Genomic DNA, 57671 nt, shown 5'->3' with positions numbered 1-57671 from the left:
CGTAAAGACTACAGCCTGGTGCCTGTCCTCCGCAATGTTTCACTGTCGATAGCCGACGGTGAGTTTCTGACGCTACTGGGGCCGTCGGGCTGTGGGAAATCGACGCTGCTCCGAATCCTGGCGGGACTTGAGGTGCAGGATGCGGGCTCGGTCCGGATCGCCGAACGCGTGGTGGACGGACTGCGGCCAAAGCGGCGGGATATCGCGATGGTGTTCCAGTCCTATGCACTCTATCCCCACATGAGCGTCGCATCGAACATGGCATTGCCGCTGCGGATGCGCCGACTCTCTGCCTTGCAGAGGCTGCCCGTTCTCGGTCGTCTGCTGCCAGGAACCGCCCAGATCACTGCGGACATTGATATGGAAGTCTCGCATACCGCAAAATCGCTCGGTATCGGCCACCTGTTGCCACGCAAGCCGGGGCAGCTATCAGGTGGCCAGCGCCAGCGTGTCGCGGTCGGTCGCGCGATGGTGCGCCATCCGGCCGTCTTCCTGATGGACGAGCCACTATCCAACCTCGATGCCAAATTGCGCGTTCAGATGCGCGCCGAGATCAAGGAGCTGCACCGGCGGCTTGGGGTCACCTTCGTCTATGTCACGCATGACCAGGCCGAAGCTATGACCCTTTCGGACCGGGTAGCGGTGATGCTCGACGGTGAGTTGCTGCAGGTTGCTCCGCCGCAAGACATCTATGCCGATCCCGACAATCGGCGCGTCGCCGAATTCATTGGTTCGCCCAAGATCAACATGTTTGACGGCGTGGTACGCGAACGCGGACTCATCGACGTGGCCGGGTCGACGCTTACAATCGAGGCCGATGCAATCACAGGTACGGCGCTCTCCCTCGGCATTCGCCCGGAGGCGTTTTATCTCGCTGAGCGCGGCGGGCAGGGGACGCTGACGGGTTCCGTGCGAATGATCGAGCATATGGGGTCAGATCTCTTCGTTTACCTTGATCTGGCCGGCATCGACCAACCCTTGATCGCAAGGCTGCTCGCCGAACGGGCGCCGCATATTGTTCCCGGCCAGACCTTGCATGTTGGGGTGAGACCGGAGCGCATTCTCTTGTTCACGCGGGATGGACGACGCTTACGGCCGGATAGGGATTCTTCCAAGGGGGCGGTCACCCCGTTCCGAGAGGTCGCGAGATGAGCGGGCCTCTTACTCTATCCGAAGCTTCGGACAAGCGCCTCATGCCGATCGAAGTGCCATTGCCAACCGCCCAGCTGGCTCGCAAGCGAGCCCTTTCAGAAGCGCTGGTGGCCTTGGCGCTGGCTGGGCCCGCGGTCTTTTTTCTGGTTGTACTGTTCTTCCTGCCGGTTGCTGCCATCTTCGTCATCGCGCTGACCGACTGGCGGTTTGGAGCGACGTCTCTTTCTTTTGTCGGCCTTTCTAACTTCCGCGAAGTCTGCGCGGACGCGGGTTTTCGGGCGTCGCTCGTCAATACTGTTGTCTACGTTTCGATCGTCGTTCCCGGAACTGTCATCCTCGGTCTTGCGATCGCGCTTGTCATCGAAGGCGGACGGTCCTGCCGGGGCCTCTATCGCGCCATCCATTTCTTGCCCTTCATGGCGACGCTCACCGCGATGGCGATTGCCTGGGAAGCGCTGTTGCATCCAACAATTGGTCTCGTCAACCAGGCGCTCGCCGCGCTCGGACTGCCGACCGCCAACTGGCTGCGTGATGAGAATGTGGCTCTTCCAATACTCGCCGTGATCGGCATCTGGCAGAACCTCGGCTACGCAATGGTGTTGTTTCTTGCCGGTCTGAAGAGCATCCCGCAGGAGCTGTACAATGCCGCCGATGTCGACGGTGCTGACCTTTGGATTGATCGGTTGCGCACTGTCACCCTGCCGATGCTTGGGCCGGTCACGATGTTCGTTGTCATCGTCGTGGCGCTACGAGCATTCGAGGCCTTTGACACCGTAAAGGTGCTAACTCAAGGCGGCCCCGGTCGTGCCTCCGAAGTTCTGCTCTACACGCTCTACCGCGAAAGCTTCGAGTATCTGCGCACGGGATATGGGGCTGCCGTCGCGGTCCTATTCCTCGCCATCGTAACGACTCTCACCCTCGTTCAGGTCCGCTTCATGGACACCAAGGTGCACTACCAATGAACGCCGGAATTTCTCCGAGCCGCTTGCCGCTGTCCGTGGCCCTCCTTCGACACGCGGTGCTGCTCACGACGGGAACGCTCATTCTCCTGCCCTTCGTGTGGATGCTGTCGCTGTCGATCAAGCCGCCGGGAGAGATCTTTCGGGCGTCCTTTTCCTTCTGGCCCGACAAGCTATATGCCGTCGAAAACTATACCAAAGCGCTGAGTGAGACACCACTGCTGCGCTATATGGGCAATGGTGTCCTCGTCTGTACGATGATTCTGCTGTCGCAGATCCTCGTTTGCGCGCCTTGTGCCTATGCGCTGGCGAAACTTCGCTTTCCTGGACGCGGCCTTCTCTTCGGCCTGGTGTTGGTGGGACTGCTGCTACCGCACCAAGTGCTAGCGCTACCGCTCTTTGCTCTGGGTCATCAGCTCGGGATACTCGATACCTACGCAGCGCTTATCTTCCCTTATATCGTCTCGCCGTTTGGTATCTTTTTGTTTCGTCAGTTCTTCAAGACTATTCCAGATGACCTCGTGCATGCGGCCCGGCTCGACGGTGTTTCTGAACTCGCGATCGTCTGGAGGATCATGCTGCCGATGGCGCTGCCCGCCGTCATCGCCTTCTCCATCTTCTCGCTTGTCAGCCATTGGAACGATCTGTTCTGGCCGCTCATAGCGGTGCGCGACCAATCCCTGATGCCGCCCTCGCTCGGCATCATGGCGTTCAAGAACGAAGAGGCTGGCAATGACTATGGGCCCCTCATGGCCGCCTCTACCCTTGTCGTGCTGCCCCTCGTCATCGCCTTCCTTGCCGCACAGAAATGGTTTGTTGAAGGGATGACCGGGGGAGCGGTGAAGTAGCGCTGGAGATGCTTATGCCATTGAGACGCAGAGATATTCTTGTCGCCGGCACCGCGGCAATCGGCATTGGAGCTTTGCACTCGGCGCGCGCCGCTGGCCGTAAGTTAACATTGAAGATCAGCACCCCGATCGGCACCTACCAGAAAATGCTTGGTGAACTTGCCAGCCAGTTCACCTCTGCCAATCCCGAGATCGTTATAGAGTTCGTAGCCAAAGGCGAAAACTGGGATCCCTTGCTCCAGATCACGCTGCGCGACGGTTTGATCAGCGATCTTCCTGACGGCACATGGCAGTCACTGACCTACGCGCCATTGCTCGCGCGGCGCGGCTACGCGCAGCCTTTTGATTCCGTTGCTGGCGGAAGCACGGCCGTCGTCGAGCTCGGCCTGTCAAGCGCGGCCTTGGAAGCCGTATCAGCGGGGGGAAACATCCACGCCCTGCCATTCGGCACGACGGTTCCCGTCATTTACTACAACATGGATCTCCTAAGCCGGGTTGGATACACCTCGTCCAGCCTGCCCTCGACCTGGGAGGACATCATCGCGCTCGGCGTGAAAGTTGCAGCACTTGACCGAACGATTGATGGTGGCTTTGTCGAGTACGACGCCTCCAACGCCTGGATGTTTCAGAATCTCATCGCCACATTTGGGGGGAGAATGATGAAGTCCGATTTGAGCGAGATAGCCTTTGATACGGCTGAAGGCTTGAGGGCGTTAGAGGTTGTGTGGCGCTTCGGAGAGGCGAGCACTGTCAATATGACCCGCGAACAGGCGCGCCAAGCATTCAACGCCGGCGCCTGCGGCATCCTTGTTCGTTCGGCAAGCGGTATCACATCGGTCGCCAAGGCAGCCCAAGGGCGATTTGAGCTAAAAGTCGGCCAGTTGCCAGTTCCCGCCGCCGGGGGCCAGCTGGTCGGTGCTGCCCATGGCTTCATGATGTTTACCAAAGACTGGGAGCGGCAGAAGGCGTTGTGGGCATTCCTGCGCTTCGCCGCCGGGCCGGAGGGCCAGATGATTCTTGCCCGGCACACTGGCTATCTGCCCGTTAACCTGATGGCGCTTAAGGATCCGACATTCCGGAACCAGTACCTCGCCATCAATCCCTACCACGCGGCGATTCTTGATCAGTTGGCAATTACAACAGATCAAGTCTCGTTCTCGAGTGACAACGCGGTCAAGATCACCGATATGATGACTGAGCTGATGAGGCTGGTGCTTGTGCATCGGATTCAGCCAAAAGCCGCGCTCGCCACGATGGCCGAGCAGACCCGCAAACTGCTCAATGCGTGACCTCTGGCCGATCTCCCGCAAGATAAATCCATACTTTCCGAGCTTCGGTCATTCGTCGCCCTCTTCAACATAAACGTCGTCGACCGTAGCAATTCCAAGCATCTTCGACGAGGCCATAGACCCGTTCGTTCGTCGGCACTCGCCGATTTTTGACCAAACTGACATCGGCGCACCAGTTCTGTTGGTCGCCTCATTCCTGCTCACGTCAATCGACGTGAAACGACCTACCCAGGAGAGAAAATGCCAAAAATATTAAGTGAAGCGCAGGTTCAACAATATCGTTCCAAGGGGTTCGTTTGTCCGATTGACGCTCTTTCGGTAGAGGAGGCCAACGAATTCTTGGCGCGCATGGAAGATCTCGAAAGTCGGGAGCCAAATCTATGGGCGCGCTCGAAGATAAAGCCGCATCTTTTGATGATGTGGCTAAATGATCTCATGAGAAACTCGAATGTTCTGGACGCGGTTGAAGACGTTCTGGGGCCCGACATCATGGCATGGGCAACCGGCCACTTTGATAAGAAACCACACGATCCGAGCTTTGTCAGCTGGCATCAGGATGGGACGTATTGGGGGCTCTCCGAACCAAGCGTTGTTACGGCCTGGATCGCATTAACGCCCAGTAACCGGAACAACGGGTGCATGCGGGTCATTCCTGGCAGCCATCACCAAGGGCAATTGCCGCATAGAGACACCGACGATAAAAACAATCTGTTGAGCCGTGGTCAGGATGTCGAAGTCAAGGTCGATGAAGCCGACGCCGTCGATTTGGAGCTTCGGCCCGGCCAAATCTCCCTTCATCACACGATGCTTATTCATGGTTCCAAGCCGAATTTCTCCGACACACGACGGCTAGGAATAACCATTAGATATGTCGCAGCGCATGTCAGCCAGACCAGCGGGTTCAAAGACAGTGCGACCCTGGTTCGCGGGATCGATAATTATCGGAATTTTGTCGCCGAGCCTCGCCCGAGCCGCGACTTTGATCCAGATGCTGTTGAATTCTATGAGGCGATGGTTGCCGAAAGCCGCAGGCGCAAGGACGCCATTGCCGCTCACCACCAAAGCCGGCCGGAACAGTTCAAATCGGCAGGCTCGCTCTGAGCTTTAATCCTCATTGCACCGCTATCAACGGGGGCGCCCGCATCAGCGGCGCCTTCGCGCAAATGGTCGTTGCGGCTGAATAGCAGCCTATAAGACGAAGGGAGACGGTATCTCAGTTCGAGAGCCAAGATGCGTCGACATTGCCAATCTCGACCTATTTGATCAAGGGGATAACCGGGTTACTGCCTTGTCGCAAAAGTCACCTCGGTGACGTGCGGTTGACGCAGAAGACCGTCCTGCGCGTAACGCTCAAATAGTTCGGTCAGCTTTTTGGTGACGGCTTGTTGACCGACCATGGCAGCCGATCGCTGAATGAGGCTGGAGGAGAAACTCAGTGCGAGGAAGTGTGGAAGGCTCGTATCAAAATCCCATTTCCATTGTCCCACCTTTACGTCCTCGAATCTGAGATCGGTTCCGAGCTCACTGTAGAAATCAATCGTGGAATACGTCCCGGCTGCTGTGGTGAAAGTACCCCTGCGATACTGCGGAATCCATCGTTCGACGAAATCGTGATATTCTGACAGTGCGGGACTGTCCGAGTACCGATGCCGATTGTGCACGAGCGCCAAGATCCCGCCCGGAAGCAATATGCGTGCGGCTTCATTGTAGAACGCCGGCCTGTCAAAGCGATGAGCCGCTGTGGCTGCCGCGACGGCAGAGACATAACGTTCCGGAAAGGGTAGCCGCTCGGCTGGTGCCATGCGGAATTCGATGTTCAATTCGGCAGGTGTCGACTGAACCGCAACATGAATCATGTCAGCGTTCGGTTCGAGGCCGATAATGGAGCGCTGCCCCTGGGCCGCGATCGCGAGCACCCTTGTAAAAATGCCGGTGCCGCTTCCCACGTCCACAACCGCGCCGTCCAGGCGGTGGTGAAGAGTGTGATCCACGATGAACTTGGCGACCTCGCTCGGATAGCCTGGCCGATAAAGATCATAATTCTTTCCCTCGCCGGCGAACTCGGACCATGGAGTCTCAAAATTGGGGAAGGTTGTTGCCATGGTCATGTTCGTAAGAACGGATACGTTTAGCTTCTTTCGTTGAATTCTCCGATGGCCGATAGGCCACCGTTAAGGCGTTGCTCGCGCGCCTGAATTCGCATTCAAATCCGTGAAGGGAGGGCGACGGCAAAGCGGCCGCCGCCACAACAACAGCACCTCGATCTCATCGAGCTTCCGCTGCCCAGCGCCGCGAGCCGGTTGGCCTGGTTTGCGATGTAGCCCCACAAACTCGCCATTGAGCCCCCCACAGCTTCGATAAATGAGGGCCTGCGCCATAGCCGCAACGATGACAAGAGCCGAGGAGTTATCTGAATGCAACGTGTGCCAGCCGGCGTTCTGCTCCCTGAATGGGACTAGGTGCAATATTGATCAAACCTTGGGTGACACGGTCTTGTCATCTGAATCAAATGCCAGCTTTGGTAGTTGACTGGCACGAGAACTGTTGCATTTCGCTATTTGAGTTCGCTGTGGACGCTTAAGCCAAATATCAGGCCGCGTATGGTTGTCGCAGTGTGAGGCTTTGCGGGTCTGCTGGTCCATGCGTCCCGCGCACTTGATCTTGTCGTGCTGTAGCCTGCATGCCAGAGCGCATTGTGAACCGGTGACGGACCGCACCTGCATTTTGCGCATCTTGGAACTTCGAGCTTCCCGAACCGTGCACCGCAATGCGGCATGCCAACCGGCTAGGCGCGCTCCAGTGGATCGGCTTGTAACGGATTTCTTACGCTACATGTGCCGCGTTGCTCCCGCGGCCGTTCGTAACGGGGCTGCTTTCTTCAAGCATAAAAGCCCGACCGGTGGAGGCCGGCTTTCATGGGGCATCCATCATCAAACACGAACCTAACCATCGCACTATTCGATGAGTGCCCGTCAAACGATTATTTTGCGGTGCTACCCCTGATCCGATGGGGTCTAACAAGGACAGGGGACAATGACATTTTCCGATGCGTGCTCAAGCTTACATCGAACGATCAAACGAGCTGTGCTGAGTTCAACGGCGGGCTTAATTGGGGTGAGCGGGGCACAGGCCGCCGATATTCCCGTAAAGGCCAAGGAGATCCAGTATGTGAAGGCGTGCTCGCTGTACGGCACCGGATTCTATTACGTGCCTGGCTCTGACACCTGCATCAAGCTCGGTGGCTTTGTCCGCGCTGACACGGTGCTCGACAGCTCGAGCTTTGTGATGACACCCGTTTCCGGTCCCGCCGGTGCCAATAATCGGCTGAGCGGTACTTATACCGGTCGTGCTCGCATCGACTTCACCATCGATACGCGCACAGCGACTGACTACGGCTTGGTCCGCACCTTCTTCGAAACGACTCTCAACTGGGCGTCCGGTAGCTACACTGGTGCTGGGAATGGTTCCACGGTCTACCAATCCCTCGGCGGTACAGCCGCGCCGGCCAATGCAGGCGTTGGCAATGTCGGCTATGGTTCGGTTGGCGTCTATTTCGCGTTCATTCAATTTGCCGGATTCACGATCGGAAAGGCAGTCTCCCAGTACAGCTCGCCTTGGGTGCAATATCCAGCTGGCAACTTCGACGGCCTTCCGGGCAGCGGCGGAAATAATACTGGAGTCAATCAGTTCACCTATACCGCCGATTTTGGTCAGGGCTTGACGGCGACGGTTTCAATGCAGGATCCGACCGCTTACTATCAAAAGAATATCTGGAACACGAGCTATGCATCGGCTGCGGGCATTGTGACGGGCGTTTATGGCTCACCGAGTTTCGGTGGCAGCCTGGCCCCAGATGTCGTGGGCATGACGCGTCTTGACCAGGCCTGGGGTCTCTTTCAGGCATCGGTCGCAGCACACAACAATCATGCTGCCTACTACGGCGCGGACGAAACCTCTGGACACGCCTCCGATAAGTGGGGATGGGCTGGTCAACTGGCCTTGTCGATCAAGAATATTCCGACCGGCACCGGTGACACCATCAATTTGCAAGCTGCCTACGCCAAAGGCGCAATCAACTTCGGCATCAACGAAAACATTCCAGCTTCCTGGGCGATGTACGCTAATTTTGCCAGAAGCGGGGCATATCAAAGCATGGGTATCGCAGGCATCGCGGATGCGATCTATTCCGGCACGGCGGCAGCAACGGGTACAGCTCTGCAGCTGACCACGACCTACGGGTTCAATGGCGGTTATACCCACAATTGGAATCCGTACTGGAATACTGGCATTTATGGCGGCTGGGCCGCCGTCCGCTACACAGACGCAGCTAAGGCCCAGATCTGCGGCAGCTCTGGCATGGTTGCTCTCGGCCTGACGGGTGCCTGCAATCCTGATTTCAACATCGCGGGGGTCGGTACAATCACACGCTGGTCGCCGGTCACGAACCTGACCTTCTCGGCCGAGCTCGATGCCACGTTCCTCGATCAGAAGTACTCTGGCACAATTAAAGCGCCGGCAGTCGCAGGTGTCGGCAAACCGGCTGCCGTGTATGAGTTGAAGAACCAGAACGCACTGGTCGGGCTTCTACGCGTTCAGCGCAATTGGTGAGATCCCGCCGGACGAAGGACAGTGACTTCGTCGTAAGCCCGGGAACGTCCGGCGCATCAATCGACGAGCATGCGGCCGGAGCCAGGGCCACTCTTGAGAGTGGCCCTCTCACGCGAACGCCATGTAAGGTAATCATCTGGATCAGTTTGCTTATGTTTCATCAGCGCGATGACGATTGATCTCAAGTTGTGAACAGCCCACGCGCTCCAGCATGATGGCTATCCGCGGCACAGCAGACCCAATGCAGGCCGTCATGGTTCTGTTCTGCCCGCGCCAATCATCCGACTTTGCGGTCAACCTGACCTCCAGCAACGGCCTCTCAAGGCTCTGTATGTCCGGAATAGCCTTGCCGGCGATCGCCCGAAGGTCGCCAACCATGCTCAGCGTCGAGTCAATAGCGGATCGGATCTGAGTTTCGCGCTTCGCCCATTGCCGGCTAATGAACTGTCGTTCCTGATCGAGGTCCTCGCGCATGTCGATGAATTATTCGACGACGGCGTCGACGCGCTACCTGGAATTTCGCCCCCGGTCAGATCGTGGTAGACCCGCTCCATCTTGGTTTGTTGGGCTTGCTGCACCAGGTAGGAATTTATGACGTCGCTAGGTCCCTGCCGGAGCGCAACTGACGCAGCGGGCATGGGCAGCCCAGACCCCCGTCGATCAGATCGAACTGCATCTACTTGCTTCGGCGGCGCCGGCGAGATGATGAGCACTACGTCTGCGCCACAACGGCGCTGGTCGTCGCCCAACTTCGCGGGCCAGCCATCGCTCCAGGCCTGGGTCCGTTTGGATTTCCGCCGGATGCCGTTGATCGTTGGTTTCCGCGGCTCTACCAGCCTCGCGCAATCCAACTGATGCTTGGCGAACTGTGCCAAGCGCGACAAGCACTCGCACGGCAACTGAATTCCCTGGTTTGATCTCGGTCGATACGTAGGTACGATGCGATGTACAAATGGATCTAAACGGGGAGGGCGGGCTAACGTGACCGGCGATGTCGGGCTCTAAGCACGCCGGTCTAAGGTATGCCAATCGAATTGCACGAGCGTCCATCTGAATTTTCCTACGGGTATGGTGTAACGCGCGAAGTCGAACGCCGGCTGAAATCGGCGGGTCTGTCAGCGGTACCTTTCTTACTCAGCTTGATCCAAGAAGCTGCCGTCGGCTTTGATGTTGCGTTCAATGTCCGGGGAATACCGTTGATGATCCAGTTCAAGTTGGGCCAAGCCATGCGGCGTTTTAGGCCCTCGCCGCGACCTCAGCTTTCTCAGCAGTTCTGGAGATATCAGGTCGATACAGCAGAGCCTGACGGTCAGTTCGAGTTACTGCTAAAGGCTGAGCACGACGGTGCGCGCGTATTTTATGTTGCTCCCATGTTTCACGACTGGGAGGTCTATCTGGGTCACTATGAGCAGAAAAAGATCTTGCGGCGGTCGCTCATTGTTACGCCAAAGGCAATTCGCTCAGTATTGGACAACAACAGCGTTCCGGATGGAGAACATAAGGTCGTCTACGACGATCAACGTGCATACCTTTGTTCGAGTCCTCTGCGGCTTCCGACTGCGCGCGAAGCGGACATTGCTGAAAAGGTTAGCTTTGACCTTGAACACCGGAAGGTATCTCTTGGTGAGGTTCTGGAAGAAGTTCTTACTGGCTTTGAAAATCGCGCGGAAATCCGCCGGGCGGCCGAAGGGCCTCACCAAGATCCAGATCGCGCCGCTTATCAGATTCCATCAGACGACGGCCGAGGAGCTACTCTTCGTCGGCGTCGACTATCCCGATTTCTGGAAAGTGGCCGTAGCCGCGCGGAGGCCATCGCGCTCGTGGTGGGAGCAGAGACTTGGTCGATTGGAGCTCAGCTTATCTTTGTGACGAGGAAATAAGTTTGCCAAGAAGCCAATGAAGAGCGCCTAACCTGCAGCTATCGGCATCGCGTAAATGGGGCTTGAACTTGCGGAAGGAGAAACCGACGTCATGCTTGCGAATCAAACCGATACTTGCGGCTGCGCAGATCAAAGGCTTCACGTCCTCCCTCCATGATCGAAGTGATGGTGGCGCTCACAGCAGGCGTCTCGATGGCTCCGTCGCAGTCAAGCTGAACGCGAGGTGAGTTATTGTTTGGATTTGACGATGGCTCAGGAGACTTCAGTGCGATGATCTTATCAGCATCACCATTGACGACGATGTTGGCATTGTGAGTCGTAAAAATGAGCTGCCGGGTGGACTTCGAGGTTCTCAAAAGCTCCACGATACGCATGATCACTCGGTTATCCAGGTCGTCTTCCGGCTGGTCGATGATCAGCGTTCCAGCCGACTGTTTCAGCAGAAGTTCGAGCAACGCGGACGCCTGCTGACCAGGCGATGCCATTTTGAAATCGATTGCCTTGCCGTCGTCAACATAGGACATGATGATCGAATCCGCCGGAACCGCTGCCACGATGCCCGCAATCGTTGTGTCCGTGAGGTTCAGATAAATCCTCTTGCGCTGCCGCTCTGTCAACGGTCTTGCGCCATTGAACAGGATCGCTTGGAGCGAGCTGAGAATACCGTCACTCGCATCAGGTGGTGACCCGGCCATGATCTTCGCTTCATAAAGCCCGACAAACTTCTGGCGTAGCTTGGCCCAGCCTTCGATCTCGTCGGTCGCAAGTGTCGCACTGACCCACTCCGTGCAACTCTCTTCAACTGACTGGGTATGGGACGCCTCAAACAGCTTCTGCAGCGCTGCCAAGTACTGCGCCGGCAGTCGATCTCGGCGAGCCCGCGCCTTGAGCATGTTGCTTGACTTGCCGGCGACGGCGTCGGCGGCGGATTTTAGGACGTCGCGCCGCTGGCTCACGAGACGATCCAATTGCGTGATTGCATCCTTGTAGTCCTTCTCGGCATTCGCTTTAGCAAGCTCCGCACGTCGGGCACGCGCCTGCGCGGCTTCGGCCGTCTGCAGCTCGCCGTTCAATCGAGCGACTTCGTCTATCAGATTGCTATGCTTACCCTGCTCTTCAACGGCCGCGGCGTAAGTTGTGCCGAAGGCAGCACGCTTAACCTCAAACCGGTCCGCGGCTTCCCTTTGCTTTGTTGAAAGAGCGTCGAGAGCAGTTTTCGCCGCTTCGAACGACGACTTGATCGCGGCCTTGGCATCCGACAGGTCTCGCTGCAAGCTTGCTGCCTCATCAAAGTCGCTCGCGCCCTCGTAAGCCGATAAATCGACCGTCAGGGTAGCGCTTTCCAGTCGCTCCAGTTCCACCTTAGCGTCTCTCGCCTGATCGCCGACAGTGCGAATGTAATCATTCGCTCGACCGTACTTTGGGCCATCCTCGATTGTCTTAAGAGCCTCAGGGGAGAGTCCTTCTTCCTCAAGCCGTTTGGTCAGCGCCGTAATGCGCTGTCCGAGATCTTCCACCTTTTCGGTTGTTTGCCGCAGGTCGACGCGAGATTGCCACAGCGCGGCCAAATTGATCAGCGCGGTGCCGACGCTGCGTTGGGCGTTCTCGATGGCTCTCTTGACGTCTCGCTCGCGGTCGACCTCTTCCGCCGCGGCAATGCCTGTGATCTGTTCAGATGCGGTGGCCGGGTTATTCATGGTGCTCGACAGGCCCTTCTGCCGGAAAGCCCGTCCTCGAAAGCGCTCCCGAGCGCTCCTGGTCGTCACCTCAATCGTCCGTCCGGCTGCGCTGACGGTAATCATCTCGCTGTTCGCGAGGATGCGGCGCCAAGTCTCCCTCACGCCTTCGCGTTCAAGCACCACCTCCACATAACCATCATCTGCTAACGTTTCGCTGATAAGCTTGGCTTCACGGTCAAACTCAGGGTCGATCTTGTTGTCGAAGTCTTTGTCGGTCCGCCCAAGGCCGAAGCGAAGATACTCTAGAAAAGCGCTCTTTCCCGATCCTCGCCCGCCTATGAATGCGTTGAAGCCGTCATTGAACGATATTTTCACAGGAGCAGGTCCGGTGAGGCTGCTCTTTACGCGCAACTCCACCAGGTATTCCGTCGGAGACGTCGGCGCGTCGAACACGATTCGCGCTTCGTCGGCCAGCAACGCTTGGCGAAAGGCTTCGATTGAGTGCTCGCCAAGCTTGATCCAGCAGTCGTGGACGCCCAATCGGCTCCAATCTGCGTTACGGTTGTCGCCAGTCGCGAGAATCGCTCGGCGCCGACTGCCCCAGTCCGCGATTTTCCCGCGGACCTTTTCCAAGGTCGTCGCATCCAGCGAATGATATGGTCGCTCAATATAGACGCCGTCGATCGGCAAATTCGCAAATCTGGGGTGATGGCCGGTTTCATTCAGGGTCTTGTGGTCGTCCTCCTTGCTAAAGTGCGGTATGATCACGCTTGTGTCGCGCAGATGCTGCTCGCCCTGGACAGCTTGAACGAAGCCGGACACAGTTTCACGAGCAGGAACGATCGCGCAAGTTTTGGCTTGCGCCGCCGGCGCGGCAAGGATATTTCCTGCCGCAGCGAGTGCGAGTTTCTGCGTGTCGACGGTCATCGCTGGATCGAAGACCACAATGCATTGCGCGTTGTCCGAGCAGGTGATCTCGACCGCGGGAAACACGCGTACGGTCGAACCGCGACGCTCCGCCGCTTGCAGAACATAAGCGGACAGGCAAATGTCATGGTGATCCGAGACGGCGATAGCCTGTAATTTTGCAGCCTCGGCTGCGTCGATGAAGCTATCAGCCCATTGCTGGCGGGCCAACTCGCCAGCCTCATTCCCGCCAGGCAGGCTGGGTGAGCCAACCCAGTTGAGGTCGCGCGGTGTATGACATTGAAAGTCGCACTTATGCCACGTCGTACCCGGATGAAGTCCAACCTCGTGCGCCATTTTTTTATCCCCTCTTGCGCGGCATACGTCCCCAGGTTGTACTTAGACGCGACGTAGATGACTAGCCTCATGACGGCAGACCTTTGTACGGATCGGACTGAGTGGTCGACATTTGAATGTGCGCTCGACTTTAAATCGACAGCAAGTATGCCAGTCCGCGCTCTGACAAGGTGAGATGTGGGGCCCTTGGGGTGGAGGGCCGGCTGCCTGCCCAAGAATCAAGCCGCTAAATCATGGCGCGATACTTTGGCGCAGCCTTGATGAGGTCGTCTGCAAGCGGACCAAGCGTTTGCGAAAAGAGGCGCAGCACAACATCCGAACGCCGCGATAGATAGCGCTCCGATCCAGCGTCGCCCCTTTCATGCCCATTGGAACGCTCATTCTACAATGGGATGGAGTTGGGCTCGCTGGGGATATTGTCCAGTTTGTCGAGCGCGATAGGGGGATGTCGCAGCGGCAGCATTTTATTTGCCGCCGCGGTCGGCAAACCTGCCAATGTTGATGCTGTACTTGAGCCGCAGGCCGCGCTTCTAGATGCTGGGTCCATTCTGCTTGCCTGGCGTCGTGCGTTTCAGCGTTTCACATCTGACGAGCCATTGCTCGAAACCAGCATCGCTCAGCATCTGCTTGCTGATCTCGTTATCGTTGCGGTTGGCCGACTTGCTTCAGCGGATTTGGCGAGCTTGATCGTAGAGCGAGTTTGCAGTGTGACCCCAAGCGAAGTTCCTGAGATGATCGAGCGATTTGTCTTGGAGTCCGTTGTAAGAGCGGACGCGAGGATGTTGCCGAGAAGCTCTTGATCAACCCGCGTTTCCCCAGCTCTTTGTGCGCGACGATATCCAACCGAGAGGGCTTCTGGTGGCGCAACTGTCAGCCACCGAAAACGAACTCCACCCGGCTGGCGGCATAGGCGGTCTGACCGAAAGAGACTAGACGCTCTTCCGCGTCGATGTTTACGACATCAGTCTGCAGCACATGCTCCGTCGTTGGGATCTTCAGTCGCTCGATCTCGATGGTTGTTGGCGGCCGCGATCGCATACGAACAGATTTGCGATGATAGTCCGCTACTCCGAGCTTCCTCAGCACTGCCGAGGTGGACAAAATGGCATCGGCGCGCCGCGCCGCCTTTTCGAAAGCTTTAGCTATGTTGGGAAGCAACCTTTCGGGGAAGTAACTTGGTCCGTAGCTGATCGGCACGCCATCAGCCTCACTCAATGTGGTCACTACGACGACACGTTCACCATCGCGGAGCCCAAGTGCGGCACAAACCGGGGGCGAGGCGTCGGCTCGCTCGATCGAAATCAGTCTGCGGGAGGGCTTCTTTCGGTTCTCGAGGATGTTTTCCTCGAAGTACTTCCTGTTCTCGAAGTGATAGTTAATTGGGCCGCGGGAAACGAATGTCCCGCGGCCCTGCTCCATGCTGACTATGCCCTCGTTTTCGAGGTGCGACAGAGCGCGTAGCACGGTCAGGCGATTGACGCCGAATCTGGTTGCGATCGCCGGCGCCGAAGGCAGCCGCCCTCCGGGCACTAGGGCGCCGCGGTTGATGTCGTCGACTAAGGAATCCACGATCCTCCGCCACATGCTGATCCCTTCCACCGTCCGTTTCACCATGTGCAGATGTGGTCTCCCAGATAGCGCCAAATTTGCCAGGACCTCGACGCCAACAGTCGTTGGCGTGATTCGCTAGATCATTTACGTTCGCCCGTAAGGCTCGGGCGCGCACCAAGCTCGACTGTAGTCTCGGCGATTGCCTTGAGACCGACGGCAAGCTCATCACGAGTTTCCGGAGACCCGAAGCAGACCCGCGCAGCGTCGGGTACCGGACCACCATCGGTCACAAAAGGGGCAGCGTCGCCGGCGAGCACGCCCCGGGCCTTCAGCTGAGCGTGGAATGCCTCGCGCTGCCGACTTGGCAGCTTCAACCATCCATGGATCGCTCCAGGCGGAGAGGCGAAGTCCAGGCCGGCAAGTGCGGAAATGGCCATCGCGTGGCGGCCGGCGGCCTCCGCGCGGACTGCCTCGAACAGCCGACTAGCCATGCCGCTTTCCATCCAATGTGAGACCACCGCAGCCGTGATCGGTGCCGCCATCCAGAAGGTGGAGCGTACCCCAGGCCAAAAGGCTCGCTTGGCTTCGGCGCCCGAAGGGGCTGCCACATAGGCGAACCGTAGCCCCACGGTGAAGCTCTTGCCGAGGCCCAGGATATACCAGCTGATGTCCGGCGCGAGCGCTGAAATCGGTGGCGGTGCGTCTTCAGGCAAAGCGCTATAGATGTCGTCCTCCACGATCGCAAGGTTATGGCGCCGGGCAACTTCAATGATCTCCTGCCGGCGGGAGAGCGGCATGACGACGGTCGTGGGATTCTGCAGCGTGGCCAGGCAATACAAGGCTTTGGGCTTGAACCGGCGGCAGGCCTCGTCAAGTGCCGCGGGTACCATACCGTCCACGTCGCAGGCCACGGATTCGGTGCGAAATCCATACTGCCGGGCGATGGCGGGGACCGCGGGATAGGTGAGTGGCTCGGTGAGGAGGGTCTCGCCCGGGCGCATGATGGCGGGATAAATCATGTTCATTGCACTGAGCGTGCCATTGGTAAGCACAACACGCTCCGGAGCCAGCGCCTTGCCTAGGCGACGTGCCAGCCATTGCCCGCCTTGGATGCGATCTCTTTCCGTCCCCATGAAACGATGGGTGCGCGTCAGGGCGGTGAAGTCCGTCTCAACGAGAAGGTCGCTCAGCGCCGCTCGGAACGCATGGTTGGTTTCTGGAACAGGTGGCGGAAGGTTACGGCTGAGATCGGCGACGACAGTCATGCGGGCTCCAAGGGTCTGAAGGAAATTCGGACATTCAGCCTAGCTGGTAATGATCTATACCACTAGACCTTTTGGCAAAGGCCCCCTATGGTCTGGGAGTTGACAGGGGAACGCCGAGCGTGACGGGCAGCTCAAAGACGAATGGGGTCGGGAATTGGGAAGTCATGACCCAAAGGCGAGTGAACGCCGCCGGGGCTGCAGATGTGATCGTACCAAGCCATCACGAGTTCGCTTCGATACTCCGCTCCGTGCCTGTGCCATCGACGTAGCGGCGCTCCAGCGCGCGGGAAACTCGGCTCAAAAGCGAGATTGTCTCATTGGGGTTTCTTCTGCCTGCGGCAAATAACCGGCAAAGCGGATCGAGGCCGGCTTCCTCCGCGGAGCTATCAACATTCCTTAAGGAGAAAACATGACCCTGCCTGCGCCATACGCATCGCTGAACGGAAGGATCGTTTCCTGGCCGGAGGCCACAATGCATATCTTCAGCCCGGCCGCGAAATACGGCCTCGGAGTCTTTGAGGGGGTGCGAGCCTACTGGAGCGAGCAGCAGGGCCGCCTCCTCCTATTCCGAATGGAAGACCACATGCGGCGCTTGGCCTACAGTCACAAAGCTGTACGCTTCGACACTCCCTTCACAGCCGCGGAACTGACAAAGCAGACTGCAGACCTGCTCATGGCCTGCGGGTATCGAGAGAGCACCCACCTCCGGATCATGAGTTACCTGGACGGTCAGGGAGACATGACAGTAACCGGGCCGATCGGCACCGCTATCACAGCGCTGGCTCGGCCGGTGCCCAAGGCAGTGCTCGATGGTGTCCAGGCCCAAGTGAGCTCTTGGGTGCGGATTCCGGATCGGGCCATGCCGGCCCGCATCAAAGCTAACGCCAACTACCACAACTCACGATTGGCTCACATGCAGGCCGTTGCAGACGGCTACCAGCAGGCCCTGCTGCTAAACGAGCAGGGCAATTTGGCTGAGGCCCCGACGTCAACGCCTTTCATCGTGCGCGATGGCGTAGTGGTGACGCCGCCGCTCTGCGAAGACGTGCTGGAAAGTATCACCCGCGATACGATCCTCAAGCTCGCGCGCGAACGCCTCGGCCTACCGGTAGAGCAGCGGGTCGTGAACCGCTCAGAACTGTATGCGGCCGACGAGGCGTTCCTTGTGGGGACGGGAGCGGAGGTGACGCCGATTTTGGGCATCGACCGGCTTCCAGTGGGCGATGGGAAGCCCGGGCCGGTCGTACGAGCATTGCAGGCGGCCTACTTCGATCTTGTCCATGGGCGCACAAATCTTTGGCCGAATTGGCTCACGCCCGTCGAGATCTAGCATGGCATCTGCCGCGCCTCCGCGAAGATCTTTCCAGGTCGCTAAAGAAGCGTTTGAACACATGCCATCAAAAGACTGGAGTTCGCCACAAGGCATATGCGCCATTCTTGCCCGTGGCGACCGCCCCATAAACCTCCATTAATTGCTGTGTTTTGATTCCAGGTTGACCGTTCCCAACAGGGATACGGTCGATTGATGTCACCGGCGCAATTTCGGCACCAGTGCCGCAATGGAATACTTCATCGGCGAGGATCAATTCGGTTCGATCGACATCGCGCTCAACCGTCAGTAGCCCAAAATGGCTGCGGGCTAATTCGATCACGGTCTGGCGTGTAATCGATTCTAGTATGTCATTGGTCCCGCTCGGCGTAATCAACTGACCATCGCGAACCATGAACACGCACGTCGCGGGTGCCTCGGCTAGCTTTCCTCTCGTGTTAAGGAGGAAAGCGACATCGTAACCATCCCGCTGGGCCTGCATGGTTGCCAATCGAGCGTTATGATAGTTCGCGTTAGCCTTGATGCGCGCGGGCATCACGTTGTCTGGCATGCGCATCCAAGAACTAATCTGAGCAGAGGCGCCTTGGATCGATCCCTGAGCGGACTGCCGCGGCAGCGCAGTGATCGCGATTCCTACCGGACCTGTTGCTCCTATGTCGCCGGTCCCGTCTATGAAAGCCATCATCCGGATATGCACGGTCGTACAAAACGCGTTTGCGCGACATAAGCTAACGAGCGCCTCGGTCAACTCTTCTCGGGATGGCCCCAGATCGAACCGCATTGCCTTTCGCGAGAACGCAAATCGATCAAGGTGTTCTGCGAGGCGGAAGAGATACATTTGCCGTGCATCTTTATTCCAATAGCCGCGGATTCCTTCGAAAACACCTATGCCATACTTTGTCACAGGTGCGAATACGTGCACCTTGGCATCATTCCAAGGAACGATTTGGCCATTAAGATATGCAAATTGTGCGGTCGAATTCATCTTCACCTATGACGAGTAAAGAGCTGTCGATACTTAAGTCGCCTGATCAGCAAGTCGGCCACCACCTCGCCATTGTCGATCGCGCGGCGAGGCGTCAGCGGCTTCGTCCTGTTACCTTTTTTGATGTGCGGACTGGCGCAATGCGCCTGGTTTTGCTCCCCTTGGTTCTGTGAAACGTAGGTGTGTATCCTTCTTCTCGAGCTGGCCTAGTCGGGAGGCCTTAATGCGAGGATAGCCGACGCGACTATGGCGAAGATCGTGATCGCGGCGTACATAGCCGGAGCTGGCGATGGCACCCGAATCGACGAGACATGCAATCCCGCAAGTAGGAGAAAAATGCTGAGCGTGAGAGTTACGAATAGTTCGCTCGGAAGAAGCGGCCGAACGATAAAAGCGGCGGCCATTATCGGAACATCGTATGATAGCGGCACCCCTAAGAAACGCCCATCGGCTGATTTGCCGAAGTTCGCAAAGTAGCTAAGCCTAATTGCCCCTGCTGCGAGTAAGGAGGTTGCGGTCACCAGGGCGAGAACGGAAGCGCGGCTGAGTTGGATTACCATCGCGGCAGGCAAAACTGCGCCGTAGATAATGTCAGCAAATCCGTCGAGGCTCTTTCCCATCTTTGCAACATCCGGGTGGCGATGCTTTGTGCGAGCTGCCACGATCCCGTCGAGGTGATCGCATAGGACGGCCCAAAGTGCCGCAGCTATCGACAGTTCAAGACGACCTGAAAGAGCAAGAAATAGACTGGCGGACGAAAGAAGAAGGCCGCCAGTTGTTATGGCGTTCGCCGGATCCCAGAGATATCTAAGCATTTGACTTTCACTTTCTGCGGGTCATGCCTTGGTGCTCAGCTCCCCTAAAAATACGCTCTGCGATCTGCAGATCTTCAGGCGTGTCGATTTCGTACCATTTGAGGTGATCGCATCGTGCCGTTGCCAAGTGCAGACCACGCAGTTCGACAAGATAAGAAAGAAGCTCCTCCGTGTAGGCCTGGGTCACGCCGGAGCCGATGATCTCGTCCAGAGCTGGAACGATTCTCTCCTTGAGAGTTGCTGCCGAAAATCGTAACAGATTCATTGTCTTGAAAAGCCTTGGCCCATTCGCGACCAGGTTCGCCCCGGTTTGCTTCATTCGGAACTCCGAGATGAGGCCGCTATCTGACAACAGAACTGCCGACCCTTCCATCAGTTCATCGAAAGGAACGATTGCTGCCACGTCGTTCGCCTGGCTGAGCAGCAGATAACTTAGCGCATTCTGCTCGAAAAAGACGTCGCCCTCGAGGACAAAACAGTCTCCGGAAAGCAGCGCGTCGCGCGCGAGCCACAGCGAATAGGCGCTGCCGGTGCGGTCGAAGGCTGACGAGTCCACATAATTGATCCCAAGCGTACCGAAGCGGCGACCGCACGCGTATTGAATAGCGTCCTTGCGGTAACCAACCACGAGCGTCACCTCTTCGACGCCGACTGCCTCCAGGTTGCGCAGAGCATTGTGGAGAATTGGCATGCCGTTGACCTCGACCAGGGGCTTTGGCCGTAGATCCGTCAGCGGTCGAAGGCGAGAGCCGACGCCGGCGGCGAGGATGACGGCGTTCTTGGGTGCAGTGATAGCCATTTGAATAGCTTTAGTTTCCGGGGATCTCGTCTTTGTTCAGGCCATCACGAAAGCGACACGCTATGTCTGGCCATTCGAGCCGGCGATAACAATGGACGCTGGCCCACGGCGCCATAGGCGCTTTCGGTCGATCGAAGATGCTGCAGGAAGTTGCTTGCGGCGCAACGCATAGGAGATATTCCGGAGGGCGCCCGCATTCAGCTGGGACGAAATATCGTCCGTGTCGGCCGGCTCAGCGCGTTCGTAGATCTCAACAGGTTTTTCCGCCAGGTGAAGGGATTAGGGCTGGGCATCGCATGGTAAAGATTTTCGTGCCGCTTGATGGCATTGCCAAAACCGGGACTGTGAACGAGAACATCACCGGACGGTGAAACGGAATGCTGTAGCGCAGCAAATGGTTGCATGGCGACCGTCCTTCAGGAGCGTGTGTGCAATGCGCGAAGAAAGCTATTGCCGGATATCGCCAGAATGCAGATATCGCGCTTCCGCCTCGGCGAGTTCGTCGTACTTAAACAGCTCGAAGAGCTCGTCGAGCGTTGCGATATTGGGCTCAATGCCCGCAGAGCTCTCCTCAGCGAAGATGCGATCGCAGACCTGCCGCATTGCTGCTATTGCAGCTCGCACGGAGTGGTTGGCCCAGATCACCGTAGAAATGTGGGCTTTGCGATAGGCAGACACCGGGGTTCGATAGTATTTCGTTGGAACAATCAACGCCGGCAGTCTGTTCTGCCAGGCGCGTATGAATGCGAGGATCTCGTCCGCTCCGGTCTTTCGCGAATGAATGAGGATCGCATCGGCCCCCGCATCAGCGTAAGCGTGCGCGCGCGAAATCGCTTCGTCCATTCCTTGCCCAGCAATTAATGCTTCGATGCGGGCCACGAGGATGAGATCGTCCGAGACCGTGTCCTTTACGGCGCGCAAGCGGCCCGAGAATTCGTCGATTTCGGCGAGAGGATGCCGATCACCAATAAATGAATTCGTCTTCGGAAAACAACTGTCTTCCAGCGCGACGCCCGAAGCGCCGCATTGATGAAGTTTGCGGGCCAATAGGCGAGCGTTATTGAAGTTGCCAAAGCCGCCGTCCCCGTCGACCAATACAGGAAGCCCGCTAGTATCCACAATCCGCTCGACGGCATCGACAAGTTGACTCCATGATGCTTCGTTGGCGTCCCGGTAACCTAGAGAGGAGGCAATCGACAGGCCCGATGCCCAAAGGCCCTCGAAACCTGCGCGCGCGGCGATCGCGGCGGAGATACCATCATGCGCTTCCATCAGAAACGAGAGTTCGCTGCTGCAGCAGATCTGGGAACGCATTCGTTCGGTAAGTGAGGAATTGCCAACATGGATGCGGCGGTTGGCGGGTTCAGAAGGCGATTGGGCTTGCATGCCGAGTTCCTGTGCGCTTGACCGACCGACGTTCATCAACGAAAGGTGACATGTGGCTGTCATCTGGAGCAATGACGAGCATAGGTAGTTGACTGGACCCCGAGTTCGTACGGTACCGCCGCGATGTGCAGCAATCAGCGGTACGCAAAGACGGAAGGGCAAGACTGTGCTGATCGCGTAGCCTCGCTGCGGTTCTGCACTGCGCTTCGCAGGAGTGGTCAACTTGACCGCACGGGGCAAGACTTTCGATCGGGCGACATGCCAGAACGGCTGTGTGCGTCAGAGCTCGGACATTGTCGGATCAATGACACATCCACTCGAGCAACTGACATTGATGATCAAGCTGTCCGAACTGGCATAAGCCTGATTGACACATGCCCGCAGCAACATCCGTTGAAGGAGCGGCAATGGTGGCTTGCAGGATCGCGGCTCTCGACGGATTTCCCGCTTCGGGAGGGGAAATGACCATTTCGATGGCGCGAGGCATCCCGGGGCACACGGGGTCTTGTCAACATGATAAATTGCTGTTTCGTGGTCCGCTATATATCTCTGCGTTCGAGCCTGGGCGCTGCGCCCGTGCCCGGACCTCTGCCTGCCGGCGATAATATCGACAGACAGCTATATCAAAGGCTCGAAGCCGAGGTTCGGCGCATGCACCTGGATGGACCGGCTGCGGTTGACTGGGATAAGGTCAACACCGTGTCGCTCTCGAGCCGAGGGATAAGAGGGGCTTGCCGTCGGCCTCGGCGTCCTGCGCGGGATGGTGCGGACGCACCGAAAGGAGTTCTTTCCGCGATAGCGTGGCGAGAAGCCCGGGCCGGAGCGATCGATTGCTCCTTCGACTTGGGCCGGCGCTGGCCAGCAATGAACCGACGTTTGCTAGCGCTTCAGGTGTAGTCGCCGCCTGGGATGCGCTCGATGGACTCGCTCGTGAACAAACTCAAACGGAACCTGGCCAGCGAGCAGGCCACTCCGGATCTTTTGGTCCGGGAGCCTCAATCGTATAACGAGCGCGCCACCGGTGCGATCGCCACGGTGACCGTACGTGCAGCCGAAGCCATGTAAGCAGGCTGAACAGGCGCCGGACCGTTTCCCAGCCTACCTGGCTGAGGCTGCTCAACTGGATCTCCGTATGTCGTGCGCTCCCTACGGCACGGATGACGGCCGCGGACGACTTTCTAGAACGCTTGCTCAATTTGGGGCCGCAAAGGAGAGGGCGCACCTTGGTCGCGCGCCGCGGTCGGTCGATTGAGGCTCGCTAATTGCGCATACCGGGGCCCGTCATTGCTATCGTCCGAGATATCGCTTCGCTATGGGCATCTTCCATCGCCTCAATCCGTTGACCACGCCAGCCCGCCAGGACACGCTTCGAAGGCCATGCCCGGAAAACGAAAAGCGGCGGTATCGGATGTGGATTGAAGGCTTTCCATCGAAAAAGTTGATCGTTTTATCGGGTAAGTGCATGAAGTGTTGAGCAACGGCATAGGTGCAACCACAAATGGCCACAACCATCCCGTTTCCTCGCGTGTGCGTTGAGAACACGTGCGGGGAAAATGGTGAGATGTCAGGTGCTGACTGGAGATCAGAGAACGCATATCAGGATGTCAGGAAAGCAGAAGCCGCGGACATAGCCTGGGAATGGCTGCGCCGCGATCGGGAGTATCAAAAGGACTTCAGCGCATTGATCAAACGCGGACGATCCGGATCCTCAGATCACTTTCGGCGAAAGTGGGGACTGACGTTTCGCAGCTGATCCGAGAAAGCGGTTCGACGAACAGGCTGTTTTCTGGGCGCCTGAGGCGCTGTCGACCGTGCTGAGTATCCGCACGGCGGTGCGCCCGGCTGCGTCCGATCGATACAGGCTTGATTTCACTGAACTGGCTGACAGCGAGGTTCGGCAAGCCGCCGATGGCTGGCATGCCATTATGCCGCTCGGAGGAGCGAAACACCGGCTCCGGCTGAATGAACTTCCGCAGCGCGGATCGCTGATTGGCATCGACTTGCCGCTCGACCGCAGCTTCGATCTTCGTTCGCTGGCTGCATATCGATTTTGGCTGGCGCTCGAACAGCGCCCTGTTGGACCGCCACCTCTTGCCCAATCGATCGGTACCCGCAACCGGCATATCTTCGCCCTGCGTGCACTCGACGGGTGGCTCGAAGGCAACAGCTACCGCAACATCGCCGAAGGCCTATTCGGCAAGACCCGCATACCCGATCGAGGCTGGAAAACACACGACCTGCGCAGCCGGACCATTCGCCTTGTCCGGATGGGGCTGCACATGATGCGAGGTGGTTATCGTGACTTGCTCCGTTACAAACGCAAGGACAGGGACGACACTTCATGACTTCGCTGCGTGGGCCGCTCCATGTGGCGGGCTCCCGACTTGCCATGCAGGATGCCGCGGTGTCCTCCTGCGAAGACAACGATCTGGGATCACCGTCGGATCCTGTGCGGGCCAGCAGACAGCCTCATCCAATGCGCACCGCGCACGGCCCTTACGTCCCCGCTGCGGCGATTGGCTCGCGACTGGTCAGCTTCCCGAAAGCTGGACCTGCCACCCTGGCGTCGTGGGGATATCTCTCGGGGCTGATCTGCGACTGAATCAATCGCAAACATCGTCAAACGGAGTTTTGAGATGGTTCGAATTCATGATGCGCTCGACACGGCAACGTTGGCTAACGGCAGTACATCAGGCGCTGCCCAGCAAGATGAAACATAAGCCAGCCCGCCTTTGACCTACAACTGGACGAGATATCGCAGCACGCGGATGAATCAGGCAGTGCAGGTCCCGTCCAACCGGATGTCGGTCTCGCAAGACGATTATGACAGCTATGAGAGAACCAACGATTTTATTGCGCGTGCCGTCTTCGACGTACGGATCGGGACGCATTTTGGGTGCATGACTATCATTTGCTCCCGCTCGGAGCCCGACTGCATGAACTCGGCATCGACCGGCCGACCGGCTTCTTCCTTCACACGCCGTGGTCCGAGCCCGACATGGTCGAGCGCCTCCCCAATCATCGCGAACTGATGAAGTCGACGCTGAAGTATGACCTGCTCGGATTCCAGACGAACCGGGATCTGAACAATTACTCAGCGTATCTCCGAACCCATTTCGGACTGGAGACCACGGATGACGTCGTCACCACAGAGCGCGGTCAGAGGCGACTTAAAAGTTCCCAATCGGGATCGATCCCAAGCAGTTCGCAGACTATCTCGCCGCAGCTCTCTCTCCTGCAGAGCAAGAAAAAGTCTCGTCACTGTTGCAAAACTTCGAGGGATCCAAGTTTGCGATCGGCGTGGGCCGGCTCGATTACACGAAGGGTATCGACAAGCGGGTCGAAGGGTTCAATCAGCTTCTAAGCTTTCAACGATGTCGACCGCGGGGATGCCGCCTTGAAGGAGGCCGCCTATGCAAATGTTGAGTCAAGCAGTGAGGCGCTGGCGGCTCCACTGATGCATACGCAGAACAGACTGTGGGTCCTGCCTGCACCGGACAGCTTCGCCTAGTTCTGCTCGCCTAACAGTCCGATGCCGAGGAGGTCTGACGGGGCGAACAGCACATGGCGGATTGCGCTGCCGGTGCAGGCGAGCGGCACAATACAGGTTTGGCGGCTGGCGCGGTGCTTTCGGCCCGCGCTGGCCCGCATGATGAACGGAACGTCTCAGCGGATCCTTACAGTCCCGAATTGGAGATCGCCATGCGCACTGCCCTCAGCTTGATCGCGATCTGGCTGCTGATCAACGTACTGCTCTATGTCATGCTGGCGCGCGTCGACAAGTCTGCCCGATGAAATAGCGCGGAAGATTGTACCTCGCATTTGGAGGTAAGCGTTCCAACGACGAGCTGTTCCGGAACTTGGCCGCAAAAGATCCGACGGTGCTGTCTCACACTCGGTCTCGCCAACATCGCCCTGTCTGCTTGGCAACCAATGTCGACAAGCGGACATCGTCGTGCAGCCCTAAGCGGCTGAAAGTTGCGGACGCTTAGGTCGGCATGCAGCTTGCAGAGGACGGTCCGCGAGATAGCGCGAGCCGAGCCATGTCATGCGTTGCATGCTTTCCGCAGCTTCTGCTTGACGCGCCAGGCCCGCGTGGCCGCACGACCTCAGCCGGAGCAAGTCCATGAACACGTCAGTCCTCTCCGCAGCGCTGCTTTCGATTGCCTGCTTCACCTCCGCTGCGCTTTCACAGGAGCGTTCACTTTCAGAGGAGCGAAAGGCTGCAGCGGTCACTGAGGATCCATTCCTCTGGCTCGAGGAGATCGAAGGGCAGGGCGCATTGGCATGGGCCCGTGCCGAGAATGAGAAAACACTCGGCGTGCTCCAATCAGATCCTCGCTATCACCGTTTCTACGAACAGGCGCTCTCAATCTTGCAGGCCAAGGATCGAATTCCATATGTCTCCCTGGGACGTCACGGGTTGGAGAATTTTTGGAAAGATGAGGATCATGTGCGCGGCATCTGGCGGCGCACCACGCTTGAAAGCTATCGTCGCCAGGACCCTCGTTGGGAAACCATCCTTGACGTGGACGCCTTGGCGGTGGCCGAGAACAAGAACTGGATCTTTCAAGGCGCCAGCTGTCTTCCGCCTGAAGAGCGCCTCTGCCTGATCAGCCTTTCAGACGGGGGCAAGGATGCCGCGTTCCTACGCGAGTTCGACCGTGAGGCAAAGCGCTTCGTTGCGGACGGCTTTTATCTTCCAGAGGGCAAACAAAGCGTCAGCTGGGTCGATCGGGACACGCTCCTTGTTGCACGGGACTGGGGCGAGGGCTCCTTGACGCAGGCCGGCTACCCCTTTGTGGTCAAGGAGCTCAAACGCGCTCAGCCGCTCAGCGAGGCGCGCGAGGTCTTTCGCGGCGAACCGAACGATGTTCAGGCGGTGCCCTTGGTGCTTCGAGACAATGAAGGTCATGTTCATGCGACCGGGGTCATCCGAGCGATCGGGTTTTTCGAGCATGAGTACGTGCTCTTCCGCCCCGATGGGGTCGTCAAACTCAATCTGCCGAAGAAAGCGGAGATCGTAGGCCTCGTGAATCATCGCCTGCTTGTGAAACTTGACGAGGAGTGGACGCCGTCGGGTGATGTCAGCTTCAGTGCCGGCTCGGTGATTTCGTATGACCTGACTGAATGGAAACAGGATCCACTGAACGCCAAAGCCTCGCTTGTCTTCAAACCTAGGCCTCGTCAGGCCCTGAGCGGGCTAAGCTTCACAAAGAACCTGTTGATCCTGACGATCCTGGATAACGTTCAAAGCAAAGCGTTCGTTTACAAGTACGATCAGGGAGCCTGGTCGGCGACGCCGATCCAGCTGCCCGAACATACCAATGTCAGCGTGACAGCCGCTTCCGACGAGGCGGACCAGGCCATGTTCGCCGTCTCAAGCTATCTCAGGCCAACGTCGCTCTGGTATTTTGATGCCGAAACTCAAAAACTCGAGGAATTGAAGACGACACCGACTGCTTTCGATGCCGCCGAGCATGTCGTAGAGCAGTTCGAAGCGATTTCGCGTGATGGCACGGCAATTCCATATTCCCTGGTGCGGCCGAAAAACGGAAGGTTTGACGGCGCCATTCCGACCCTTCTTTATGGCTATGGCGGGTTCCAAGCTTCGCTGCTGCCCTCTTATCTAGGACCTGTGGGACGGCTCTGGCTCGAACAGGGCAATGCCTATGTCGTTGCAAATCTGCGCGGGGGCGGCGAGTTTGGCCCGCAATGGCATCAAGCAGCCCAGCGGGCGGCGAAGCAGACGACGTGGGATGATTTCATCGCCGTTGGCGTGGACCTGATCCGCCGCAAGATCACAAGTCCGCGCCGGCTCGGCGTCATTGGCGGCAGCCAGGGCGGGCTACTCGTTGGCACCGCAATCACCCAACGTCCCGAGCTCTTCAACGCGGCGATCATTCAGGTGCCGCTGTTCGACATGCTTCGATACACCAAATTGGGCGCCGGCGCCTCCTGGATCGGCGAATACGGCGATCCCGATTTTCCCGAGCAACGCGCGTGGATCGAAGGCTACTCGCCCTATCAGAAACTGGTGCCGGGCAAGCCATACCCCGCGCCTTTAATTCTGACCTCCACCAAGGACGATCGTGTGCATCCCGCGCACGGTCGCAAGGCTGCAGCAAGGCTCGCCGCCCTGGGCCAGCCTTACTTCTATTACGAGAACATCGATGGGGGGCACAGCGCGGCGGCCAACCTCATCGAAACGGCGCGTCGACTAGCCCTTGAATACACCTATGCCTCGAGGCGGCTTTGTTCTGAATAAACCGGCGGACGGACCAATCGAACCAGGCTCCAGACCATTCACGATCCCTGGTTACCGCGCCCGCCGGCTGAATCATCGAGCCGAGATGCGAAGCGATGCCAAGATCCAGCCAATCGACGGACCTGATGTTGCAGAGTTTAACGGGACTGGACGAATTCCTACAACGCTGGAGGTGCTCGAACGCAAGCCCGCAATGTCGAGCAGTCATGCAATATGACTGGTAATGCGCCTTCTCATGAAGGATCGACCTTTTGCTGAGCCAGATGGCCATGAGTTGGCGTTCTAAATCTCAAGCCCGGTTTTGGCTTTGCTTGAGAGATCGCGCAGCGATGAACCCTGCACCGAATATGGAATCTGACTGTGCCTAAGGGCACCGGATCTGAAGGGTTTGTGCCTAGATCGACGGCTGGTCAACCGGCTGGGCAGGAAGCCAGGTCGTTTTGAGTTCGCCCTGACAGGGCCAATACCTAGGAGGTCTCGTTCGTGGCCATTTCCGGCGGCGAGCGACGGCGGTCGTCGTGCCTGAAAAAATCGGCCCGCAGTGCAGGGCTCCACAACAGCTGTCCCAGTGGGAGGCAGGAAAGAAAAATGCGCAAGCTACCGATCCTGAAAAGCCTCCATCTGTTTGAGGCAGTCAGCGAGTTTCCAAGCTTCTCAAGGGCAGCCGAGCGGCTAAACATGACCACCGGCGCGGTAAGCTACCAAATGCGCCTGCTTGAGGATTGGTTCGGCAGGAAACTATTCGTGCGCCATAGTTCGGGCGTGCGACTGACATCCGACGGCGAACAGCTCAAGCGCAGCTGCGCGAGCGCGTTCACCATGCTCGAGCAGGGATGCTACGAGCTACGAAGACGCCATGCGGGGCCCACCGTCGTGGTCGGGTGCTCGACCACGTTTCTGTCGCACGGCCTGTTGCCCCGTATCGGTCGATTCCGCAAACTCTATCCGGACATTGACCTTGTCTTTGAAACCGAAGCCGATCTTGACGCGCTCGCAGTTGGTGCGTTGGACGTATTGTTTGTCGCCGGCCCACTGAAGCGGCCTTTTCCCGACCGCGAGGTGCACGCTTCAAATGAGATGATTGGCCCAGTCTGTGCGCCAGCTGCGCTCGAGGCCATCAAAAACCCGGAAGATATTCTGTCGCTCTCACTGTTGCACGAGGCCGACAGGCTGGACGCCTGGAGCGAATGGGCCAGCGCAGCTGCAATATGCTTGCAAGAATCGCGCAAGGTCGTCTTCGATACATTCTCTTTGACTATGGAGGCAGCAAAAAGTGGGCTGGGAGCCGCAATATCCTCGCAGCTTCTGGTCAGAAGCAACCTTGAGAAAGGAGAGCTGGTGGCTCCGTTCGGCTTCGTGCCGGTCAATCGCTCAATCTACATGTTTGTCAACGGACAAGCTCGCAATAGCGCGGCTGTCAAACAGTTTGAGAGCTGGGCGCTGTCAGAACTACTGGGCCGGGATCATCAGCCATCGGCTTTCGGAGCTCCAACCCGGCAGATCAAGCAAGCCGCTCGATTGAAGATTCCCGATCGGTTCCTGCTGGCATCGAGTCGTTGATGACCAGCATGGCCTACAAGGTGCCGACCGTTCGAGCGTAAGGCGCCGGAAATCCGTGGCGCGCAGCCAGAAGATCAAGGATTGCAAACACATCGTCGACATAGGCGAGCCCATTCGCGTACTTCGCATTCTCAGGTAAAGGGCCTTCCTTTTCCAAAATCAGAACCGGCGCGGATTGATGATCCTGCCCAAGCCTCTCGATGAGCGCGGCTCGTGGTCTCGCCCACGAAATCCGACGAACGTCCAGCCTCGCAGCGTGGCTTGGAAACGCGGATAGCAGCCCGTCCAATAGCAAACATTGCCAGCAGTAGAATTGTCGTCCCGGCAAGGCCGGATCCGAAAAAGGGCGTTCTAAAAGGAGCAGCTGATCCCATGGCATGGTGTGGATCCCTGATCTAGCGATCGGCAGGACGTGATGTTTGAGAATCCATTGATCTGACCACCGCGAAGGTCGCAACGGCGAAGGCAACAAATGCGCTCGCCGCACATAGGAGAACGATCGTGCCGAAAGCAAGCCAATCACCTAGAAGCGACAAGGCAATGCCATTTGCCGCAACGCCGCTATAGGTGCAACATTGAAATAGCCCGGAGAGGCGACCGGCACGGTCCGGAGCCACTGAAGAAACCATGTGCGCGTGAGCGGCAGCCGCAAATATCTGGCCGAAACCAAGCATTGCGCTGCTGGACACGATGACCAAAGTCAGGCCGGCATCGAGTGACATCATTGCAAGGCATGCCGCAAGCAGCATCGCGGCTCCGGCAATAGTTGGCAAAGCGCCCAGCAGGTCGTAAATCGGCTTGACCGCCAGCGCGCCCAGCAAGGCCAATACGCCATTAGCCATGACGATCGTCAGTAGTACGTTTTTGTCGAGAACCCCGTCAGCTGTGGCATGTATCGCAGGATAGACGTTGATGATGCCGGCGCCGAGGTTGAGCAGAAAGACAGCCAAGAATGCGGGATAGAGGGGTGCCAAGTCCAGCACCGTTCCGGAGGGGCGCGCCTCAAGCACGGCTGGCGTCCTTCTGAACTGCTGCTTGATGCCAAGGAGCACGACCAATGACAGCATGATCGCTGATACATTGAAGGCCAAAACGCCAGGCAAGTGCAATTGGTCGGACAACATGGCACCTGCAAACATTCCCAAGAGATAGGTCAGCCAGTCGATATTGGCGATATTGCGCAGCACCGAGATCATGCCGTCTTCCGATGTGATACGACGAAAGAAAGCAATCTCTGCGGACAAATAGACCGGCTGGACCAGGCTCAGGACGGCCATTGCAGCATAGCTCAGAAACGAATCGGCTCCGTCGCTGCCGAAGATGGCGAGCAGCGCGCAGATGCGAACGGCATTGACGATCATCATGGCTGAGATCGGATCGCCCCTGTCGACCAACGGCGACAGGAAGAGGCTACCAAGCATGATCGGCGCAAAAGTGACCGCGATGCCGAGACCCGCGGCGCTCATGCCGGATTGCAGAAGGCCGATCAGGATGCCGATACGGAACGCCCAGCCGCCGATCTGGATGATCAAATGCGAGAGATAGATGAACTGCCGTGTGCTCCATCCGCTCATTGTTGACTTAGCTCATCGAGGATTTCGGATCGCTTGACGCGGAGGGACAGGTAGATGGCACTGGCTTCGGGATGCGACATCGGTGCGATGAGCCCGCAAGCCAACGATGAACGCTCTGGCAATAGACGGCTTGGCAAAAGGCATCTTATTACCTATCTACCTCCCTGTACCTCTTGTGGCGTTCGGTCACTCGCGATAAGACCGGCCAAGGCGCGTCGCTTGCCGATCAGTCTGTGTTGCGGCGGCCGCCGCGAAAGCATTCGCTAGACCGAGCCGAAGCTCTGAGATGCAGCCATCAATTCCTGAGCGATCCTGTCTCACGCTGCTCGAATGGCAAGAGTGCCGTGAGCCGCAAGCTCACATAGGCTTCGCGGAAGATGCAGTAGCTCGGTCCCGGCGCGAGGCAAGGTCAGCCTGCAGGCTTTTCTCGATGTGCTCGCGGGTGAGGAGGTAGTCCGGATCGCCCCCGATCTCGACAGCGACCGTCGCATGGTTCAATGAAATATCCGGCCGGCCCTCGTTGAAGTACTCGATGGCGAGATTGTTGTGGGTGAGCGCATGCCGAGGGTTGAGTTCAAGGGCTCGAACATAGTGTGCGATGCTCTCGTGCGCCTTGCCAAGCTCGGAATAGGCGAGGCCGAGATTGCTCTGTAGGTCGGGGTTTTTGGGACTGATCTCGGCCGCCGCTAGATAAGACTCCAGAGCAGCTTTAGGCCTGTCCTGCCGCATCAAGATGTTGCCCTTCTCGAAATGAGCTCGCCATTCGTTTGGCTTGATGACAAGTGTCCTGTCGAGATCGGCCAGCGCGCCAGCGGCATCCCCCATTCTGCTGTGAAGTGCGGCCCTGTTCAGGTGAGCCTCATAATAGGGTGGGCAAAGTTCAATGGCGCGCCCATAGGCCTCCAGAGCTTCAGCTTCCCTTCCAGCCACTTTCGAAAGCAGGTTGCCCAGGTCATTATGATACTCTCCATAGTAGGGATCATACGCAATGGCCTCACGCAACTGCTTCTCAGCCCGAGGAAGTTCGTCGATGAGTTCATAGACCTGGCTGGTGTTGTAGATCAAAATCGATTGGTGAAGCTTGAATCGCTCGTCGCCATACGCCTTGAGCATCTTGCCAAGGCCTTCGGCGCAAAGCGCGAGGGCTTCGTCGTACTTCTGCTGTTTGGCCTTGATGTAAGCATAGGCGTTCTCTGCAAACACCTTGATGTAGTCGTACTTGTCGTGCTCCCTGAAATCCCGCTCGATGGTCTCCAGGTTCCTTAACGCGTACTCTTCGGCCAGCGTGAGGTTGACCGGCTGCTGGTAGCGTCCATACGTCATCGATTGGGCATACAGAACCGTTGGTGTGTATCGGCTCTTTGGGAACGTTTTGTAGAATTCGTCCAAATAGGGAACCGAGACCCGCCCGCAGCCGAGCGAGTACAGCACAAAAGCCGCGTTGATGAAGGCGGCGTTCACGCCGGCATCCCCGGAGCCGTAGGTGCGAAGCGCAGGGTCGGCGAAAATTTCCCCGAAGTAGCCAAACCAGAGATCGTACAGGCCAATGCTCTGGAGGATCTGACTTGGCTCTGCAAGCAGCTCTAGACGCTTGTACTTGTCCCGTACCGATAGCGCATGGAGCATCACGAGAGGCGCCTTGCCTGCCAGATAGCGCTCCAGGCACGCGTCGTGCAGCTGCTCGTGCAGATGATCTGCGGTCGCCGGCTCGAAGGTTGCATAGTTTCGCTGCGCGATCAAATCGGGCGTGGTACAATCGGATTCAATGTAAGATTTGAGAAGGCTATGCCGTTCCCCGGTGTTGAGGCTGGCCAGATAGAGATCCACGGTCGCGGTCGGGTCGAGATAGCCGACGACTGGTAATCCTGCCGCTGTGCATTTGCTCAAAGCCTCTGCAATCAACGGGTTGCCGCCACTTGCCTCATAGATCTGCCGGTGCTTCTCCGCGGGAAGATCCGGATCAAAGGTTGGCCCCAGCTCTTGCGAGCTATATCTGCCGAAATGAACCTCGCTGGCATCCGGGAAATAGAGCCTTTGTTCATAATCGATCAGAACGAACCGAAACAGCCGCGCATCGTCGTCCAGCCTGACCAGCAGCTTGATCAGGTTCTTGGCCGAACCGGACAGGGCCGCCGCGCGATCGATGACGATGATGTGACGCTCGTTGAGCTGTCGGGCGCAGTTGATCAGGAATTCGGCTAGTCCGACCAGGAGCTTGTTTTGATATTCATGATGATAGAATCGGGTGCGTTCCTCCTTGCTCGAGGTATTGGTGAGATCCTTCGGCACGGTAAAGGCGTCGCTGTTTAGGAGGGGGAATAGCCGCTTCAAGGATTGTTGTGCCGCCTCAACCAGTTTGGGCCTGTTTTCCTTGGCCCACCTTAGTTCGGCGTCAATGAGCGCTTGCAGTCCGGCAAGATAGCCGCCGGTCCGCCAGTCGCCGTCAGTGATAGAGAAATTAGAATTGGAGCTTGTGAGTGCCGATTTGATCGTCGGCAGCGGCGCCATGCCCGCTTCCGCCTTTAAAATAGTGATCGCACTGAGCTCGACGGATGCTGATATGGCTGAAACCACGCGCTGTTGGATCAGATCAACCATTTTACTCTCCCGAACTGTCGCAAAAGAGGGTGGCCGAAACGACCACCCTCCGATGCCGCTATACTCTCATCAGGTAGATGCATCCAAGGCATCTGCCGCACCAACCTAGAGCGTACCCGTGTACGGAGTGGTGGTGCGGATCGTGGTCTTGATCTCAGCGATCTTCTTTTTCATCACGTGTTCCTTTCCTTCTCTCGCACGCCAGGCCCAAGCGAAAGTGCGGCCAGCCGTGCCGGACAAGAATAGTAAAGTTTTGCACCAATCCGCAGCGAGATTCCTTGGCAGTCGCTGTCAAAAAGATTGAACGCGCGGCTCGGATTGGCTGCCCATTCCGTTTGCGATGCGTTCAGTTAGCAATCTCAATCCGGGCTGCCTTGGGCCGGCTGGTGGCCGGATGCGCCTCGCCGCTAGAATAGGAGTGTCACGAGAATAGGCACCTTGTGCAGCTCCGCTGCTGCACGTGAATCTCCTAGTGTGGCTGGCTGATGATAGCCTCGCGGTCCCCACACAGGACGTGAACTGGTGCATGTATCCGTTGTGAGACTGCCCGAGACGAGAGCATGTTGCTTTGACCTGGGCTCTCATCGGGTACCTGGTGCCCCAAGCTCCCTTCGCAGAGGGAGCAGCTGGCGCCAACTTATTCAGGAAGGCTTCCGGTGAGACAATGGCGCGGTTCAAGTATGACAGTCTGGGGACATAGCTTGGCCAGAACCGGTCGGAATATGGATCTAAAATCTGAGCCGCCCTACCAGAAGTCAGAGTTTCAGCGCTGGCCTGCCTACCAATAAGGTGCGAGAGCGCTCTGATAACCGAATTGAGCTTCCGTGGAATTTGAATGATCGCATCGCACGCTCGCGTGATGCGATCAGTCTTCCCTGCCTTTAGCGCGTGTCCAGCTGCGTGCCTTTGGCGCCATCGATCGCCCAGGATTTGTACCCACTCGCAAATGACGAGCGACATCGATGGTTAAGCAGATACCCGCACTGACCGGTATCCGGTTTGTCGCGGCGGCAGCGGTCGCATTGTCTCACGGCGGCAGCGTGTTCTTGCAAGGACCGAGCCTCGGACTCGATATCAGCGTCGGGACACTCGGCCTGCTCGGAATGTCGGTCTTCTTCACGCTGAGTGGCTTTGTCATTCAATATAACTATGGCAGCTCGATTGTGAGGAGCCCGCGGAAAGCGATCCCGGACTTTCTCGTGGCGCGCATAGCGCGAATCTATCCTCTGTTTGTTGTTCTCTTTCTCGTCGAATTGCTGACTGGACCGTTTGTCTGGCCGTGGCTCCTCGGAACCGAGGCGCCGGCCGAAGGATTCTCAACGCACCTTGTCCCGTTTCAACTCGGGCTGGTTCAAACCTGGTTTTTCGCAAATATCGCCGGTGTAGCTCCCGTCTGGCAGTACGAGGAGGTCGGCATCGTCTCCTGGTCGGTGAGCACCGAGTGGTTTTTCTATCTCGTTTTTCCACTCGTTTGCCCTCTGCTTGCGCGGATCAGAACTGTGCCCGCCGCGGTTGTTTGCGCCGTCGGAGCCGTCTCAATCGAGCTTGGCATCGACCTTGCGGTGCTCATGTTGCAGGGCCGCATCAACCTGTTTGCGCTTCATGCCTATGGAACAGAGGCGGCTCTACCGAACTGGAAGAACACGCTGATCCTCTGGATCGTCTACTTTTCGCCGTTTTGCAGGGTGTGGGAGTTCGTTCTCGGCTGTTGCCTGGCAAGGCTCCATGAAGTGGGGTCGGAGCAGGATTTCAGGCCGTCTCGTGCTCTGCTCGACATCGCGGCATTTGTTGGCGTCGGCGCGATTAGTTGGGTGTTCTGGTTTACCGCCCACAAGTCGCCATTTGGGGCTTCCATGAGCCTGTTCGATATTGCACGCAACAATATCGCCCTGGCGGCGCCGGTGGCGCTCATCCTTGTCGCGGCGGCACATCCCGTTAGCACTGCAGGACGGCTGTTGTCAGCAAGGTGGCTTGTCTTTCTGGGCGAGGCCAGCTTTGCCCTTTATCTTATACACATCATCATCTTCCGGCGTTTTCCGGTGGTGCGTTGGGAAACGTCGATCCAACTCCTTGGACATCTCGGTGCGTTCGCTCTCGCTTTCGCCCTGGCAACTTGCGCCGCGATCCTGTTGCATTTCGGCTTCGAGGTACCGGCCCGCAGGCGAATTCGCGGTGCCTATCAGGCGGCCTCGGCGGAACAGCGCAGGCTCCTGGTGCGATTGGGAAGTGTCGGCTTTGCCGCACTTGTTGGTGCGGCGGCCGCGTATGCACTGCGGGGTGCGGCCGGGAATGTCATCACGGAATCGGGCATTTCGGTCGTTTCCGGCACGTATGGCGGCAATTGCCGCTGGATGTCGGCGCGCGGCAACACCACGGATGCACTTGCAGAAGCGTGTAATGGTAAGAGCGAGTGTACGTTTCGTGCAGATGCCGTGCGGATTTCTGATCCTGCTCCGGATTGCGCAAAGGAGTTTGCCGTCGCCTGGTTCTGCAAGGGAGATCGCAGCATTCACTCCAGCTCGGCTCCGGATGCGGATGCTACGTCGTCGGCCCTGCAGCACTCCTGTAAGAAGGTGGCGCGGGATGATTGAGCCGCAGGCTGAACGGCCATCCGAATCCCGCTCCCCTGAAGCGAGGATCTGCGACGTCAGGGTGTTGCTGTCGGCCGCTGCACAAAAGACTCAACATCTCAGTCATCGGGCAAGAAAGTTGCGGACGTGACTGTCGCGGAGGACGAGCGTCGTTTTGCCGCCCATCTTGATGGCTGCGAGACTCTTAGCTAGATCACGAAGGTTCAACTGATGGAGATGCTGCCGTGGCAATGGGTATTGTGAAGTGGTTCAATTCCAGCAAAGGTTATGGCTTTATTCGGCCGGAGGACGGAAGTGCCGATGTGTTCGTGCACATCAGTGCCGTGGAAAAGGCCGGTTACAGCACCCTCGAAGAGGGGGCTCGGGTCAGTTACGAGCTCAAGGCCGGGCGCTCGGGTAAGACGTCAGCCGAGGATCTTCGGGTTGGCTGACTGACGTGCACCTCCGGGCTGCCTTCGGCAACTTGTGATCTCGCGCCTGTCCGGCGATGCCTTGTATCTGGTGCGCCGGGCGGTCCTTTACGACCGTCGCTTCCAACTGAGGCTTTGCCGCAAGCCCCGTGGCGGCTTCACTCAAGGCATTGCTCGCCGGTGCCACAGCAGTTCCGGATTCTGCCCACCTTGGAGCAGTATGGACCTGACACAATATCCTCGGTGCCATGAATGTCCGAACCGTACACTCCTGCCCAGCGGGCCAGGAGGTGTACGCCGCGCATGACCTTGTAGCAACTTGCTGCACCGGCCGACGCAAAGCTTGTGCTGTCGATTCTAAAACGAGCGCACCGAGGCGAGTTCGTCCGTTATGGACGATACGAGCCTGCGGCGTGCTGATAGCGTGCCCGCTCGAGGACTCCTCGCGCATCAGCCGGCGAGCAATCCCAGGACGCCGGCGCTCGTAGTTAGCCAATATAGTTGAGGTTAACGGCGGCACGTTGTTGACGACGTTTCCCTGATCTTGAACCATTGGACGGGAACTGCACACACAGCCCAGCGGAGACACGGCAGGTGTCCTTCCAACTGACCGTCCTGAAAGTGCTGGCCGGTCAGCCCACCGGGCGGGCCTCTGTTGCCGAAGTCCGACGCGCCGTGGAGATCCTGATGAACAGCGGCCGCGACTGGACCGATCGCATGAAGCGGTTGGCCGAACATGCTCCGGATCTGAATATCTTTTCGGCAAAGTTTGTCTTTCGCGATGCTCTCGGCTGGGAAATTACACAAGAGGGGCGGCAATTCCTGTCTGCACTCGAAAGGGCGGTCGCCGCTCGAAGAGAGCCGCTTCGATCGACCATCGATCCCTCATCCAGCGAAGTCCCTGTGCAAGCGGTCACCGATCCAACAAATTCACTTATTGCTCCCCGCAGTCGCCATCAGAGCTCGCGGCGACGCCGCAGGAAAGGTCGATCCAGTCGACGAACAGCATGAAGCAGGGTTGTCTTAACTTAACTGTCACCCGCACCGGGGGCGAGGCGCGCGGCGCTTAACTTGGCAAAAATGCCATCCGGATGGAGAAAGCCCTGCGCGTGATCTGTTGCTCAATAATGTCATGACAGATTTGGCTCCTGTCACTGTGCTGGACCTGGAGGCCTCAGAGGAGAGGAGCGGGGCATTGAAGGGCGATCTCCTCGCCGCTTTCTGAGCGGTTCACAGTGGTCGTTCCGCCGAACAGGACCTGCCCGTGCAAAGTCGCCTGGCGGAAAGGGCAAGGACACGCCGACCCTTGTTGCTAAATGAGGCGAACATCTTGCTTCCAAGGGCTGGGACTGGAGGAAATATCTTGCAGTGTAACCTCGGTCATATGCAGTCCCGCTTCTCAACTGGCATTATCAGCGAGACAATTTCTGGTAGGATGTCATGGACGACGAGTTTTGTAGAGAGAGGGCGCGGACCGTGCGGGAACTTGCCGAGCAAGCTGACCCGTTCATCAAGGCGCGCTTGTTGCAGCTGGCCGCCAATTACGAACGGCGCGTTGGTCAGCCAGAGAAATCAGCTCGAGATCACGCTGACCAGCCGGCACTAAGGTCACCCATTTTCCCGCCCTAAAATTGAGAGATGGCGCTACGAGTCATCGGGCCGGGATCTTTCTCGGTGGTGCGCTTGTGCCGATTCTCGCAGCTATCGCCAATCTCAAGGCGCCGGCGCGACAAGTCCGGCGGCTCGTCGTGGAGGCCCGGCCTCCGCCGCAGAATAGTGGGCCCGTGCTCAGGGCATTGCGGGCTGACCTCCTTGGTCGTTGTTCATGCCTCCCACAGGAAGGTGGTTGGCGCTAGCAAAGGCGCCTCGGACGGGCTGAGCCAAGTGATTTCGTCACTTATCAACCGTTTGCCCCCGTCCTTCTATAGCCCCACGTGGCTGGAGAACCGAGGCGCGGTATTTGGAAACCCCTTGCGGGCTATAGCATAAAGTAATATATTATGAGGCAAGGAGGTGCGTATGGCCACGAGTTATACTGTCGGCAAGCACTACGAGAGCTTCATCAAGGATCTCGTCGACAGCGGTCGCTATGCAACCGCTAGCGAAGTGATGCGGGAGGGACTGCGCCTTGTTGAAGAACGCGAGGAGCGTCGCAAGGCGAAGCTTGAAGCATTGCGTGCTGCCATACAGGAAGGCCTTGAAAGCGGTCCAGCCGAGCCGTTTGAGCCCGGCGAACTGGTCGAACAAATTAAGGCCCGAGGACGTGAACGGCTGAGAGCCGGGAAGCATGGCGGGTAATCTCACCAGGCGGCCCCAGGCCGAGACCGACCTGGACGAGATTTGGCTCTTCATCGCATCAGACAATATCGCCGCTGCGGACCGCGTGCTCGATCGAATCGGCAACGTCTTTCAGATGCTTGGCGAGAATCCACTGGCGGGCCGACAGCGGCCCGAGTTGGGTATGAGCATTCGGAGCTTCCCGGTCGGCAACTACGTACTCTTCTACGAAGCCTTTCCCTGACGGCGTTGAGATGGTGCGACTGCTGCACGGTGCTCGCGATATCACGCCGGAAGATCTCGACTGAGAACTTGCTTTGTCAGCCGTCGCACAATCGCATTTACGATTTTACAATTACGAGGTGCGGGCTGACGTTGTACAGTGGCTATGCTCGGCACGTGACCCTTAGCCACGAGGGATGCGATCCATGCCAAGACAGTCATGACCATGAATGGGGTGGTCGCTGCAAAAGTCTGGAACTCGAGGTTCACAACATGGAGGACGATCAACGGATCTCTTTTGTCCAATACCTGCACTAACGCACTTCTCTGCCCCTTCTATTCACTTGCTAGAACGCTAAGCTTGAGGATGTACGATCTGAAGCTGCGTGAGCTTCAGCCCCTTCAAGCCACCTATCATGGTTAGCTTACAGTCGCCGCAGCCTTGATTCAGTACAGAGCATCACCTAATCGCTCGGTGATATAAGGGGCTATCTTGTCGCGATCGGCGCCATTGTGCTCGATCGCCAGAACACGACATACGGGCGATCACCCGCTAAGCCGCCGCGTATTCGACGGCTTACGGATGACCATGCCGATGGAAATATTGGCACCAGTGCAAGCTTGATCATGGGTGCCTCGCTCCAAGAAGCGCGAACTTCACGACTTACCGCCGGCTCGAAGCTTTTCTCACGTTCTTATGACCGACCCGTCCATTCACTGACGAAGCTTAACAGGCGCCTTATCGAAGGTGTGCAAGTAGTCGATGATGTCTGAGATCGTCTGATCGTCCTTCATTCCACCAAAAGCCATCTTATTGCCGGGAACCGTCGCCTTTGGATCGTGGATGTAGTCGGAGAGGTTGTGGTCGGTCCAGGTGATCCCAGAGTTCTTCATGGCCTCTGAATAGGGATAGCCCTCAACCGATCCCGCCTTACGTCCAATCAGCCCGTTGAGGGTTGGGCCGATGGCGTTCCTGGCGTTGTCACCCACCTGGTGGCAAGGCTTGCAGGTATTGAACTGCGATTGTCCGCGCGTCGCTATCTGAGCCTTCGCCTGCCCAATTCCGGCGGAAACCAGCAGAGCAGCGAGAATCGTCACCTTCATCAACTTATCCTTTCTTCACCTGCCTGACATGAAGAAGGCTGGTGTCGCGCCCAAGCCTACATCCTGACGTAGCGTTCGATTCAAGGCTATTTCAACGATATCAGTGGCCGTCTTCCAGTTTGCCCGAGCGAACGACATCTCTGCAGCCCGAACTGGTCTTGGGGGTGACCTAAGCGCCAAAAGCAGGAGAGAAGGCACGCTCCGGCAACCCCGATCAACTTCGATTGCCAGCTAACGGCACGCGATTGTCAACGAGCCTCGGCCTCGAACCCAGCAAATACTGACGCGCTTCAGCCTAGCGATCTCGGACAGCACGGCGAACCGAGGGCAGCTCGCAACAAATTTGATCCACGGCGATCGTAGGGAACGGGCGCGTCTAGCGACGACGATTTCGACACTGACCGAATCCAGACGATGGCGTCGCGCAATTCGCATTTTGCAACATTGGCCATGGTTTCGGCATCGGTCAGCCAAGAGCACTGCGGTGTCCGGGCGTCATCGCCAGGTTCGCATTTCTTGGAAGCCTTGGGCAGCGTCGCGATAGTCGTCGCACGGATAAGGCGTAGCGAAACTGGCTTAGTGGCGATGGGGAGGACGCGCTATTTTCGGGCGGACGAGCCGCGATGACGATAGACAGGAACAATCTTGCAGGGTTCACTAATGAGCGAGACGTGCGTGTCCAACGGGCCCCAGCGCGTAGATTCGAACGATCGCGTTATCGCATCGCAGAGCTAGCTTCTCGTACACGCTCAGAAGACCAGCCACCAAGTCATCAGACCCGGAGAAGCAAAGTCGCAGAGCCACTATTTGCGATGGGCGCGGCGAACGACTTCTGTCGCAATCGCGACTGTAGCTTGGCGACATGCCGGCTCTCTCGACCACTTGCAGAAGCCGGTTATCAAATTCTCCAATCCCTGCTCAGTAAAACCCGAGAGACGAGCGGCACGATGATAGACCTCACCGGCAAGTGCGAGCGCGGCTTGGCCAATGGTCGCCTCCTCAGGCCATTTGCAGAAACCGTTCACCAGATTGGCAATATCCTGCGGGGTGAAATCAGCGAGACGATCGGCGCGACGAAGGACCTCGCGAGCGAGTTCGACTGCCACTTGGCATAAGGTGGCTACTTCAGGCCACTTGCTGAACCCGTTTACCAGATTAGCCAGCGCCTGCTGAGTGTAGTCGGAGAACTGAGCGACATCAGAGCGAAGGACGACGTGCGCCAGTTCGACCGTCGCTTTGCGACAGGCTTGATCTTCCGGCCACTTGCTGAAGCCGTTTACCAGATTTACCAATCCTTGCTGGGTACAATCGGATAATTTGGCGGAGCGGCGAAGGACCTCCTCAGCGATCGCAATCGTCCCTCGGCGAGAAGCTACCTCGTTGGGCCATTTGCTCAAACCGTTGACCAGGTTCGACAGGTCCTGCGGCCCTAAATTGGACAGCCAGCCGATGCGGCAGAGCACCTTGCTCGCAATTGCAACTACCGCTTCACGAAAGACTGCCTCTTCCGGCCACTTGCTGAAGCCGTTGACCAACTTGGCGAGCTCCTTCTGATTAAAATTGGAAGGCCATGCGTCGTGGTGAACGAGGTCGCTCGCGATCGCGACCGTAGCTTTCCGAAGCTCGACCTCCTCGGGCCACTTGCTGAAGCCGTTCACCAGGTCTGTCAGTCCCTGTTGAGTAAATTGAGAGAGTCGGGGACGGCGAATGATTTCGCTCGCGATCGCAATTGTGGCATCGCGAACGGCCACTTCTTGCGGCCACTTGCTAAAACCATTCACCAGGTTCGCCAATGCCTGCTCAGTATAATGGGATAGCCGAGCCGCCATGATTTCATGGGCAAGTGCGACTGCGGCTTGGCGACAAGCTGCCTCGTTCCACCACTTGCTGAAACCGTTCACCAGATTGGTCAGTCCCTGCGGAGTATATTGAGAGCGTCTGGCGGCCCCAGCGTGAAGGACTTGACAGGCGAGTGCGACCCCGGCTTTCCGACAGGCCGCCTCTTCGGGCCACTTGCTAAAACTGTTCACCAAGCTCGCGAGGTCCTGCTGATTGAAATCGCCGAGCCCGGCGGCTCGACGATGGATCTCGTCCGCGATTACGATTGTGGCTTGCCGAGAGCCTTTGTCTTCCGACCACTTGCTGAAACCATTCACCAGGTTCGCCAAATGCTGCCGGGTGAATTCGGATATCTCGATGGAACCGTCGACAATCTCAGCTGCGATCACCCCTGTGGCTTCGCGCACGACCGCATCCTCCGCCCACTTGCTGAAACCGTTCACCAAGTTCGCGAGTCCCTGCGGAGCAAAATCCGAGAGTCGGCCAGGACGACCCGCTCGGCGAATGACTTCCTTCGCGATTACGACCGTAGCTCGCTGGCAGGCTGCTTGTTTCGGCCACTTGCTGAAGCCATTCACCAACGACGCCAGACTTTGACTGTTCAATTCCTGGAATCCGCTCTCGTGATCGCCACAAAATTCGGCCAATCGGATCGCTCCATTACAGCATTCGGTCACTCTGAAGTGCCGACTGAAGGATGATGCGAGAAGTGAAATGGCTCTGAATCCGATCTTCTTTATCAACGCATTATCAAGCCGTGACACGCGAGCAGCAATACGCTCGCAGGCTGTTACCCCAGCCTCACCCCCGCCCACCCGGCTTATCGCATTGCAGGTGGTCGCATAGTCCCAGGATTTCCCAGCGAGGATGTTTTCCTCGAAGCATTCGACAAATCTAAGCTGGAACTGCGAAGCTGCCTTTTGCAGGAACGCTGTTTGATCCGCCGGCCGAAGCTGCTTTGCGTGCTTGAGCACGGTGATTGAGAATTCACGTATTTGATGAGAACGGTCAATCTCAGTTATTGCCGCGTCAAGTGCCAACATCTGTCATTCCTGGGTTCCGCCGGAGGCGCCTAGCGTCTATGAGAGGGAATTCCGGTTTTCACGTTCAGCGACAGTGCATGTACAATCCTATTCGGGACGAGCTGCTTCTATTTACGGCTCGAGCTGTTTGCGATTGCGAGGCCAATAAGACAATTGAGTCGCGGGTGCGGCTTCACGTATTCTCACGTTTACATCGTCCACAGATCTCTTGGCACGCGCACCTTAGTCATTGCTCATCACAGTTTACGCCATGGCGCTCACATTCTGCCTTGCCGATGTCATGACCCGCTGCGGCGAGCATGGCGCGTGCTCTTCGGAGCTTACGATCTGACGCTACGTAAGGTTCAAGCCATATGTTGGTTTACTGTTTAGACCCGGTCCGCCATCTAACTGACATCCTCTCAGGATCGGCCTTCTTCGACCTGCTCGTTTGCGCGGTCGAAAACCGTAACGCTGCAGAATGAACGCTCGCTAAGGGATCTCGTCGATTAGATTTGACTCCACGACCCACTTTACCGGCCAAGACGGGGCGGCCTTGTCCTGCAGCTCGGCGCTCCACGATGTTGGAGACTAGGCAGCTTGGCAGAGCCAGTGTCTAGCTCGACGCAAAACGTCCAGCCGTCCTTCTGCCGATTGTAACTGGTTTGGCCGCTGTCAAGCATGCGGGGCGAGGACGATGTCGCCGAGATATTGAGGGGACCTTCGGGTTGCTGAAGCACGTGCGGTCGGCCATGTGCGCGCGAAACCCATCATTCGTCCACAGCGGTCCCAGCGCGGTGTCACCCTGGACTTCTCGCGGCGCGCTAAGCCAACCGACACGGATGTTGTAGACAAGCCCTATGTCGCAGAAGCCTTGCTTTGTCGGGATCGCGGCTTTGCCCGCCACCGGGACGTGAACCTGGTATACTCCTTCTCGGCGGATTCCACGCGTGCGCGTTCTCAGCCCTCTTCGCGGGGATATTGTGGTCATAGGCCGATCCACGCTTGGCATGCCTGGTAGGTAGTCCAGCGCGCAGTTCGATGCTCCGGAACTTGCGCGCCAGCAGGGCCGGCCTCGTCCAGAGCTAGTCGGTGCTCTTGGTCAGCATATGCCATATGATCGCCAGCTTCCGCGCCGTCGCGACTGCCGCGATGTGCTTGCCGCGTCGTGAAGCCACACGCTGGAGAATGCACGCAGCGGTCCCGGCGAACGGGCTGCAGCCCATGCTGCTTCGACAAGCATTCCGTGAGCTTGGCCGCGGCCCTGCTTGGTGATCCTGCCAAGGTAGGCGGAGCCTCGCCAGACTGCCGTACGCTCGGGTTTAGCCCAGGTGGCTCACCAGCCTGGTCGGGTCGGCAACAGAGCGCCGATTTTGCTGCAGAACCACGTCGGCGCCACCAGCCCGCCAACGTGAGCAAAGTGCAAAACTCTAGTTTTGGGTGGTCCAAAGTTCGGTCTCGCTACACCTCCATCGGAGTGCGCTTCAGACGGCGTCGACAGCTTTCCGGAGCCCTGCCGATCCGAGCGCGTTCAAGATATCTCGCTGGCTACTGTCCAGCGGGGGGCTTGGTGCCTGCCCGTGAAGCCACGCGCAGCGCCAAAATCTACTGGAAGGGCGGTAGCTGCCTCCTGATGGAAATCGTCTACGACGATACCGCCCTTGCGACTTGAAGGCGAGGAGGGAAGGCGCTATGTTAAACAAAATCGAGATTTGTTATACAAGGTCGACCAATGCCGAAAATCAGCACAAAGAAGCCCGCATCCCGCGGCAAGCGTTCCACACTCGGCCACAAGACCAAGATCGGTAAGCTCGGGGTTGGTGCGGCCTGGCGCGTTACCGCCGTCATGAGCGCGGCAGAGCATTCGGGGCTGCTCGGAGAGAAGAGGGCGCGGATCGCTGGGCGGACCAGCCGGAAGCTGATCCAGCGAGCGAAACAGCAGACCGGTATCGCCGCGGACACGGATCTCATCGAATTTGCGCTCGCGAGCCTCGCGCTCGACGACAATTTCAGCGAGACGTTCCGGAAGACGATGGGTTCAGTCGACCCCAACCTCAAGCTCGGCTTCTGACGTGGCGGAATTTGATTTCGCAGCGGCGCTTCGTTGGGCGCGGTTTGATCCTGGCGCGACACTGGCGAGGCGGGCCGATCACGAACTTCCGTTCCTTGGTGATAGGCCCGAGGCGGGTCAGGAGCTTCTGCTCGACACCTGCGTCTACATCGATGGACTTCAGGGGCGCGCACCAAGCATCGTCGCGGACCTATTGGACCTTCGGCACGCCAACCACTCGACTGTCGCCATCCAGGAGTTGATGCACACAGTCGGGGTGCTAGATCCCAAACATCCTGGGACGCGCGCGGCTATCGAGCAGATCGGCGCCTCAATCTCGAGCATGCCGTCTCACCGAATCTTTGCTCCGGATGTGGAGATTGTTGGCCGCGCCGCGCTCCTCTCGGGCATGCTTTGCCGGCTGCAGGGCTATCAGAAGGACGACAAGTTGCGTGCGCTTCAGGACAGCGTTCTATTCCTGCAAGCCCAAAAAGCCGGATTCACTGTTCTCACCGCCAATGTCGCGGATTTCGATTACCTGCTGCAACTGATACCCCTGGGTCGCGTGTTGTTCTATCGGAGGTGAGTTCGCGACTTTGCCGACCAGAAAGGCACACGTAACCTTTCAGTTTTTGGATGCGGGCTTGATTAATCGCGCGAAGGGACCGCTTGATCGGCAACAACCTCGACGCATCGAACCTGACGGCTGTTTCCTCAATACGAGAGAGGGCCCGCCCGAGTTTACCAGCACGGGCGCCGGATGGACGCGCACACGAGCAAAACGCGAAGACAGCTGTTCTGCCGTGCCCTCACGGCACGTGATCTTGTGCCAAGCATGCGCTGGCGGACCGATCGCAAGCTTCGTGACCGAAATCGGTCGGTGTTTGCTATCACGCCGTAGCAGTTTTGGAGATCGTCCGTTCCCCGACCACTTCTTCGGCGGCCGCGGTCCGGTTCTGAGCGCCGATACCGGGGTTTCTGGCAAGATGCCGGCCACATAGCTCAGGCCCAGTTCGGTATACTCCCACGCAGAGCGGTATCGGGCCGTAGCCGGCGTCCATCAGGACCACGCCGCGCGGCAAGCCCACGCACAGGCCCAGCGCACATGATCGAGTGCAATTGCCGGCTTCGTCTTGAAGGTGATGTCCTTGGGAACTCCGGTTTTGCGCCGACGTACGGTCCGTCGCCCATTCCCTTGGTAGATAGAGTCGATAGGCCACCGGCAAGCCGCATGATGGTTCGCGAGCGAAGCGTCACGGCAACCTGTCAATTGTCTTGCTTGCCCAACTGACCGCAATTGCCGTGCAACGCCGACCGAATGCCGCCCCTTCTTACGAAAGCCCGTATCATCGATGATCCAAGCTTCGATCTCTCCGTGACATTCGATGCCCGGTAGCGCTAACTCACGGATCTTGCCCAACGCTTGCTGATCCGACCAGTCGCCTTGACCGACAAGATGTAACAAGGCCTGATGTTGTGCCGCTGTCCGCTCAGGAGTAAGCGCTAAGCCAGAACCCTTGCTTCGGGATCTGGATAGCCGTGCGAAGAAGCCTCCGGGTTGGACGGAGGTTTGACGTCCATTTAGACGGCTCATCGGCGGGGTCGGTGAGCCGGCTGGAGATCCTTGAAGGGCCGTCAGGATGTCGTGTGCGTTCGGAAGCTGAGAGAGCTCGGATCGCTGCCGAGAGTCTGTTACCCGGTGCTCAGGTGTTCGAGGTGGCGCGCAAGCACGGAGCGACGCGCCGGCAGATCTACGATTGGCGACGGCGGTTTTGACGGCGAGGTATGTTGCCGCCGTGGGAGGCGTCCCCGCCGACATTTGCGCCGCTGGTCGTAGACCATGCGTTGGAGGAGCGTCAGGCTCCGGCGATCAAGCTTGAGATCGCGATCGGTGATGTCGTGCTGCGGACGGATACGGCCATAGATGCTGACCAGCTATCCCGGGTGATCCGTGCAGTGCGAGCGTCACGATGATCGCGGCCGGTTCTGATCTGAAGATTTACGTTGCCACGCGGCCGATTGACTTCCGCTGTGGACACGATGGGCTTGCGACGAAGGTGCAGGAGATGCTTGATCTCGACCCGTTCAGCGGCGCAGCCTTCGTGTTCCGCTCGAAGCGAGCGGACCTGATCAAGATTTTGGTCTGGGATCGAACGAGCCTGGTGTTGGTGCACAAGCGCCTCGAAGGTTGCAAGTTTGTTTGGCCAACGATCGCGGACGGTGTGATGCGCATGTCGCCGGCGATGTTTGCGGCCTTGTTCGAAGGGCTGGATTGGAGATTGGTCCGCCCGGAAGAAGCACGGCGCCCGCAGACGGCGGGATAACTGCGGCAGAATGACTCGGCAGCTATTTTGAACGTGGCACACGCGGCGGCGATGTGCTCGAAATGGCGCATGAGCATCGCGGCGCTGCGCGACGAAAACGAACACCTTAAGGCGCTATTGGCGCAAACGCAGGTGGCCTTGAGCGAGCATCAGGGGGCACTGGCGGCGCCGGAAGAAGCCCGACGCCGGCTGGAGTTCATTCTCGGCGAATTACGACGCGACAGGTTCGGCGCGAAATCCGAGAAGCTGCGACCAGATCAGTATCATTTGCCGCTCGAAGACGTGGAGATCGCGCAAGGCATCCTGGATGCCGCGCAGGAGAGAGCCGAGGCGGTGATCCAGGGCCGGTCACGGAACGCGACGGATCAAAGCCCTCATCGCAATCGCGGCTGCTTGCCTGCCCATTTGCCGCGGGTGGAGCGGGTCATCGAGCCTGCGAGCACGCTCTGCCCGTGCGGTTGCGGCGCCATGACGAAGATCGGCGAAGACGTCAGCAAACGCCTGGACGTGATCCCGGCGCAATGGCAGGTGTTGGTCACGCGCCGCCCGAAATACATCTGTCGCCGCTGCGCGGGCCCCGTCGTGCAGGCGCACGCACCGGAGCAAGTCGTGCCCGGCGGGCTGCCGACCGAAGCGGCCGTCGCGCACGTGATCGTCTCCAACCATACGCCTTTTTACCGTCAGGCCCAGATCTATGCGCGCCAGGGCATCCGGCTTGATCGGGCGACACTGGGCAACTGGTCGGGCCGCGCCTGCTTCCATCTTCAGCCCATTGCGGAACACATGCGCCATCACCTGGCCATGGCGGATCGGCTGTTCATGGACGAGACCAAGGCGCCGGTACTCGATCCGGGCGCGGCCAAACGAAGAAAGGCTACTTCTGGGCGATCGCCTCAGACGACCGCGGCCACAGCGGTCCAAGTCCGCCGATCGTGCTGTTCCGATATGCCCCCGGTCGCAGCGGTGCCTTTGCTGAGCAGTTCCTGAACGGCTTTGGCGGACGCTACCTGCAATGCGACGCCTATGACGGGTATGATCGGTTGAACGAAGTCGTTCGACCGCAAGGGCCATGGACGCTCGTGCATTGCTGGAGCATTTGCGCCGGCGCTTCGTCAAATTGGTACGCAACAGCAAGTCGCCGATTGCCGAAGCCGCCGTTCGGCACATCGCGCAGCTTTATGCCATCGAAGCCATGGTGCGCGGTGCATCGCCGGACATCCGGCTCGCCGCGCGAAAGGAGCATTCGTTGGCTCTCGTCGCCGCTTTGAAAATGTGGTTCGAGAACCAGCTGTCGATGATCTCCAGCGGCTCGACACTTGCCGAAGACATCCGCTATGCGCTGAATCACTGGCAGGGGCTGACCCGCTTCCTCGAAGACGGGCGCCTCGAGCTCGACACCAACCCGGTCGAAAACGCCATCCGGCCAGTTTGCCTGACCAGGAAAAATGCGCTCTTCGCCGGTCGTGAAATGGGGGCAGAAAACTGGGCCTTGCTCGCGTCGATCGTCGCCACCTGCAAGCTCAACGACGTCAACCCGGCTGCCTACATCGCCGAAACATTCGAGGCGATCATCGACGGCCATCCTCATAGCAGGATCGAAGATCCTCATGCCGTGGCGATTCCGCGAATCGTCAAGCCAGCCCCAATAAGGGTCCCGGCTAAGCGCTTACGATCTAGTTCAGCGCCGGCCAGGACATCCCGTCGCCACCAGATGAACCTGGAAGGCGCGGATATCCTCCTGGACAAGGCGGTCGGGAGAGCGACCGAAATACCGGCTCAACTTCGCTGCGGCGTTGAGGTAGGATTGCTGTGTCGCCGGTGACAGATTGCGGACCGTCAAGTCCTCGATCATGCGGCGGCGAAGTGGGCTGATCTCAGCCATCGGAAAACCTCCTGTCTGAAGGGTTGGGCTTCGAAAACCCGCAATCCTCTCAGACAAAAGGCAATCCTTGCTATGCCTGCCTACATGCCGCGACAGCGGCTTCGTTCAATCCCAAATCGATTCAAACTAACCCCATCTGCTCTAGCAGAGGCTCGGCACGAATCGATATTTGCAAGACTGAGCCGCCAGTTACGCTGTGTCACTGAGATATGGGTTCCTGTAAAATTGACGCTCCTCGCAAGGATGGCCATTTCACAGCTCAAGCCCGCGGTCCCCAAGCACCTGGCGCATCAGAGGGCCCTTGATCTCGCGGGCGATCTCCTCGCTAATCTGGGCTCCGAATTGCAACTCGGCATCGCTATCTCCGGTTAGCTGATGGTCGGCGAGCCGTTGCTCAAGGCGGCTCGGAAACTCCTCGTCCATCGCCTCCCTGAGCCGGCCCTCCATCTGTGCATGAGCTTGTGGGGCAATCCGACTCACCACCATCTCCCAGGGTTGCCAGCGAGTTGCCAGATAGTCGGCGAACCCCGTCGCCTCCTCGTTGCGCACCTGGATCTCGGCTGCGGCGAGGTCGTCTTCAGTGACGTGGGCAACATCAAAGAATCGCATATCCGGAGCGATGAGCTGTAGGTCCAGCCGCTCACGTAGCTTGACCTGATAGGCGAGATAGACCTCGACCTCGTCGACGAACCCGAGCGAGTCGACCTTCTGACGGGCGATCGGCTCGAGCGCGTTCAGGCGGAACAGGACCCGCGCCTGCTGGATGAGTTCGCCGAGCCGATCGTCATAGGCTCCGTCATCGACATCAGCGTTCAGACGTGCGGTCTGCATGCCGTTCCAGGTCAAGGTGACGCGATCCTGGCAGGTCTCGCTCGCCCCGTAGGCCAGCTCAAAAAACTGCCGCCGCAATTCCGGCCTGATCGCCGCCTGCCGTAGATCCTCGGCCACCGCCTCTCGGAATTCGGGATTGTCATAATTCACTGTCTTCTGCAGCTTGTCGAGGAAGAGCGCGTATTCCGCGGCCCCCTCCTCGTGGGCGAAGTTCTGCCAGACGGCGATCGCCTCCGGCTCGCCCTTCAACCAGTCCGCGACCGCATTGGACAGCGGCCGTTCCTGGTCCACCATCGTTCCTCCACCCATTGAAAAGAAGACCCGCGGGCCGGCATAGCTCGGCGCATTCAGGGCTGCCGCCAAATTCGTCCGCTCCTGCTCGGGCAGCGCATTATCCTCCACATAAACCATGCACCCAGACCCTAGCCGGGTCAGCAGGGTCTCTGGCAGGCTGGTGAGCCGATTGTTGCGTGCCTCGAGCACCTGGAGCTCGGTCGGGAGGTTCTCGGGCAAGCTCGACAGGCTGTTGCCGCTGACGTGGAGTCTCTGGAGCTCAGTCGGGAGGGTCTCGGGCAGGCTGTTCAGCCGGTTATCGCGAGCGAAGAGCAACAGGAGCTCGGCCGGGAGAGTGTCAGGCAGGCTGGTCAGTCGGTTGCCGTCGGCTTCGAGCTCTTTGAGTTCGGGCGGGAGAGTGTCGGGTAGACTAGCCAACCGATTGCTACCGAGGGCAAGCGACTGAAGTCCGGTCGGTAAGGTGTCGGGTAGGCGGGTCAACAGGTTGCCGCGGACATCGAGGTCCTGGAGCCCGGCCGGCAGATTGTCTGGCAGGCTGGTCAACCGATTGCTGCAGACGGCGAGTGTCGAAAGGCTCTCGGGAAGCGTTTCAGGCAGCCCGGTCAGCTGGTTGCTGCCGACCACCAGAGACTGGAGTCCGGTCGGGAGAGTGTCGGGCAGGTCGGTTAACCGGTTGTTGCTGGCGCCAAGCGTCCGGAGGCCGGACGGAAGGGTGTCAGGCAGGCGCACCAGCTCGTTGTCGCTGACGTTGAGCGACTGGAGCCCGGGCGGGAGGGCGGCAGGCAGTGTCGTCAGGCCCAGATCATACAGCTCCAGCCCTGCATAGACGTCGCCGGCCTCTGCCCAGGCTCTTATTCGTCTTACGGCCTCTTGGCGGTCTTCGTCTTGCGTCTGCCCCTCCTCGCCGGCCCAGGTGTCCAAGATGTGGTCGAGCCGCGATTGCCTGAGGACGGGGTCTTCAAGGTCCGTCGTACTGCCATCGCCCGGCCGGGGCTGTCGGCCGAGGATTGATACTCCGAGATCTTGCTGCCAAGGAATTGCCGCGGTCGTTGGCCACTCAGGCACCACATCACCGGGCTCCGCCCACCAATGCTCCTCCTGATCGAAACTTTGCGTCGGCCAATCGGCTGCATCCACACCGTGCCAACTATCCGTCAGACTGAAACTGCCGGCTGGCAACTGGCCACTCCGATCCGCGCCTGGAAAAAGCAGATCTTGATTGACGCCTTGTCCAGAGAAGGCGGGCGAATCCGAGGGCAACCGCGAGGTGCCTTGTCCGACGCGATCCCCGTGCGGCATTCTCAAAAAATCCACATCTCTGTTCGACACAACGTCGCGGTCGCTGAGGTTATTTGAATTCTGGGGCGGGCGCTCGTGCGGATGCAACTGGTTCAGGTGCTGCTGAAACCCCGCTGGGTAATCCTGCTGCTGTCCCAGCTCGTCGTCGTACGCCCGCTCGACATCTGGGACGGGGTGGAGGTGGTTGAACGCATCCATCCGATTCTCCTGACAAATCTGAGCAGCTAACGTCGAACCTGGATAAACACGTTCTTGCTACAAGGCTTAGCTTTCGAGAAGCTGACGAGGAATCTGAATGATTATAACTGCCCTGTTAGGTGTTTGGTCCCGGCATTTGCTGGAGCGGATTGGGTTTGAATCGTTCTGGCTAGGAAGTCCAGCATTTGCAGATGTGCTCGTAAGGCGTGAGGCCCTTCAGGGTCTTTAGCCTCCGTGCATAGTTGTAGGCGATGAAGTCCGCGAGATCAGAGCTTCGAGCTGATCGTGTCGATGATAATGATAGCTTTGGACGGTCGCTTGCGGAGCCGGCATTATTGACCTGCACACTACTGCCGCGCGAAGTCACCACTACGGCTGTCATTCCGCGTGCAATAGTTGGAAGCCGATCGACAGAAGACCTCATGGCGTACTTGCGATGGAAGCCCCGTGATGGTGGCGCAGCCTTCCAGAATTCGCATATTCTCCGCGAGGTCTGACGATCTGTAACGCTCGCCAACAACTCTTTGTTAGCATCTCGTGCGTCGACATCCAAAGCCGCCTCATCGCTGTCCCTACTCCGTCCCTTTCGGGGGAAGCAAATTGCGTGGAGCAAAGACGCAATCTTCTGGAACATTTTTCGGCGAGGCACCCAGATTGGGGCGCCATGAATGGACAGCAGGTTCACAAGTCCCGCAAGCTACGATGGTTTGCGAGAGCCTCCTGATTGATTTGGCTGCCCGACAAAGGAGCGGGGTGGCACTCCGAGCACGAGCTGGGAGAGATAAGGAATGTCGCGCACGGCCCACCGAACCGTTAGCGCGACAGCAACAATCATTGTCCCGAGAAATGCAGCCGCGGCCGACCTCATCGTGGCGTCCCAAGATTCTCCATACTGTATCGAATCCATGAGACGGAATACCGTACCCTGGACCAAGTACAGCACCAGCGTGCTGGGTCCCAGTTTCGCGGCGATAAAGCGGACCACCCGATTTGAACGACCAATATTCCAGGATCGAAGCAGGACCTTAATCATCACCGCTGAGACAGCTGCGGAGCCAAGAAACATCAGAAGCACATTTTTTGCCGACAGCAAATCCTGGACCAAAGCGAGATTTTTGTAGACATAAGTGTCCTTGCTCCAGATCGCAAAGCACATCATAGCCGCAATTGTGACGGACATAGCCAAGAACGGCCTGTGAGAGCGCATCATGCTCGTGCACCGTTCTCTCGACATTGCAAATGAGAATCCCAGGCAGAAAAACGGGTACGTATACTTTATGAGAGGGAATATGGAAAAGGTCAGAGGTGCAAGGACCACCAGAACGACCGATACGAACAAGGCCCATGGTGACGAATGATTGCAGATCGAAATAGTTTTAGCGAGAAGAAAACAAATGAACGCGGCCCAGACGAACCAGTAGGTGCCGGCGAAATCATTCAGGAACTGCAAAACGTTGTCTGGTGCGCTCGCCAGTCGGGGAAACATGGCCAACTTTAATGTCGCCAGGAGAGAGAACCAAAACAGCATAGGCACCAGGAGCTGCATCGCACGATCGCCCATGGCTTGCATGAAGGACTTTTCCAGCAGCGCTCGGCAGGAAAGATAACCGCTTATTCCCATAAAGAGGGGCATGTGGAACATGTAGATCCATTTGAAAATTGCCGAATCCCAAAACCCTTCATTTCGGTAGAGGATATATTGGATCAGGTGACCGACGATCACTAAAATGATGAGCACTCCTTTGGTAAAGTCCAAAGCGAGATCGCGATCGTGGGCTGTCTCAGGCATAATCTTTGCTGTTACATGATGTATCAACATCTCGGCACACTTTTCCGATCAGCCGAATCCACAGCTCGCCACAAATCCTGTCCGACGACGGCGGAGACAATTGCCACGGAGAGTCTGCGCTCCAATAGCTGGCTTCGCGATAAATACCGAAAGGAAAAGGGCGAAACGAGCTATATGATGGTTTATCGATTTCTTTCCCACCCACCTTGCTTCAATCGCTTCCCAGATCCGGCGGGCACTTTGCACCATGCACCGAGCGGAAGAGGTGTTGGCAAGGCATCGCAAGGAGACTTTCCATAGCGCAGGGCATGAACCGCATCCGTCATTTCGGCACTGCGCAGCTCCGTGCGGGTGAGTGAATAAGTTTTGACCTGCCCCTGCGTATTTCCTCCACGAGGAGTTAGAGTCCGGCCTGCAGTGCAGCGAGACCGAAGTTTGGACCACCCAGAACTAGAGTTTTGCGCCTTGGTCACGTTGGCGGGCTGGTTGCGCCGACGTGGTTTTGCAGCAAAATCGGCGGTCGATTGCCGATCGCCCCGTGGGGCCGTTCTTCATTGTAGTATCTGCGCCAATCCTCCACTTTTTGCTGGGCGTCCGCAAGGGACAGGAACCAGTGGGCGTTGAGGCATTCGGCCCGGAAGCGGCCATTGAAGGCCTCGATGAACGCGTTGTCGGTCGGCTTGCCGGGCCGTGAGAAGTCCAGCGTGACGCCGCGCTGGTAGGCCCACAGATCGAGATCGCGCGCCACGAATGGCGACAGAACCCGCGACACCGCCATGCTGTTGCCGGTCGCCTCGATCACCACTTCATCGGTCGACCGCAGACTCTTGCCCAACCCTTCAAGGCCGGTTCGGGTCATATCGACCCGACCGGCATGTCGAAGGATGCCGTCTTCCCAGATCATCACCTCGCCGAAGGTTTGGTGAACATCAATACCAATCACGCATCGCATCCGCGTCTCCCTTCCGTTTGGTTATGACGGGAGCTGCGGGCGACACGACAACTACGGATTCGCGCTCTCAGCGCAACCGGGCGAGTCGCAGAGGCGGCCAGCTACTAACTCGAGCTCTCGGCTCATCGTGTGTATCGGCCTGCCCGCACTTCGTGCTCCCGGTGCCTCTGTCCCGATGGTCGCACCATACGCCACGATGTAGAACACCGCAGCGGGAACGTAGGCACCGAGACACCTCATACCGGTTACCAATCCGCTCGAAAGGGTCAATGGCGAGATCAAGCGCCGCGCCGAGGTCGTCGGCATCTTCCCCAATGAAGATGCCATCGTCCGCTTCGTCAGAGCGATCCTGCTCGAGCAGAACGACGAGTGGGCGGTCCAGCGCGGCCGCTACATGACACTGGAAACCATCGCCCCGTTGGGCGATCATCCCCCCGTCAGCTTTCCGGCTATCTGACCGATCCGGCACTTGCCGGCGAACGCGGTGTCTCGCGCTCAGCTTCACCACGCAATGGGACACGATCCGCATGGCGGATCAGAATGGCTGAATTTCCCCGGTCTGGGACCCGACATCATCCGCCTTGTTCTCGATCGTTTCGAGGAATCTGAGAGCCCGTTGGTATTCGATCTCGCACCACGCAAGCTCGAATGGTTCCATCAGTATCTCTATCCACTTTTCGGCAAAGGCTGCCATCCCGACGAAAAATAGAATTCGCGACTCCTATTAGCCACCAGTCGACGAAGCCGGCGAAGACGAATGAGTTGTCGCTGTAGCCAGCCGCACATGCAGCTAAGAGGATCGCGAGCAGCGGCTCAATCGAACTTTGGTAAAGATTGGGCAACCTTAAGGGGAGCACCTGATGATACGAAAGTTTATGGCGGACGTTCGCCTCGATCGCACATTTGGTCCAACGGCTGCCCGAGCAGAAAAATAATCCGACGGCTTCGTAGAGGGCATTCGCGTAGTGAGATTGCGGCGACATGCCCGCTATCTTGGCCTCAAGGCGATATCGTTAGGAGCGGGGTCAGTATATCAAGCGCAATGATAGGGATTGCTTCAGGCTCCGGGGCCTTCGCGCTATGGACGTTGAACGAGATCGAGAGCGGAAAATCGAGGTCACTTTCCCGCAATCGTCGGCTCACCATTGTGCCGACAGGCCGTGCGGCGCTTGAATGATCTACCGTCTGATCCGTTCGATTTCTTATCTCGAGAGCCCAAGTCGTCGTTGTTCACAAAGCCATAAAATGAAGCAGCAATATCAGTGATGCTCCCCACCGATGATAATTGATCAGAACGGGACCGGACAGATCTTGTCGGTAAATAGCAAGCGCCAATTCAACTACGCAGCATCAGAGATGCTTGTAAAGGAAGGTCGCCGAGCGATATGTCCGTCAGGGGCGAGCACACAGCCGGGTATGATACCCACCCGCTGCCATCCCTCGTTGGCGTAAAGACGCTCGGCAACAGAACTTGTGGCAGTGCTGAGCGTCAACAACGTCTTTCCCTCCTTTCGTGCTAAGTCGCTGACAGCCGAGATGAGCCGGCGCCCGATGCCGCGGCGGCGTGCAGTTCTGTCAACCAGGACTTTGACGACTCGAGCGCTATGCAATTGGTTCTCAGACGCGGCAGGTATCATCTGGGTCGTGCCAACAATCTGACCTGCGCCATCTTCCGCAGCTAATAACACGCATCCATTGCGAATGACCGCGTCTGCGACGCTACGCCAAACGTCGTCGAGTTAGCGGTGGCAGAAAGCTGACCCAGTCGCCGTGGGCGACGCAGTCAATGAGGATGTCGGCGAGACGCTTAAACGCTTATCCACTTCGTGGGCGCCGATGCGGCGTGCCTGGATATCGTCTGTCATCTGTCGGACAGAGCGAGCCGATCGCCCCCGGCTAAATCGGACGGTGAGTTCATTGCCAACGCCATGGCAATAGCGAGTTTCCACAGAGCGACATGCTCTTGAAGGCAAAAGGTGGTCACGTGCCGCGTCGCCCAAGCCAACCGAAGCTGGCAAAGGACTGTGGAGGACTACTCCGCCAAGCTACAACGCTCAGCTGGACCTGAGGCGCGCTCCGCATCACGATCCAAATTTAGCGCAGAGCTCCGCAGCACGAAACAAATTCAACGCGGAGATGAGAGCCTTGTCGTGCGGGAACAGCCTCCGAGCGCACTTGACCCGCGCGTCATGGTCCAGTCCAGATATCGTCTGGCCCTCTAAAAGAAGCGCCTCGGAGAATCTACGAAGAGCAAGGTGATACGGGTCAAGGGCGGCCTCGCCGCGCCCATTGGCACGAGTCATCATTTCAATGAAACTCTCGTCGTTCTCTGAGGGGCCTGGGCGGAATCGCACGGCGAGCGTCGGGCTCGCAGCAATCGCGAAGATTGCTCCAACGGCGCCTTCATCCTTCGGCTATTAGAATCCGTTGACGTGAGCGATAGGATTGCTGGTCGCGCAGATCAAACGCTCGAGGTCGAAAGCGGAGAACATGCCCGCAATCGGCCGTTGATATGCAGGCTTAATCTGCGCCTTTTAATGCGTCCGAGCCGCCGCATTATTCGTCGCGTCATCAGTTCGGCGACGGTCCTTCTTCAGACTGATGAGGACATGTACCGCTGCCGGTTGGGAGCGTCGTCGCCAAGGACGGCTCAAACGCCTGGTGCCTCGCCGACCCTCTTGCTGCTCTTCCGAGGTGGCATGCTGCACCTGCGACCGAACTGTTACGTTGGATGAGTCACAATTGTGCGGGTCCACGTAGCCTCACGTCCAAGATCAC

Annotated in this window: 41 protein-coding genes and 9 pseudogenes (1 of these 50 cut by a window edge); 28 read left to right on the top strand and 22 right to left on the bottom strand. The window is 58.1% G+C overall.

The window, feature by feature from the left end; translation table 11 throughout:
* The 5 genes from AKN83_RS28470 to AKN83_RS28450 form a co-directional block, all read left to right on the top strand.
* On the top strand, nt 1–1152 hold the 3' portion of the coding sequence (locus tag AKN83_RS28470; RefSeq protein WP_050399899.1) for an ABC transporter ATP-binding protein. It extends 27 nt beyond the left edge of the window; 1152 of the gene's 1179 nt are visible here — the last part of the coding sequence; its start codon lies off the left edge, out of view; the stop codon is at nt 1150–1152.
* Nucleotides 1153–1193: 41 nt separating this feature from the next.
* Entirely contained in the window at nt 1194–2114 is a 921-nt protein-coding gene (locus AKN83_RS28465; protein ID WP_050399898.1) for a carbohydrate ABC transporter permease, read from the top strand.
* On the top strand, nt 2111–2959 hold the full coding sequence (locus AKN83_RS28460; protein WP_050399897.1) for a carbohydrate ABC transporter permease: 849 nt from the start codon (nt 2111–2113) through the stop codon (nt 2957–2959). Before AKN83_RS28465 ends, AKN83_RS28460 begins: the two co-directional genes overlap by 4 nt.
* A gap of 14 nt (nt 2960–2973) precedes the next feature.
* On the top strand, nt 2974–4248 hold the full coding sequence (locus AKN83_RS28455; RefSeq protein ID WP_050399896.1) for an extracellular solute-binding protein: 1275 nt from the start codon (nt 2974–2976) through the stop codon (nt 4246–4248).
* A gap of 240 nt (nt 4249–4488) precedes the next feature.
* Nucleotides 4489–5349 carry a phytanoyl-CoA dioxygenase family protein gene (locus AKN83_RS28450; RefSeq protein ID WP_063695566.1) on the top strand — a complete coding sequence of 287 codons (861 nt, stop codon included), beginning with the start codon at nt 4489–4491 and terminating at the stop codon, nt 5347–5349.
* Nucleotides 5350–5528: 179 nt separating this feature from the next.
* Here AKN83_RS28450 and AKN83_RS28445 read toward each other — a convergent pair whose 3' ends face one another.
* Nucleotides 5529–6350 (bottom strand): class I SAM-dependent methyltransferase, encoded by an 822-nt coding sequence (locus AKN83_RS28445; RefSeq protein ID WP_172803633.1) that lies wholly within the window; start codon nt 6348–6350, stop codon nt 5529–5531.
* 931 nt (nt 6351–7281) lie between these two features.
* On the opposite strand from AKN83_RS28445, the gene AKN83_RS28440 reads away from it, so the two are divergent.
* A complete protein-coding gene (locus AKN83_RS28440; RefSeq protein WP_050399894.1) occupies nt 7282–8856 on the top strand; it encodes a porin in 1575 nt (524 codons plus the stop codon).
* A 150-nt stretch (nt 8857–9006) separates the two neighbouring features.
* Here the strand turns inward: AKN83_RS28440 and AKN83_RS28435 are convergent, their stop codons facing one another.
* Nucleotides 9007–9330, bottom strand: a complete 324-nt coding sequence (locus AKN83_RS28435; protein WP_050399893.1) for a DUF2130 domain-containing protein — start codon at nt 9328–9330, stop codon at nt 9007–9009.
* A gap of 548 nt (nt 9331–9878) precedes the next feature.
* Between AKN83_RS28435 and AKN83_RS40030 the strand changes: the two genes are divergently transcribed.
* On the top strand, nt 9879–10736 hold the full coding sequence (locus AKN83_RS40030) for a hypothetical protein (RefSeq protein WP_157113609.1): 858 nt from the start codon (nt 9879–9881) through the stop codon (nt 10734–10736).
* Nucleotides 10737–10825: 89 nt separating this feature from the next.
* Here AKN83_RS40030 and AKN83_RS28425 read toward each other — a convergent pair whose 3' ends face one another.
* From AKN83_RS28425 to AKN83_RS28410, 3 genes are all read right to left on the bottom strand, one after another.
* Nucleotides 10826–13678 (bottom strand): TrlF family AAA-like ATPase, encoded by a 2853-nt coding sequence (locus AKN83_RS28425; protein WP_083992289.1) that lies wholly within the window; start codon nt 13676–13678, stop codon nt 10826–10828.
* A gap of 870 nt (nt 13679–14548) precedes the next feature.
* A complete protein-coding gene (gene phnF, locus AKN83_RS28415) occupies nt 14549–15292 on the bottom strand; it encodes a phosphonate metabolism transcriptional regulator PhnF (RefSeq protein ID WP_050399889.1) in 744 nt (247 codons plus the stop codon).
* A 77-nt stretch (nt 15293–15369) separates the two neighbouring features.
* Nucleotides 15370–16494, bottom strand: coding sequence for an aminotransferase-like domain-containing protein (locus tag AKN83_RS28410; protein WP_050399888.1), 1125 nt, complete (start codon nt 16492–16494; stop codon nt 15370–15372).
* A 409-nt stretch (nt 16495–16903) separates the two neighbouring features.
* Here AKN83_RS28410 and AKN83_RS28405 point away from each other — a divergent pair, with 409 nt between their 5' ends.
* Nucleotides 16904–17824, top strand: coding sequence for a branched-chain amino acid transaminase (locus AKN83_RS28405; RefSeq protein WP_050399887.1), 921 nt, complete (start codon nt 16904–16906; stop codon nt 17822–17824).
* 67 nt (nt 17825–17891) lie between these two features.
* Here AKN83_RS28405 and AKN83_RS28400 read toward each other — a convergent pair whose 3' ends face one another.
* The 4 genes from AKN83_RS28400 to aepX all read right to left on the bottom strand — a co-directional run bounded on the left by AKN83_RS28400 (nt 17892) and on the right by aepX (nt 21737).
* Complete coding sequence (locus AKN83_RS28400; protein ID WP_050399927.1) at nt 17892–18809, bottom strand: branched-chain amino acid transaminase; 918 nt, start codon at nt 18807–18809, stop codon at nt 17892–17894.
* A gap of 206 nt (nt 18810–19015) precedes the next feature.
* Nucleotides 19016–19624 carry a CDP-alcohol phosphatidyltransferase family protein gene (locus AKN83_RS28395; protein ID WP_050399886.1) on the bottom strand — a complete coding sequence of 203 codons (609 nt, stop codon included), beginning with the start codon at nt 19622–19624 and terminating at the stop codon, nt 19016–19018.
* Between the two features lie 7 nt (nt 19625–19631).
* A complete protein-coding gene (locus AKN83_RS28390; protein ID WP_050399885.1) occupies nt 19632–20423 on the bottom strand; it encodes a phosphocholine cytidylyltransferase family protein in 792 nt (263 codons plus the stop codon).
* Nucleotides 20424–20870: 447 nt separating this feature from the next.
* Nucleotides 20871–21737 (bottom strand): phosphoenolpyruvate mutase, encoded by an 867-nt coding sequence (gene aepX, locus AKN83_RS28385; RefSeq protein ID WP_050399884.1) that lies wholly within the window; start codon nt 21735–21737, stop codon nt 20871–20873.
* A gap of 990 nt (nt 21738–22727) precedes the next feature.
* Between aepX and AKN83_RS40025 the strand changes: the two genes are divergently transcribed.
* The 7 genes and pseudogenes from AKN83_RS40025 to AKN83_RS28360 all read left to right on the top strand — a co-directional run bounded on the left by AKN83_RS40025 (nt 22728) and on the right by AKN83_RS28360 (nt 29637).
* Nucleotides 22728–22874 (top strand): hypothetical protein, encoded by a 147-nt coding sequence (locus AKN83_RS40025; RefSeq protein WP_157113608.1) that lies wholly within the window; start codon nt 22728–22730, stop codon nt 22872–22874.
* Between the two features lie 433 nt (nt 22875–23307).
* Nucleotides 23308–23562, top strand: coding sequence for a transcriptional regulator domain-containing protein (locus AKN83_RS42140; protein WP_430641582.1), 255 nt, complete (start codon nt 23308–23310; stop codon nt 23560–23562).
* Between the two features lie 58 nt (nt 23563–23620).
* Nucleotides 23621–24154 carry a DUF2285 domain-containing protein gene (locus AKN83_RS28380; protein ID WP_244522137.1) on the top strand — a complete coding sequence of 178 codons (534 nt, stop codon included), beginning with the start codon at nt 23621–23623 and terminating at the stop codon, nt 24152–24154.
* Between the two features lie 551 nt (nt 24155–24705).
* A pseudogene (locus AKN83_RS41805) lies at nt 24706–24903 on the top strand (trehalose-6-phosphate synthase); the annotation flags it as partial.
* Nucleotides 24904–24992: 89 nt separating this feature from the next.
* Nucleotides 24993–25235, top strand: coding sequence for a hypothetical protein (locus tag AKN83_RS41800; RefSeq protein ID WP_347336841.1), 243 nt, complete (start codon nt 24993–24995; stop codon nt 25233–25235).
* Nucleotides 25236–25935: 700 nt separating this feature from the next.
* Nucleotides 25936–28077 carry a prolyl oligopeptidase family serine peptidase gene (locus AKN83_RS28365; protein WP_050399881.1) on the top strand — a complete coding sequence of 714 codons (2142 nt, stop codon included), beginning with the start codon at nt 25936–25938 and terminating at the stop codon, nt 28075–28077.
* Between the two features lie 588 nt (nt 28078–28665).
* Complete coding sequence (locus AKN83_RS28360) at nt 28666–29637, top strand: LysR substrate-binding domain-containing protein (protein ID WP_050399880.1); 972 nt, start codon at nt 28666–28668, stop codon at nt 29635–29637.
* A gap of 13 nt (nt 29638–29650) precedes the next feature.
* On the opposite strand, the gene AKN83_RS38805 is transcribed toward AKN83_RS28360, so the two are convergent.
* The 3 genes from AKN83_RS38805 to AKN83_RS28350 all read right to left on the bottom strand — a co-directional run bounded on the left by AKN83_RS38805 (nt 29651) and on the right by AKN83_RS28350 (nt 33809).
* On the bottom strand, nt 29651–30016 hold the full coding sequence (locus tag AKN83_RS38805) for a DUF3088 domain-containing protein (RefSeq protein WP_050399879.1): 366 nt from the start codon (nt 30014–30016) through the stop codon (nt 29651–29653).
* 16 nt (nt 30017–30032) lie between these two features.
* Nucleotides 30033–31211: an MFS transporter gene (locus AKN83_RS28355; protein ID WP_050399878.1), complete on the bottom strand. Its 1179-nt coding sequence runs from the start codon at nt 31209–31211 to the stop codon at nt 30033–30035.
* 357 nt (nt 31212–31568) lie between these two features.
* Nucleotides 31569–33809: a tetratricopeptide repeat protein gene (locus AKN83_RS28350; protein WP_050399877.1), complete on the bottom strand. Its 2241-nt coding sequence runs from the start codon at nt 33807–33809 to the stop codon at nt 31569–31571.
* Between the two features lie 962 nt (nt 33810–34771).
* On the opposite strand from AKN83_RS28350, the gene AKN83_RS28345 reads away from it, so the two are divergent.
* From AKN83_RS28345 to AKN83_RS28325, 5 genes are all read left to right on the top strand, one after another.
* The gene (locus AKN83_RS28345; protein ID WP_050399876.1) at nt 34772–36400 is read left to right on the top strand and encodes an acyltransferase family protein; all 1629 of its coding nucleotides are present in this window, start codon (nt 34772–34774) and stop codon (nt 36398–36400) included.
* Nucleotides 36401–36624: 224 nt separating this feature from the next.
* Nucleotides 36625–36831 carry a cold-shock protein gene (locus tag AKN83_RS28340; RefSeq protein WP_050399875.1) on the top strand — a complete coding sequence of 69 codons (207 nt, stop codon included), beginning with the start codon at nt 36625–36627 and terminating at the stop codon, nt 36829–36831.
* A gap of 573 nt (nt 36832–37404) precedes the next feature.
* Nucleotides 37405–37821 carry a hypothetical protein gene (locus tag AKN83_RS38795; protein ID WP_128089458.1) on the top strand — a complete coding sequence of 139 codons (417 nt, stop codon included), beginning with the start codon at nt 37405–37407 and terminating at the stop codon, nt 37819–37821.
* Nucleotides 37822–38829: 1008 nt separating this feature from the next.
* The gene (locus AKN83_RS38790) at nt 38830–39108 is read left to right on the top strand and encodes a type II toxin-antitoxin system ParD family antitoxin (RefSeq protein ID WP_083992287.1); all 279 of its coding nucleotides are present in this window, start codon (nt 38830–38832) and stop codon (nt 39106–39108) included.
* Nucleotides 39098–39331 carry a type II toxin-antitoxin system RelE/ParE family toxin gene (locus AKN83_RS28325; protein WP_083992286.1) on the top strand — a complete coding sequence of 78 codons (234 nt, stop codon included), beginning with the start codon at nt 39098–39100 and terminating at the stop codon, nt 39329–39331. Before AKN83_RS38790 ends, AKN83_RS28325 begins: the two co-directional genes overlap by 11 nt.
* 692 nt (nt 39332–40023) lie before the next feature.
* Here the strand turns inward: AKN83_RS28325 and AKN83_RS28320 are convergent.
* Nucleotides 40024–40413, bottom strand: coding sequence for a c-type cytochrome (locus tag AKN83_RS28320; protein WP_050399873.1), 390 nt, complete (start codon nt 40411–40413; stop codon nt 40024–40026).
* Nucleotides 40414–41216: 803 nt separating this feature from the next.
* The gene (locus tag AKN83_RS28315) at nt 41217–43295 is read right to left on the bottom strand and encodes a hypothetical protein (protein ID WP_050399872.1); all 2079 of its coding nucleotides are present in this window, start codon (nt 43293–43295) and stop codon (nt 41217–41219) included.
* A 1711-nt stretch (nt 43296–45006) separates the two neighbouring features.
* Between AKN83_RS28315 and AKN83_RS28310 the strand changes: the two genes are divergently transcribed.
* Entirely contained in the window at nt 45007–45345 is a 339-nt protein-coding gene (locus AKN83_RS28310; protein WP_244522136.1) for a hypothetical protein, read from the top strand.
* 1 nt (nt 45346) lies between these two features.
* The gene (locus AKN83_RS28305) at nt 45347–45910 is read left to right on the top strand and encodes a type II toxin-antitoxin system VapC family toxin (RefSeq protein ID WP_050399871.1); all 564 of its coding nucleotides are present in this window, start codon (nt 45347–45349) and stop codon (nt 45908–45910) included.
* A 39-nt stretch (nt 45911–45949) separates the two neighbouring features.
* Here the strand turns inward: AKN83_RS28305 and AKN83_RS41420 are convergent.
* A pseudogene (locus AKN83_RS41420) lies at nt 45950–46918 on the bottom strand (transposase).
* Here AKN83_RS41420 and AKN83_RS41920 point away from each other — a divergent pair.
* From AKN83_RS41920 to AKN83_RS42270, 4 genes and pseudogenes are all read left to right on the top strand, one after another.
* Nucleotides 46864–47100, top strand: coding sequence for a transposase (locus AKN83_RS41920; protein WP_347336839.1), 237 nt, complete (start codon nt 46864–46866; stop codon nt 47098–47100). The pseudogene AKN83_RS41420 and the gene AKN83_RS41920 overlap by 55 nt on opposite strands.
* A gap of 194 nt (nt 47101–47294) precedes the next feature.
* Complete coding sequence (gene tnpB, locus AKN83_RS28295; RefSeq protein WP_050399869.1) at nt 47295–47648, top strand: IS66 family insertion sequence element accessory protein TnpB; 354 nt, start codon at nt 47295–47297, stop codon at nt 47646–47648.
* A gap of 51 nt (nt 47649–47699) precedes the next feature.
* Nucleotides 47700–48679: pseudogene (gene tnpC, locus AKN83_RS42275) on the top strand (IS66 family transposase); the annotation flags it as partial.
* Between the two features lie 38 nt (nt 48680–48717).
* Nucleotides 48718–49203 (top strand): annotated as a pseudogene (locus AKN83_RS42270) (IS66 family transposase); the annotation flags it as partial.
* 121 nt (nt 49204–49324) lie between these two features.
* Here the strand turns inward: AKN83_RS42270 and AKN83_RS28285 are convergent.
* The 6 genes and pseudogenes from AKN83_RS28285 to AKN83_RS42135 all read right to left on the bottom strand — a co-directional run.
* A pseudogene (locus AKN83_RS28285) lies at nt 49325–49530 on the bottom strand (phage integrase N-terminal SAM-like domain-containing protein); the annotation flags it as partial.
* A gap of 252 nt (nt 49531–49782) precedes the next feature.
* Nucleotides 49783–52152: an NEL-type E3 ubiquitin ligase domain-containing protein gene (locus AKN83_RS28280; RefSeq protein ID WP_244522135.1), complete on the bottom strand. Its 2370-nt coding sequence runs from the start codon at nt 52150–52152 to the stop codon at nt 49783–49785.
* A gap of 169 nt (nt 52153–52321) precedes the next feature.
* Nucleotides 52322–52473, bottom strand: a pseudogene (locus AKN83_RS41410) (IS3 family transposase); the annotation flags it as partial.
* Nucleotides 52474–52849: 376 nt separating this feature from the next.
* Nucleotides 52850–53971, bottom strand: a complete 1122-nt coding sequence (nolL, locus tag AKN83_RS28275; RefSeq protein WP_083992284.1) for a nodulation factor fucose acetyltransferase NolL — start codon at nt 53969–53971, stop codon at nt 52850–52852.
* A 439-nt stretch (nt 53972–54410) separates the two neighbouring features.
* Nucleotides 54411–54692: pseudogene (locus AKN83_RS40015) on the bottom strand (integrase core domain-containing protein); the annotation flags it as partial.
* Nucleotides 54681–54893 (bottom strand): annotated as a pseudogene (locus tag AKN83_RS42135) (IS110 family RNA-guided transposase); the annotation flags it as partial. The pseudogenes AKN83_RS42135 and AKN83_RS40015, both read right to left, overlap by 12 nt.
* 247 nt (nt 54894–55140) lie before the next feature.
* Here AKN83_RS42135 and AKN83_RS38775 point away from each other — a divergent pair.
* Nucleotides 55141–55350 (top strand): annotated as a pseudogene (locus AKN83_RS38775) (transposase); the annotation flags it as partial.
* A 12-nt stretch (nt 55351–55362) separates the two neighbouring features.
* Nucleotides 55363–55602: a hypothetical protein gene (locus AKN83_RS40005; protein ID WP_157113606.1), complete on the top strand. Its 240-nt coding sequence runs from the start codon at nt 55363–55365 to the stop codon at nt 55600–55602.
* Between the two features lie 631 nt (nt 55603–56233).
* Here AKN83_RS40005 and AKN83_RS38770 read toward each other — a convergent pair.
* The gene (locus tag AKN83_RS38770) at nt 56234–56530 is read right to left on the bottom strand and encodes a GNAT family N-acetyltransferase (protein WP_430641583.1); all 297 of its coding nucleotides are present in this window, start codon (nt 56528–56530) and stop codon (nt 56234–56236) included.
* Nucleotides 56531–57671 lie beyond the last annotated feature (1141 nt).

Source organism: Bradyrhizobium embrapense (assembly GCF_001189235.2).
In the GTDB taxonomy this organism is placed as follows: domain Bacteria; phylum Pseudomonadota; class Alphaproteobacteria; order Rhizobiales; family Xanthobacteraceae; genus Bradyrhizobium; species Bradyrhizobium embrapense.
The sequence above is the reverse complement of the archived record's forward strand: the minus strand, read 5'-3'. Positions and strand labels throughout refer to the sequence as shown.

Coding starts and splice junctions, on each gene's coding strand:
- AKN83_RS28320 (WP_050399873.1), bottom strand. CDS start 40,413: ATGAAGGTGACGATTCTCGCTGCTCTGCTGGTTTCCGCCGGAATTGGG.
- AKN83_RS38770 (WP_430641583.1), bottom strand. CDS start 56,530: ATGATACCTGCCGCGTCTGAGAACCAATTGCATAGCGCTCGAGTCGTC.
- AKN83_RS28440 (WP_050399894.1), top strand. CDS start 7,282: ATGACATTTTCCGATGCGTGCTCAAGCTTACATCGAACGATCAAACGA.
- phnF (WP_050399889.1), bottom strand. CDS start 15,292: ATGGTGAAACGGACGGTGGAAGGGATCAGCATGTGGCGGAGGATCGTG.
- AKN83_RS40025 (WP_157113608.1), top strand. CDS start 22,728: ATGGACTCGCTCGTGAACAAACTCAAACGGAACCTGGCCAGCGAGCAG.
- AKN83_RS28460 (WP_050399897.1), top strand. CDS start 2,111: ATGAACGCCGGAATTTCTCCGAGCCGCTTGCCGCTGTCCGTGGCCCTC.
- AKN83_RS28400 (WP_050399927.1), bottom strand. CDS start 18,809: ATGAATTCGACCGCACAATTTGCATATCTTAATGGCCAAATCGTTCCT.
- AKN83_RS28405 (WP_050399887.1), top strand. CDS start 16,904: ATGACCCTGCCTGCGCCATACGCATCGCTGAACGGAAGGATCGTTTCC.
- AKN83_RS28325 (WP_083992286.1), top strand. CDS start 39,098: ATGGCGGGTAATCTCACCAGGCGGCCCCAGGCCGAGACCGACCTGGAC.
- AKN83_RS28435 (WP_050399893.1), bottom strand. CDS start 9,330: ATGCGCGAGGACCTCGATCAGGAACGACAGTTCATTAGCCGGCAATGG.
- AKN83_RS28395 (WP_050399886.1), bottom strand. CDS start 19,624: ATGCTTAGATATCTCTGGGATCCGGCGAACGCCATAACAACTGGCGGC.
- tnpB (WP_050399869.1), top strand. CDS start 47,295: ATGATCGCGGCCGGTTCTGATCTGAAGATTTACGTTGCCACGCGGCCG.
- AKN83_RS28355 (WP_050399878.1), bottom strand. CDS start 31,211: ATGAGCGGATGGAGCACACGGCAGTTCATCTATCTCTCGCATTTGATC.
- AKN83_RS42140 (WP_430641582.1), top strand. CDS start 23,308: ATGGCCACAACCATCCCGTTTCCTCGCGTGTGCGTTGAGAACACGTGC.
- AKN83_RS28350 (WP_050399877.1), bottom strand. CDS start 33,809: ATGGTTGATCTGATCCAACAGCGCGTGGTTTCAGCCATATCAGCATCC.
- AKN83_RS28425 (WP_083992289.1), bottom strand. CDS start 13,678: ATGGCGCACGAGGTTGGACTTCATCCGGGTACGACGTGGCATAAGTGC.
- aepX (WP_050399884.1), bottom strand. CDS start 21,737: ATGCGTTCCCAGATCTGCTGCAGCAGCGAACTCTCGTTTCTGATGGAA.
- AKN83_RS28410 (WP_050399888.1), bottom strand. CDS start 16,494: ATGACTGTCGTCGCCGATCTCAGCCGTAACCTTCCGCCACCTGTTCCA.
- AKN83_RS28360 (WP_050399880.1), top strand. CDS start 28,666: ATGCGCAAGCTACCGATCCTGAAAAGCCTCCATCTGTTTGAGGCAGTC.
- AKN83_RS28450 (WP_063695566.1), top strand. CDS start 4,489: ATGCCAAAAATATTAAGTGAAGCGCAGGTTCAACAATATCGTTCCAAG.
- AKN83_RS28455 (WP_050399896.1), top strand. CDS start 2,974: ATGCCATTGAGACGCAGAGATATTCTTGTCGCCGGCACCGCGGCAATC.
- AKN83_RS40030 (WP_157113609.1), top strand. CDS start 9,879: ATGCCAATCGAATTGCACGAGCGTCCATCTGAATTTTCCTACGGGTAT.
- AKN83_RS28390 (WP_050399885.1), bottom strand. CDS start 20,423: ATGGCTATCACTGCACCCAAGAACGCCGTCATCCTCGCCGCCGGCGTC.
- AKN83_RS28465 (WP_050399898.1), top strand. CDS start 1,194: ATGCCGATCGAAGTGCCATTGCCAACCGCCCAGCTGGCTCGCAAGCGA.
- AKN83_RS38790 (WP_083992287.1), top strand. CDS start 38,830: ATGGCCACGAGTTATACTGTCGGCAAGCACTACGAGAGCTTCATCAAG.
- AKN83_RS38805 (WP_050399879.1), bottom strand. CDS start 30,016: ATGCCATGGGATCAGCTGCTCCTTTTAGAACGCCCTTTTTCGGATCCG.
- nolL (WP_083992284.1), bottom strand. CDS start 53,971: ATGTTGATACATCATGTAACAGCAAAGATTATGCCTGAGACAGCCCAC.
- AKN83_RS28310 (WP_244522136.1), top strand. CDS start 45,007: ATGCCGAAAATCAGCACAAAGAAGCCCGCATCCCGCGGCAAGCGTTCC.
- AKN83_RS28280 (WP_244522135.1), bottom strand. CDS start 52,152: ATGGATGCGTTCAACCACCTCCACCCCGTCCCAGATGTCGAGCGGGCG.
- AKN83_RS28445 (WP_172803633.1), bottom strand. CDS start 6,350: ATGGCAACAACCTTCCCCAATTTTGAGACTCCATGGTCCGAGTTCGCC.
- AKN83_RS28345 (WP_050399876.1), top strand. CDS start 34,772: ATGGTTAAGCAGATACCCGCACTGACCGGTATCCGGTTTGTCGCGGCG.
- AKN83_RS28365 (WP_050399881.1), top strand. CDS start 25,936: ATGAACACGTCAGTCCTCTCCGCAGCGCTGCTTTCGATTGCCTGCTTC.
- AKN83_RS28315 (WP_050399872.1), bottom strand. CDS start 43,295: ATGTTGGCACTTGACGCGGCAATAACTGAGATTGACCGTTCTCATCAA.